The organism is Ornithinibacillus salinisoli (genome assembly GCF_042684965.1).
Lineage (GTDB): Bacteria > Bacillota > Bacilli > Bacillales > Amphibacillaceae > Ornithinibacillus > Ornithinibacillus salinisoli.
The window spans coordinates 115,343-173,013 of the sequence record NZ_JBHUMI010000003.1; the positions used below are offsets into that span (position 1 = coordinate 115,343).

Genomic DNA, 57,671 nt, shown 5'->3' on the forward strand with positions numbered 1-57,671 from the left:
AAACCTTCGATAGGTTCACCATTATTCATATCATTCACATAGTTGTTCGTTAAATCCATAAAGTCCGGATTAGTTGAAACATATACGTTTTCAACATCATTATCAACTGATTTAACGATATCTGCAATTTCTTTTTTTACGTCGTCAGTCAACTCGTCGCCACTGTTATTATTATTTTTTACATTGCCATTATTTTGGGCATTACCATTATTATTTAATCCAGCAGCAACATAGGCATTATTATCCGTAGTGAGTACGTACGCACGCTCGATTTCATCGATTTGATTCGAAATTTGGTCAGCTGCTTCTTCAGCTACGTCATAACGATCGTTTTGTTGCCTATTATTGTTGTTTTGATTGGCTTGATTTCGTGTATTCGTGAAATTATTTCCGTTGCGTTCCTCGATATCACGATCCATTGTATAGTTACGATCTCTATTCATTCCGTCACCAGTATCGTCACCAATTCCTTCGTTGTTTCCATATCTTGTTTGATCGATATTATTATTGTCATTGTCGTAACCTTGTCCTTGCTCATCAGCTTGACAAGCTGCCAAAGCAAAAAACAGCAAAGTAACGAAGCTCATTATTTTCCATTTCATTTATCCTTTAAACCTCCCTTATTCGTTTGTTTTTAGTATGTATCACGTCCTTTTGTTTATGCTTTTATTTTGTTACAAACCTTATTTTGGAAACTACACCAATTTTGTTTAAGAAAATATATATATATTACGGGGAGACTATAATTGACCCTTGAATTATAAGGAGGGGAATTAATGGATATTCCAGATTATGACAAAGCTTTGTATTATACGTTATGGGGACAGTGGGACGACTTACTAGTACTAATGGTTCGGACAAATGATGATTTGTTGTCAAAAAAAATACAACAATTTTTACATGCCTATCACTATTCCTTGGATGAGCAAAAGGTTTTATCGTCACATGATAATCTTTTGTATTATATAGACCATGCAATGAAATACACACCCGCAGCTATTATGGAAGTGTAAACAAAAGCAACAGTGACCAACACAACAACTAAAGCCTTTACTGCAAAAAGAGGAATGCACCGATTGTGCATTCCTCTTTAATTCCCACGATTTTTCCATTCATACTTATGCTTATGTTTATTTTTCTTGTTGTGCTTATTGTCATCTTTTTCTTTTTTATGTTCTTTTCCTTTGTTATTTCCTTTTTGCTCTCTTTTACCCTTCTTGCCATTTTCTTTTTCTTTATTATGCTTGAATTCTTCTTTTTTGGACTTTTGTTTACCTAGTTGATTTTGATTCGATTTTTGTTTATTGATGCCGTTTAACTTATTCTCGTTTTTCTTTCCTTTCAATTGTTTCTCACTTTTCTTCCCTTGTGATTCACTAGGATGTTTATCCTTATCGGTTGGAGAGATTGTAACTTCATCGACATCTTTCTTACTTTCATCAGAAGATGACTCATTCTTTTCATCTTCATCTTTTATATTTTCATCAATAACAAGATTCTCTTCATTTTTATCATTATAAAAAGATTGTATAATTTCTATTTCATCATTTGATACAGAATCATCAATATTAGTTGATTGTTTGTCCTCATCAATTGATTTAGCTAGGACTTGATTCATCGACTGCTTCATTTCTCTTGCTGTGTCTCTCATTTCGCTTGGAATTTGCATCGTAACAACTTGCCATTCATAATTAGGATCTTCAGAAAAATAACCGTCTATAATTTCAAGAAGAGATGTATCATCACCTTTTACATAATTAATTCCAACTAATACATTTTTATCAATATTGGAAAGACCACTTTTCTCTGCTTGTTGTATAACAAGTTCAATTGCTGTAGCAATTTTTTTCCCTTTTATATGCTCTAATTCCTTAGCAATTTTTGAAGCGTCTTCATTAAGAGGAACAAGTGACGATACACGTAGTTCATTATCAATTTCTAACTCTACACTCGGATTGATATCAATATCGACATATGCATATGTTTTATCCTGATTAACTATCATCAATAATGGAATCATCAAAAGTGCGAAAACACAGGCTAAAGAAACTATTCGCAAACTCATTTTACGCTCTTGTAAAATGGAAGAAATAGCTATTCGTTTTTTGTTTGTAAGAGGTTTAAATTCAACTTCAGCACCAATATCACTGTTATTAATAGGGTATGCTCTTTGAAATAAACCATCCTTCGTCATTACAACCGTATATTTTCGATGATGCTCCATTACAATACCTTTGCTCAACATCCCACCCCCTTCAAATAGTCTTTTAAGTACACATAATCTTCACTAAGCACAATAAACATGGCAAGAATAAACTTTCTATTTCTTTCTAACGTTTTTTTACTCACGTCAACTTTTTTTGAAAGTTCCTTGATAGGAAGCTTTTTCTTTTCTTTTACATATACATGAAGTCGTTCATCATAAATTAATATTCGAGCAATACCTACTGCCGTATCACGAGAATCCCTATGTTTTGGTGAAACCTTTGTCAACTCAGTCAGTGTTAATTTATAGTAAGATAGCTTTTCACTAAAGTCTAGAATCTCTTGCTTACGGTACCAGTCATCTTGTTCTTGATTATATTTATCTTTTACAACCGCAAGTTCTAGCGGATTCTCCATCTGCTCCTCGTCATACGTTTCATCAAGAGAAACGGAAACAGGGCCTTTTTTAATATAACGTATATAATCAATTACTTTACGCTTTATTACAAGTGTAGCAAAAGTTAAAAAAGAAGTCCCACGATCTGCAGAATAAGTCTTAATTGATTCGTTAAAAGCAGAAAGCCCTATACTGAATTCATCATCCCTTTTTGGATCAATGTAACGTTTGCAAACTTCAGAGACACATTTTGCAATAAATGGCTGATATTTATGTAAAAGATAATTTTGAACAGACTCGTCTCCTCTTTGAGCTATTGTAACCATTTCTTCTAACGGGATGTCTTTTATTGCATTGCTTATAGTTCCCATTTATTTATTGTACACCCCAGTCTTTAATAATTTTCGTTACCCCATATATATTTAAGGGCGTCATAAAAATATACTTTATATATTTCACGATGATAATCACCATCTATTTAATCATTTTTAATACATATATATTAACTATAACGCAATGCTTGTCAACACACATCTCATTTTAATTACAATTTGTTTAAAAAACAGTAACTCAAAAAAAAGAAGAGAAATCATTCTCTTCTAAATAATACTATGATGGATATCTAAGATGTAAATAATCGATTGGGATAAACAGCCCTACTTTACCGTTCGTGTCATCGTTTAATGTTGCAAACACGACGCCAATTACTTCTCCATTTTGATTAATAATCGGACTACCACTATTTCCACGATAGACTGGTGCTTTTAGCATGAGTACCGGTTCGTCCCAACTCTTTAATTGCGTATATTCAATGATCGTCCCTTCATTTGCTATACCGTTAAATGCTAATGGATTCCCTATAAAATATATCTCCTCATCCTCCACAAAAGTTGTTTCCTCTGCCAGCTCCAAAGAAGGCAAATCAGATCCATCTTCTACTTCTAAAACAGCTAAATCAACGTCTGGATAAGTTTCCGATACGGTTGCCGTATAGAGACCATCATCGGGAAAAGCTATAGTAACTGTTTCATTATCATCTACAACATGATAATTTGTAATAATCGTTCCATCACTTGAAATCGAAAACCCTGTTCCCTTACTCTCTCCCGTTTCCACTACTACTACAGCTTTCTTATACGTTTTAATGTCATCTTGAGTTGAAAGTTTTGCAGATGTAATTAAGAAATTTATTGCTGGTATAGAAAAAGTTTGAGGTAAGATAGCTATTACATTGATAAACATCGCAATAGCAATGAGCCAAAACGTCCATTTGGGAAACGGACGTTTTGGTCTATTAGTTTCTTTGTCCATTGCAGCTTTTTTTAATGCCTTTTCTTTCTCTGCTTGAACTAATTCATACAGTTCTTCCTCTTCGAACTCCTCATAAAGATCGTCGTCAATTACGTCTTTTTTCTGTTCGTCATTATCCATAACCCACCCCACATTGGTAGCTTATTGTTATACTGCTGTTCGCTTTGAACTTCCTTGTTGCATTTGATACATTTGAAAATACGAACCTTGTTCAGCAATTAATTTATCATGATTTCCTTCTTCTATTATTTTACCATGTTCTAAGACAAAAATCGTATCTGCTTGCTGAATAGTTGATAGGCGGTGTGCAATAACTAATGTAGTCCTTCCTTGCTTTAATACCTCTAAAGCCTGCTGAATGATACTTTCAGTTTCCGTATCAATATTTGCCGTAGCTTCATCAAGAATAAGGATGGCCGGATCAAAGGCCAACGCACGAGCAAAAGATATTAATTGACGTTCTCCTAATGAAAAAGTACTTCCACCCTCTGTAACTTTTTCATCATATTTCTTTGGCATCTTCTCAATAAAACGGTCTGCGCCTACAGTTTGAAGTGCTTTTATTGCTGTTTCTCGAGAAATAGCCGGATCGTTCATTGTTACATTAGAAACAATCGTACCCGAGAAAAGGAACGGATCTTGTAAAACAATCCCCATATGACTTCTTACTTGTTGCCTAGACCATTCTTCTGTATCATGACCATCAATGGTTATCTTCCCTTTTTGTGGATCATAAAAACGAAAAAGTAAATTCATAATAGAGCTTTTTCCCGAGCCCGTATGCCCAACAAATGCAACGGTTTGACCTGATTTCACCTCTAAAGAAATATCTTTTAAAACGTATTCATCATCATATGCAAATGACACATGGTCGAATATTATATTCCCTCGATATCGATTTACAGGTGCGTTCTCGACATTTTCTCCATCACGATCCATCAGTTCAAAGACTCTACCTCCTGCCACCCTTGCTTGTTCAATAAGTGGAAGTTGATTTACGATGTCGTTTACTGGTTCAAAAAGTCTTGTTAAACAGTCAACAATGGCGTAAAGCATACCAATGGAAATAATACTACCTGGTTCCAATGAAAAGGAACCAAAATGCCAAATAAGTGCTACAAAAGCTATATTTCGAAATACAGTTACCAAATTATACGAAGTTAACGCACTTAACTTAACAAGCTTACGTTGGAAGTTAAAATGACGATTATTTAACACCTCAAAGTCTTCTTTCGTTCTTTTCTCTCTCCGGAATGCCTGTATGATCGGCATTCCTTGAATTGCTTCATTAATATTTCCGTTGATTTCACTAATCGTTGAACGAATAACTTTATTGTATTTGGTACCAAAGTGTTTATAAACTCTCATCCATAGAATCACTAATGGTATAAGCAATAAGCACCATGTTGCAAGCTTTGCGTCTAAAATAAATAAAACAACAAATATTCCTGCCATGTAGATCATACTTGTAACAACAATTGATAGAACCCGTTCATATAAATCACGAATTGCCTCTGTATCGTTTGTAATACGTGCAACAATTTTACCAGCTGGTTGATCCACATAATAATTAATAGGGATCCTTTGTGTATGCGCAAAAATGTCATTTCGCATTTTCTTTACAATCTGATTTGATGCTTTCTGCAATGTAAAGGTTTGGTAAAATTGGAAGAACCCTGCTATGACAAGCAAAACCATATAAAGCCCTAGTAAGAATAGAATTGGCCTTTGTTCTGGCTTAAAGAATCCATAAACTTCGGTCAATGATATTTTTTCAGATTCAAATGTTTCATTTCCTACACTCGTTTCGATCGTAATTTGCTCACCATCTGCTGTTCGATGTCCATTTAATGGAACATCTTCCTCTATAAAATAATAGTCTCTTCCTATTTGTAAAAGCGTATGAATACCTAATGAAGTGTCCGTTTCTGATAAACGATCTGCTCGTTTATAGTAGCGATCCCCATAGGGTACAGTATCTTTATCATTATTCGTTTCTACCTCATGCCAATTTCCTTCAATGCCTAAAATATGTTCATCAATTACCGTCTTCGCAATTAACGGTCCTGCTAGTTCAAGTGATGTTGCTATTATCAAGCAGAGGATTCCAAACAAAATCCCTCTTTTAAACTGCCATGCATATTGTAAAAGTCTTCTTTCTGTTGATCTCTTTTTCATTAGGAGATCACCTCCTATTGTTTCCTAAATTGTTTTCACACTGTTCTTTATACCAATTATTGCTTCTCATTAACTGTTTATGTGTACCTTCTTCTACGATTTTACCATTTTCCATTATAATGATATGACCAGCATTGACCAAGGTCGTAAGTTCGACTCCGGTTTTTAATATTGCTTTCTCATCACGTACTTTTCGTAAAGATGCAATAATTGGTCCTGCTAGTTCAAGCGCTGTTGCAATGATCAAGCAGAGAACACCATACAGGATACCTCTTTTTACATTCCGAACATACGTTAATAGACGTTCTTCTGTTGATCTCAAATTCATTAGGAGATCACCTCCCATTATTCCCCCAGTTGTTGTTGTTCGTATTGTTCTTTATACCAACCACCACTTTTTATTAATTGTTCATGTGTTCCTTCTTCAACGATCACTCCGTTTTCCAAAACGATAATGTGATCAGCGTGTGTAACTGCTGACATTCGATGTGCAGCAATAAACGTCGTTTTGTTTTTACGCTCTTTTCGTAAATGCTCAATGATTTTTGCTTCTGTCTTTCCATCAACAGCTGACATTGAGTCATCCAATATCAATATTTCTGGATTTTTAATAAATGCACGTGCTAAAGCAACACGTTGTTTTTGTCCACCAGATAACGTTACTCCACTCTCACCAACTTGCGTGTCCAAGTCATTCGGAAGCTGTTTCATATCCTCAAGAAAATGAGCTAACTCCATGACCTGATAAATTTCTTTATCTGTCGCATCGTCTTTTCCGAACTGAATATTCTCTCGAATCGTCTTCGAAAACATCATTTGATCCTGAGGAACATATCCAATCCACGAACGAATTTGTTCAAGGCTTATATTTTCCAATGCTTCATTCGAAAATTTTATTTTTCCATTAATACCAGGATATTGTCGAAGCATTAATTTAAATAGAGTCGTTTTACCAGAGCCAGTCTTCCCTACCACACCAATTGTTTGACCTTTTTTCACATGAAGGGAAATATCACTTAATTGATTTGACTCTGTACCTGGATATGAGAATGTTAATTGATCAAAGTCAATTGTATCAACCGAAGGAATCTTTTTAGGATTCTCAGGGTTTTGAACGTCAGCTACATAATTCATCGTTTCGTTCACCCGATCAAGTGATGCATTTCCTCGCTGTAAGACATTGATTAACTCTCCTACAGCAAACATCGGCCAAATTAACATACCAAGATAAACATTAAACGTAACTAAATCACCAAGCGTTAATTGATTCTCAAAAACCAATAAAGCACCATAACCTAATCCAATCGTATAGGAAAGTCCTACAAGTATTTTCATGGTTGGCTCAAACAAGGCATCTATTTTAGCAACTGCTATATTTTTTTCATACACATCTTCTGTCATCCTCTGAAACCTTTTTCTATCTTGTTGTTCTTGAACAAACGCTCGAATAACACGAACACCTCGAATTGATTCCAAAACTTCATTGTTCATATTCCCAAACGAAGCTTGTGCTTTTGTAAATCGAGCATGTATTGCTGAACCATATTTATTCATGACAATCGCCATAATTGGCAATGGAATTAAGGCTGCTAACGTTAATTTCCAACTAATTGTAAAGCCCATAACAGCAATAAGCATGAACATAAATGTTGTCGAGTCTACTAAAGTCAATATTCCAAAACCAGCCGTTTGGGCAATTGCTTTCAAATCATTCGTACTTCGTGCCATTAAATCTCCTGTTTTGTTCTTCCCAAAAAAAGTAGGTGTCATTTTCAAGAAATGATCCATCAATCGAGTACGGATCCATCGCTCTAAAATAACAGCTCCTCCAAATAAGGTATAATCCCACAGGTACGAAATCATATAATTTATAATGATCAAACATAAATACCCAATAATCAGCGTAATCAGTAGCTGCATAGTAAATGTCTCAAATTGTATATGATCAATTGCATAGCCTACTAACTTTGGCGGAATTAATGCAATTGCACTAGCAATTATTAGTGAAACAATTGCAAACGTATATCTTTTCCAATAATGTTTAAAAAACCAATCCAATTTCTTAAATACATCAAACACAACAATCACCTTCTTAATTTCTTGATTTTTTCTCTCTAAGCTAACTTCACTTTAAGGATTTTACATTTTTATCCATCCATTTAAGGCATAAAAAAAGCACACGTCTATGACGAGTGCAAATTTGAGAATGGTAAAATACATACCCATCCCTATTCATTACAAAAAGGTCACAGAACAAATGTGACCTTTAATAACAGAAGTTATGTAGAACGTGAAAACTATACGACAGTTCCTCTGAAGGTCACAATACTTATTAAATTAGCTTTTACTCTCAATACTCTGTTTTCCATTTTTGTAACCTCCTTTTCACTTTGATTCTCAACAATTATATTATTTAGAATATTTTTAGTCAACTATTTTTTAGAAAAAATTTCTAATCAGTTACAAATTTTCATTTACAACTTAGGAAGGTATTACTTTAAAACGTTTTGAAATCTACTTAATAACTGCTATATTTTAAATATGAATTCATTGTTTAGGAGTTGTGGAAATGCATTTAGACGAAATGTTAGCATACAACAAACGGTTTGTTGAAGATAAAAAATATGAAAAATACACGACAAACAGTATTCCAAATAAACGAATGGTTGTTTTTACTTGTATGGAATCCCGCTTAGTGGAATTATTACCTAAAGCACTTAACATTCAAAATGGTGATGTTAAAATGCTTAAAAATGCTGGAGCTATCATTCGTAAGCCTTTTGACAGTATTATGAAAAGTATTCTTGTGGCAGTTTATGAATTGCAAGCACAGGAAGTCACCGTTATCGGTCATCATGATTGTGGCATGTCCCGTGTAAACCCTGACGAATTAACCAAAAAAATGACTGACAAAGGGATTAAGTCGGAAACAATTGAAAGCTTAAAGCATGCAGGTATCAATTTTCATGATGAGTTTAACGGCTTTGAGACTGTAGAAGAATCCATCAAACAAAGTGTACTTATTATACGTAATCATCCCCTTCTGCCTCCACATGTAAAAGTTCATGGACTTGTCATTGATCCAGGAACAGGAAAAGTAGATGTAGTAACGAGACAAGACTAATTATTATCAGGAACAAAAGCGCAAGCGCCTGTTTAGCGACGTACGAACTGCGCCAGCGTAACGCTGGTGGTTCAATGTTGCCACGCAAAGTGGCGGTCTTAATTGAACAGTCCCCGCAGGAGATAAAGGAAACATGCCCCTTCATAGGGGTATGCCGACGTTGGGCGCAAAACCCGATTTTAGTCGGCCTTCCTTTAATCTTACAGTTTAAGGATGTTCGACTATGTCGAACTGTTATCGTACGGAGGTGAGGGAAGTTGCGCTAGTCGCTGGGCGCTGGGCGATGAAAACGCCACGTCCTTGAAAAAGAAAATCACTTTTTCTGCGTGCGATGTTACTCTCAGAAGATTTCCTTATCCTGTGGCGTCATCGACACTAGGACGTCCTGTCCGTCGGAGCTGGACGTGGCTGTTCCTGCCAATAAGTATCCACAGGGTTTTAATTTTATAATTTCCTAGACTATGAGAAAGGATCATTTTAACCCATGATCTTTTCTCACTTTTTTATTGCCTCCGATTTCATTTCTTTCATTATCTACCTTCTTTACTGCATTGAATTGTTTCTTGTGAGCGAATATTTCGATTTATGAGCGTATTGCTGCTGGTTGTGCGCGAATATTTCATTTTATGAGCGAATCGCCACCGCTATAGGAACAGATGTCGCAATCGTGCTGGAAGTGAAAACGAAGTGTTCTGCCGAAGCGGTTATATTGCACTCGATTCCAAATAAGTGAATTAAATCAAATTCACTCAAAAGTTACTCCCCACTTATATCAAAAATCAAGAAAAAAATATGCTATAAAAGCCTATACTGCTAAATAATTTTTCGAATTCCACACATACTAAGAATTACCATTCATCCTTTCTTGGAGGTTCAAATGCGAAGACGAAATAGCACTAATAAGAAGGGGAACTCTATTTTCCCATTAAAAATCGAAGAGTTGGAAAAAATTCTAACCAATAAATTTGAAAATAATCCAGATCTAAAATTTTCTACCTATGAACAACAAGGAGTAAAACTAGCTGTATTTTTTATTGATTATCAAGTTGATGTTGGGAAATTACAAAAATCCTTACTTGAACCATTATTAAATATGGAAAAGAAATGGTCTACGGATTCAATCTTAAACGAAATCCCCTTAAACTCTGGTTCAAGAGGGACAACACTAGATGAAGTATTGAAAAAACTTGTTATTGGCGAAGCGTTTATTTATGTGGAAGGAGAAAAAGAAGTTGTTTCCTACTTATTACTACATAAAGAAAGCCGATCATTAGAAAAAGCCGAAACAGAATCATTAGTACTCGGTCCAAAAGTTTCATTTACCGAGTCATTAGCTACAAACTTAAACATTGTCCGGTGGCGCATTAAATCTACTGACCTTGTCTTGGAAGAATTTAAAATCGGGAAAACAATGCCCAGTGATGTTCGATTAGTATACATGAAATCCATTGCAAATGATGAGGATGTAAATACTCTTCGTCAACGCCTTGAGGAATTAGATGTTGATGAAGTTGAAGACAGTGTCGTACTTAAGCAGTATTTGGAGGATTCACAAACAAACCTTTTTCCCCAATTTGATCACACCGAATTACCTGATCGTTTTACGTATGCTGTGAAAAAAGGGAAAATTGGGATATTGGTTGAAAATAGTCCATCTGGTTTTATCGCACCTGCAACCATATTTAGTTTTTTAGAATCGACCGAAGATTTATATATGCGATGGCAAGCAGGAACTTTTTTGAGGTTATTACGATTTATCGCCATAGCATTTTCGATTACAGTAACACCATTATATGTAGCTGCTGTTTCCTATCAATATAGCATTATTCCTACTGAAATATTAATCACAATTGGACAGTCTAGGGCAGGTGTACCATTTCCTCCATTAATTGAGGCATTGTTTTTGGAGTTTTTACTTGAACTATTACGAGAAGCGGGGGCAAGACTCCCGACCAAAGTAGGTCAAACAATGGGTATAGTTGGTGGTATTGTTATTGGAACAGCAGCGGTAGAAGCTGGTTTAACGAGTAATATTCTTATTATTGTGGTAGCAATGAGTGCCCTTTCATCATTTACCGTACCGAGTTACCTATTAGGTACAACCGTACGTTTAGTACGATTCCCACTTATAGTTTTGGCAGGAATACTAGGGTTTTTAGGAATAGTGTTTGGCCTATGTTTTCTCATTATCCATCTCTTACGATTAAAATCCCTTGGCCGTCCTTACCTTCTTCCAGTATACCCGCTTATTATAAAAGACTTCAACAAAGTCTTTTATCGGACACCATTTAACTATACGAATAAACGTGCTAGGTCTTATAGACCAAAAGATCTGATTCGATTTAATAAAAAAGATGCTACAAAAAAACGTGATATCGATGAGTAGGTGCTTAAATGGATATAAATGTGAATGTCAAATCAGCGGTTAAAGTCCGTGCTTTTTACTTATTCTACATTATTGTCGGAGTCCAGGTAGGCGTTGGCATTATGGGAGCACCCCAATTTATATTCCTGGAATCTAAGCAAGACGCTTGGATATCCATTCTCATCTCATTTGCATTTATGTGTATTGTAGTATTGGTTATGTTCACTATATTAAAGCAATATAAAAGCGCAGATATCTTTGGTATTCATGTTGATTTGTTTGGAAAATGGATTGGAACCATACTTGGTACAGTGTATATTTTGTTTTTATTTGCAAGTTTGCTATCTATTTTACTCACATATAGCTTGGTTATTAATGTGTTTCTTCACCATACTTTCCCAAACATAGCGGTAGGAATAGTACTATTATCGTTAACTATATACTCGGTTTTAGGTGGGTTTAGAGTCATTGTTGGCGTATCATTTTTATTTTTTTTCTTATCATTTTGGATTGTATTCTTATTATATGATCCGATTACCAGGATGGAATGGACGAATTTGTTACCGATGTTTAATGCGTCTATTCCTGAACTGTTAAAAGGGGCGAGAGCTACTACGTATACGGTTTCTGGATTCGAAATTCTGTTCCTGATCTATCCCTTTATCCAAGATAAGAAAAAAGCAAAGCTACCAGCAATTTTAGCTCTAGCATTTACCACCTTTGTCCTGTTAGTTACTACGATTATTTCAATTGGTTATTTTAGTCCACTCGGATTAGAACGTGTAGATTGGTCTGTGTTGCTATTATTCAAAAGTGTCACGTTAACTTTTTTTGAGCGGTTGGATTACATCATTGTTGTTGGATGGATTATGATAATTATGCCAAATTTGGTGATCCTGACATGGGGAATATCATATGGAATCAAACGATTATACAAAATTCCACAACGAATATCACTATATACCGTTGCCATAATTTTATTAATCATTATTAGCTTTGTTAGGTCTGCCCATCATGTCTATCAGTTAACTGACTTCATTTCAAAAGTCGGGTTCTGGATAGTTTTTGTCTATCCTTTCATTATATTGCCATTAGTCATCCTCAAAAAAAAGTGGCGACAGCGTAAAGGAAGTGCGTAAAATGAATAAAAGGTTCATTGTTGTCCTAGTAACTATACTTGTTCTCCTATCTGGTTGTATCCAATCCCAACAACTTGAACAACTAGGGATTATCCATACAAGGGGAATAGATATATTAGAGGATGAACAGATAGAGTCAACGATGTCTATCTTTCAATTTGAAGCACAGTCACAAAACTTCACAAAAATAGTTTCTGGAACAGGAAAAACAGTAAAAGGTACGTTGGAAGATGCTGGTAATAAATCAAATTATCGACTTGTTCCAGGAAAACTCCAATTAGAATTATTTGGACAAGAGGTTGCAAAGGAAGGGTTAATATCATACCTCGATACATTAAGACGTGATGCTATTATACCAGATGCACTATATCTAGCTGTAAGTGCTACCACCGCAAAAGATATTATGATGGTACAAGAAGATAAAATATCTAGTAATATTGGACAATATTTATCCGAGTTGATTGAAGAGGTGGCAAGAGATCATAATTTTCCAAAAGTGTCCTTACAAGAATATATGAGAATCGTCGGAACTACTGGAAAAGATCCGATTCTCCCTCAATTTTCAATCAAAGATTCAAATGTACCTGAAATTTCATCCATCGCAATATTTAGCGATGATAAATATGTTGGTGAAATCCCTATCAACGAAATGACATTATTTAATATAATGGAGAAAAAAATTGAGGCACGGTGGATTGAATTAATGCTACCAGTCGAACCACTGCAACAATATATTCAAAATGAATTAAGTGGAGAAACAAAAGAAGAAAAAGAGGGCTTCTTCCGTACAGCTTATACCGTTGAGCAGGGGAAAAGTAAAATCAAACAGAGTAAAGAGAATAAACTTGCCTTTACAACGGAGATAGAAATGGATTTAAGTTTATTAGAAATTTCCTTAACGTATAATTTAGAAGAACCAGATGCAGTCAAAGCATTGGAAAAGGAAGTAGAAAAAAAACTAAAGGCTCGTTATGAGTCAATTATGGATCAACTTCAAGAAATGAATGCAGACCCATTTGGTTATGGTGTTGTTTACCGTATCAATCAGGATAAGGAAAAGCTGGATAGAAATGAATGGAAAAGTATTTACCCGGATATCGAAGTAGATTTTAAAGTAAATGTAAACATTATACGTCACGGTACTTTAAATAAATAAAATAACTGGCCACCTCTGGCCAGTTATTTTATTATTTATAATATTCGTCACTTTCCTGTACATCTTCTGATACCAACCCTGATAACACATGCACACGTAATATGAAACCTACTAACTTCTCTTCGTCATTCACGACAGCAAGAGGGTACTTCGATTCGAGTGCTTTTGGGATGAGGTCATTAATATACTCCTCTTTTTTCACTACTTGAAAGTCATCTCGTAATATATCAGCTAATGTCTTTTTCGTTTTTACTGCTTCAATAGCATCATCGATTGTAACAATACCTTTCACATGTCTGCTACGATCAACAACAAATACAGATGAGATCCCATTTTCTTTCATCTCTTTAATCGCCACATTAACACCGTCTTTTAATGAAACTAACGCATTCGGCTTGATCATAATATGTTCTGCTTGGAATACTTTCGAGCGATCGATGTCTTTTATAAAATCGGTAATATAATCATTCGCAGGGCTTTCGATAATTTCTTCTGGTGTGCCAACTTGAACAACGTGCCCATCTTTCATGACGGCAACACGATCACCCAATTTAAATGCTTCATTGACATCATGGGTAATGAAGATAATTGTTTTCTGTAATCTTTCTTGAATATCTAAAAGCTCTAATTGCATCTCACGTCGAATAAGTGGATCAAGCGCACTAAAAGGCTCATCCATTAACAACACATCCGGATCATTCGCTAGTGCACGTGCTAGTCCTACACGTTGCTGCATTCCACCAGATAATTCATCCGGATATTTGTCTTCATAACCCTTTAACCCTACGATTTCTATATTTTTAAGTGCAATTTCTCTGCGCTCTTCTTTTGATACATTTCGGATTTCTAATCCATATTCCACATTAGCAAGTATGGTACGGTGACTGAATAACCCAAAATGCTGAAATACCATAGCTATTTTTTCTTGTCTTATCTTTTTAAGCAATGCCTTATCTGCTGAGACAATATCTTCATCATCAATATATATCGAACCGGTAGTAGGTTTGTTGAGTAAATTGAAACAACGAATAAGTGTTGACTTACCACTACCAGATAACCCCATAATAACGAAAACTTCACCTTGTTTGATATCCAATGAAGCATCATAAACCCCAACCGTATGATTTGTTTCTGCAAGAATTTCTTCCTTGGACTTTCCTTCTTCAATCATAGGGATTACCGATTTAGGCTTCGGACCAAAAATCTTTGATACATGTTCAAGTTTTATCTTTGTTGTAGTCATTACCTTTCCCCCCTATGTTTTTGAAACTTGTCTGCTACCCCATTTGTAATACGATCAATTATAACTGCTAAAAAGACAATACTAATTCCCGCTTCAAACCCTAATGAAATATCAATACGGTTAATTGCTACTAGCACTTGTTCTCCTAAACCTTGTGCCCCAACCATTGATGCAATAACAACCATGGCTAATGCCATCATCGTCGTTTGGTTAACACCTGCCATAATAGTTGGTAATGCTTGTGGTAATTGTACTTTTTTCAGCATTTGAAACCTCGAAGAGCCAAATGACTGAGCAGATTCAATAACTTCCTTGTCGACACCACGAATAGCTAGTTCAGTTAATCGAATTACTGGAGGTAAAGCGTAGATTAACGTTGCAAATATGGCAGATACGTTTCCTAAACCGAAGAAAAATATGGCAGGTATTAAGTACACAAAACTAGGCATCGTTTGCATTGCATCAAGTAAAGGACGCATGACGTTTGAAAAACCTTTACTAAATGCCATCCAAACCCCTAATGGAATACCTAGAACTAAGCATATAATTACAGCTGTTACTATAATCGCTATCGTTGTCATCATATCTGTCCATAACCCAAACGTTCCAATTAAGAAAATAAAGAAACCATAAATTCCACCAGATAAAATAGACTTAAAGTACCATCCTAATAAAAAGACAATAAGAATAAAGCTCCACCAAGGCATCCACACTAGAACATCTTCAATTCCATTTATAGTACGTGATGAAATAAATGTGATAAAACTGAAAAAAACATCAAATGTTGAATCCAAAAAATCTACTAAACTTGCTACATAATCTCCAATTCTTGTTGTTATATCTGGAAAATTCCCCATAGGCAGACTGCTGTTGGCAGTCATCCCACCTCTCTTTACGTATATTTTATAAATTCAGAAAAGCAGCTAACCAAGCGGTCAGCTGCTCTCATTTATTCTAGAGCATCTTTCACTTTTTCAGCGACTTCTTCTGATACCCAGCTAGTCCAAATATCTTCATGCTCTTTCATCCACCATTTTGCAGCTTCATCAGGCTCCACTCCATTTTCATCCATATAAACTAAAGCCTCTTCTGTAAGTTCACTACTAGTTTCATAGTTTTGAAGAAACTCATAGACGTCTGGTGCTTGCTCTGGAAAGTCTTTGTGAACAGTTACAACTACATCGTTTGGCGGAAATTCTGTTCCTCTTGTTTCATTCCAAACTTCTTCATCGTATTCTGGTTCTTCTAATAAGGTTAGATCATATTTTGCTGTTACTAATGTAGGTGACCAATAATAGCCAACCCATGCACGCCCAGCTTCGTATGCATCTACTAGGTCAGCAACTGCTGCTGAATCAGAACCAGGCATGAAGTTGTTCATTGTTTCGTTTAAACCATATACTTCAAATTTTTCATCAATTTGTTCTGCAACTGCCCAGCCACTTGGTGCATTAAGGATACGCCCACGTCCAGGATCTTCTGGGTCTTCAAATACTTCCGGATATTTTTTTAAGTCTTCAACCGTTCTTAGTTCTGGAGCAAGTGGTTCAATACCTCGCTCTGGATCACCTTCAATGACATATGTTGGAACATATAATCCTTGCTTGTTATCATCAAAGTTCACGGAAACAGTTTCAAAGTCACCAGCTTCTGTTGCTTCCTCATATACTTCTTTAATATTATCTGTCCATATTTCCATATAAACATTGATATCGCCTTCACGATGTCCTTGTACAGTAGCAGCAGTTGAACCTGACTTCACTTCTGTATCATAACCAAACCCTTCCTCCATAATCGTTTGTGCGATACTATTATGAACACGGATGCTATCCCAACCCGCATCACCTAAAACAATTGTATCAAGTTCTTCATCGCTAGATTCCGAACCGCATGCTGCAAGTACAGTCAACACAACTATGCATAAAAGTGCAGCTAATTTTTTCATTTTGTTACCCCTTTTCTACTAAGTTTATCATGGCATTACTATGAATTATTGCTACCTTCACAACACCATAAAAGAAATATGATATAAATACTTAACGAAGAAATAAGTATATTTTTTTACAGATCGATTGATATAGACATGTAAATATGTTTTGAAGATGAAATGTGGAAGTGAAGGACAAATATCATGAATGCAACATTATTAAGGTTATCGAATATGTCGAAATATCTCAAACAGCTTATGTACGTATATAACGGAATTATTTACGAATAGTCATTATTTATGATACTTATCCAATAGGTTATAGCATTATTGCCATAAATACTCTAATTACCTCCCGTATTCTCTTGATTTACTGATTCTTACAATTAATAACCCAACAGTTTTTTAAATTTACTGTGATAATACTTGAAAAATAGGAGTATACTTTGTATGATATAATAGTTCAATAAGTGAACTATTCAACAAGTGAACTATTATGACTGGAGGTGTCACGACATCATGGATTTAAAAAATATAGTTGACCGTCACCAGGCGGCCATGAATTCCATTTATCGAAGGGTAAACGTAATCTTAAAGGAGAAAATCCACTCTGATATAACGACAGATCAATTCAGTACATTAGACTATATCCGTAAGCATGAGCAATGCACGAGTTCGGATATTGCTCATGAATTCGGCATTGGGAAAAGTGCTGTAACCGCACAAATCAATCGATTATATGACAAAGGATTAATCGAACGAATTCGTGATGAGAAAGATCGAAGAGTGGTTTACTTAAACGTTACGGAAAAAGGTATAGATTTTGTTAACTTTACAGAAAAAGCGTTGCATAAGGAATTAGGTTCCTATTTATCGGGTTTTAGTCAGGAAGAAATACAATCGTTTATAACATTATTAGAAAGATTAGCAACCGTTATGGAGGAGAAATAGAGAGGAGATCATAAATTGAAATACATCATCAAATTTCGGTGGTTCATCGCTGCTGCTTGGGTTGCAGTAGCATTAGGCTTATTTTTACTTGCCCCTAATTTACAAGAACTTGTCCGTGAAAAAGGACAAATAGCTGCACCTGAAGAGTCTCCATCTGTGGAGGCACAAAAATTAATCGAAAATATGTCAGGTGATCATAATACAAATCTAATCAGTTCTGTACTCGTTTTTCATGATGAGGAAGGATTAAATGAGGAAGCAAAAGAAGAAGTAAGTGATGCAATACATGTATTAGAAGAAAACAAAGATAGTCTAGCAATTTCAGATATTTTAGATTTTACGGATGACCCCGCCATTGAGGACCAAACCGTCTCAGAAGATGGAACAACGATTATCGTTCCATTTCAGGTCTCCTTAGCAAATCAAGAAGTGGATGAATCTCGCGATAATATATACAAAGCTATGGAAGATGTAAATGTGGATCACTATTTAACCGGTGAATCCTATATTTCACAAGATATTATTACCAATTCTGAAGAAGGTTTAAAAAAGACGGAGATCATTACTGTTGGTTTAATATTTATAATCTTGTTTGTTGTATTCAAATCATTTGTAGCTCCATTTATACCATTGTTGACGGTTGGAATTAGCTATTTAGCAGCACAAGGCATCGTATCCATTTTAGCTGATACGATTGACTTTCCGCTTTCAACCTTTACACAAATCTTTATGGTAGCTGTTATGTTTGGAATTGGAACAGATTATTGTATTTTACTTATAAGTAGATTTAAAGAAGAAGTCGCTAATCATGATTCGATAAAAGAAGCTGTTATAACAACGTATAAATCTGGTGGAAAAACAATATTCTTTGCAGGATTGGCTGTATTAATTGGTTTTTCTACAATCGGGTTATCGACATTCTCTCTATACCAATCGGCAGTAGCAGTCGCAATAGGAGTAGCAGTAGTACTGATTGCACTAACAACACTTGTCCCATTTTTCTTAGTTGTATTAGGAAGAAAATTATTCTGGCCATTTGATAAGAATGTATCTCATAAAGAAAGTAAAGTTTGGGGAGCTGCAGGGAATCTCGCATGGGGTAGACCATTGATTGCAGTATTAATCGTCGCAATTATTACAGTACCTGCTTTATTATCTTATGATGGCGTGAAATCCTATAATTCATTAGAAGAAATCGGTGATGAATACGATTCGGTAAAAGGATTCAATGTAGTTGCAGACAGTTTTGGACCTGGTCAAACGATGCCTACAACCGTAGTATTAGAAACAGATGAAGCAGTTGATACTGCCGAAGAATTCCAACAAATCGAATCTATCTCACAAGCAATCACTAAATTAGACGGCGTCAAGGAAGTTCGTAGTGCAACTAGACCTGCTGGTAGTATGATAGAGGACTTTTTAGTTGATAATTTTACAGGTCAACTTGCTGATGGAATTGGGCAAAGTACAGATGGTATACAAGAAATTGAAGAAGGTTTAAACGAAGCATCATCCGAACTTAACCGTGCACAACCACAATTACAGGATGCTCAGGACGGTGTAGATCAATTAATAGAAGGTACGGATGAAGCTAATACAGGAATTGGTGAAATCCAAAAAGGTCTACAGCAAATTCAAAATGGAATCGAATCTGGCGCACTTGGTGCTGGTGAAGTTAAAACAAATTTGCAAACAATTAAAGACAATTTAGACGAAACTATTTCTGGAAATAAGCAATTGCTGGAAGGATACCAGGCCATCGAAGACGGACTAGAAGGTTTTGGTACTGATAACACCGTAAGCGATGAAAATTTGGATAATCTCCAAGATCTTATTGATGGACTTAAAGGAGTTAGAAGTCAGCTTGATCAAATAAAAGCAACATCTGATACTTCCTCTACTTTAAAAGAATCAAAGACTACGCTAGATAAGATTATATCGAATTCTGAAAGTTCTATTAATCAATTCCAGCAGAAACTATCTCAACTAGCAGAGGCTCAAACTCAATTACAAGAACAAGTTATTGGACCACTTGCTCAACTAAATGATGGGTTAAGTCAATCTATCAAAGGGCAAGAGCAACTATCTGCTGGTATCGGTGAATTAATCGCTGGAATGGAAGAATTACAATCTGGTCTTTATCAAGCTGCAGATGGTCAAGATGAAGTAGTAGCTAATATTCCTAGCTTACAAGATGGACTATCTCAAATAAATGGTGGCCAAAAGGAACTAAAAACAGCTTTTGGTGACATGCAGAATCAGTTAGGTGAACTATCTACTGGCTTAACGGAAGGTGCAGATGGCTTACAACAAATTGGTGATGGACTATCAGAGGTACAAACATACCTTGGAGATTTTGAAACGGATCAAAACAATCCCGTTGTTGTCATACCGGATGAAGCATTAGAAAATGAAGCGTTTATGGATGGTGCTCAACTATACCTTTCTGACGATAAAAAAATTGTTACATTTGATGTCGTATTAGACTCAAATCCCTATTCCACAGAAGCGCTAATGATGGTGGATCAAATTAAAGATAAAACAGATGAAGCAAAACAAGAAACAATCTTTGAAAATAGTGATCCTAAACTTGGTGGAATTAGTAGTACAAATAACGATTTACAGAATGTTTCCGATGAAGATTATTCTAGAACCGTCATCTTTATGATCGCTGGAATCTTTATCATCTTGATTATATTATTGAAATCGTTGATCATGCCTATCTATTTAATTGGTTCCCTAATTGTTACCTACTTTACTTCGATGGCGTTTAGCGAATTAATTTTCGTAAATATGTTAGGTTATGATGGTTTAACATGGGCAGTTCCATTCTTCGCTTTTGTTATGCTAACAGCGCTTGGAATTGATTATAGTATCTTCTTGATGGATCGCTTTAACGAGTATCGTCATATAAGCATAAAAGAAGCTATGCTTGCTGCGATGAAGAACATGGGTACTGTCATTATATCTGCAGCAGTAATATTAGGTGGTACTTTTGGAGCAATGCTACCTTCAGGAGTTCTATCTATTTTACAGATTGCAACTGTAGTATTAACAGGACTGTTCTTATATGCACTTGTTATGTTACCATTATTTATTCCGGTAATGGTACGAATTTTCGGTAAGGGTAACTGGTGGCCGTTTCACCATAAATAAGTTTTAAATAACGAAAAGGGCGTTCCTTGTGATAGGGCGTCCTTTTTCTCTTACAAATTTTTTTGGAATTATTCCTCACGTATATTTAATACATCATCTGAGAATAATTCCATATCTAATGAAAAAAACACAAAAACCGCCTTGTATGGATGACTCCATGCAAGGCGGTTACTTAATTTACTTCTTTATTTCTTTAATAACCTCAATCACTCGGTCACGTGATTTTTCAGTTTGATACTTTTTCATGTGATCCATCATAACCGGTGCTTGTTTTATTAACTGTTCAAGTTCGTTTACTAATGTATCTTCATTTAATTCCTTTTCTTGTAAAACAAGTGCATACTTTTTCTCTTCAAATGACTTTGCATTAATAATTTGGTCCCCCCTACTTGCTTCCATGGATAAAGGAATTAACAGCATAGGAAGTCGTAATGCTACAAATTCAAAAATTGCATTTGCACCTGCACGAGATAATACAAAATCTGTAGCGGCAAATATATCCTTTAACTCTTCGTTTACATATTCAAATTGAGTGTACCCTTTGCGATCATACGTTGTATCGGTTTTCCCTTGACCACAAATATGAACTATTTGAAAATGTGGAAGTAGCTTATCCAAACTATGTCTTACTGTTTCATTTATCTTTTTTGCACCACCACTACCGCCCATCACGAGCAAGACAGGCTTATCAGCTGTAAACTCGCAGCGTTCTAATCCTAGTTCTTTATTTCCTTCAAAAAGTTCTTCACGTATGACTGCTCCTACATACTCTGCCTTTTTTTCCGGCAAGTATTGCATCGTTTCTGGGAATGTCGCCAATACTTTTTTTGCAAAAGGTATAGCTATCTTATTTGCCAAACCTGGCGTATAATCAGATTCATGGATAACAGCAGGAACACCACGCATTTTTGCGGCTAAGATAACGGGAACAGATACAAATCCACCTTTTGAGAATATTATTGTAGGTTTACGTTTCCCAATTATTCGGGCAGCCTGCAAGGTTCCTTTTAGTACTTTAAAAGGGTCTTTGAAGTTTTCTTTCGACATATAACGACGGAGCTTTCCGGTTGAAATCGGATAATAGGTGACTTCGTCTAATTGCTCAACCAATTGCCGCTCAATGCCATCTTTTGATCCAATATAATCAATTTTCCACCCTTCACGTTGGAGTACAGGAATTAATGCCAAATTGACGATGACGTGACCTGCAGTTCCTCCACCGGTAAAGAGAATGCGTTTCTTTTTCATATTACGATTTCCTCTCTTTCACATTGCTTCATAAACCCGTATAATATAATAACATTTACATGTTAATGAAGTAATCACTTCTCTATCCTATTAGAAAAATATAAAAAAAGGAAGAGTTTTTATGTATGAAACAAAGACAATTAAAGAAAAAATGAAGCTATTTACGATCATAAGCCTACCCATACTTATTACACAGGTAAGTTTGTATTTAATGAATTTTTTTGATACAGTTATGTCTGGCCGAGCTGGTGCAGAGGATTTAGCAGGTGTAGCTATTGGATCAAGCTTATGGGTACCAATTTTCACAGGTATAAATGGAATTCTTCTTGCGATTACCCCTATTATAGCGCAACTGACAGGGGCAAAAGCAAATAATGAAGTCCCTAGGAAGATACAACAAGGAATGTATCTTGCAACTGCATTAGCTATAATCGTTATATTACTAGGAGCCATCATCCTTAATCCGATTTTAAATGCTATGGAGTTGGAGCACAGCGTACGGCATATTGCCAAGTTCTACTTGATTACATTAAGTACTGGTATCATACCATTATTTATCTTTAATACATTACGTTGTTTTATTGACGCATTAGGACAAACACGAATATCGATGATTATCATTCTAATTTCCTTACCGCTTAATTTATTTTTTAATTACGTGTTTATTTTTGGTAAGTTCGGTTTTCCTGCCTATGGTGGAATTGGTTCCGGAATTGCAACCGCAATGACTTATTGGATCGTATGTATCATTGCCATTGGTATCGTCAAGAAAATACGACCATTCCAATCGTTCAACGTGTTTTCAAATTGGGTAAAGCCAGTATTAGCGGAATGGTGGGAACAGTTGCGAATAGGGATACCAATTGGATTTGCTATCTTTTTTGAAACGAGTATTTTTTCCGCTGTAACGTTATTAATGAGTGTTTACAGTACTTATACCATTGCAGCACATCAGGCAGCAATGAATTTCGCATCATTACTCTATATGATTCCATTAAGTGTCGGAATGGCATTAACGATTGCAATAGGCTTTGAAATTGGTGCAAAACGATATCGGGATGCACGTACGTATGGATTAATTGGGATTAGTGGTGGAATCTTTATCGCATTGTTTAACGGTGTTATATTATTAATTTTTGATGACTTTGTTGCTAGTCTTTATAATACAAATCCAGAAGTCATCGCACTTACGAAACAATTTATTTACTTTGCGATCTTTTACCAATTGGCAGATGCTTTCGGTGCCCCGATTCAAGGTGCATTACGAGGCTATAAAGATGTTAACATTACCCTCATCATTGCGTTTGTATCGTTTTGGATTATTGGTTTACCAAGTGGATGGGTGCTAGCAAACTATACGTCACTTGAACCATTCGGTTATTGGGTAGGGATTATTATAGGATTAAGTAGTGGTGCTATAGCGTTACTATTTCGATTGCTTCAACTACAACGTAAACACCAACAACAAGCAAGTTTATCTGGTTTGAGCTAGTCTTTTGTTATCAGAAAAAACCCTCATCTGCAATAAAATTGCGAGATGAGGGTTTCTTTGGTTAATTTGGTTTTGCCAATGCTACCGCAGTAGAATTAGCAATTCATTATCCGCAGGTTGAGCTGTTGTCTCGCCTTTGGACTACGGAAAGTATCAGCCGTCTTATAAGAATAAACCAACCATTGTTGCTGATAGAATCGATGCAAGTGTGGCACCGATCAACAGCTTCATTCCAAATCCGGATACTTCTCCAGCTTTTTTACTATCAATACCTTGGACAGTACCAGCGATAATCCCTATGGAAGAGAAGTTTGCAAAGCTTGTTAAGAATACAGATACAATACCAACTGTTTTTTCAGATAGACTTCCTATCATTGATTCAAACTGAAGCATGGCAACGAATTCGTTCGTAACAATTTTTGTACCCATAACAGCTCCTGCCTCAATTACCTCACCAGGGGCAATTCCCATTAAAATACCAATCGGAGCTAGGATATACCCAAGTATTTCTTGCAAGGTTACACCAGCGAAGATTAATTGAATTAACCAGTTTACTAATTCTAAAGAAGCAATAAACGCAACTAACATTGCAGCTACAATTAATGCAATCTTTCCACCTTCTAGCGCACCATTAGCCATTGCTTCAAAAATACTTTTATCTTCAGATACATCTTTAATATCTACATGGTCTTCCTCTTTAGGGACATTCACCGGAGCAATTACAGATGCAAGGATCAATGCACTGAACATGTTTAGTGGTAGAGCAACTAATACATATTGTGGCGGAAGCATCTGCAAGTAGGCACCTACAATAGATGCTGAAACAGATCCCATTGCCGATGCACTGACAATATATAATCTATTTTTATTTAAATGATGAAATTGTGATCGAATCGCAATTAATGCCTCTGATTGACCAAAAAATATACTATTAACCGCATTAAAGGACTCAACCTTTGGAAGTCCTGTGATTTTTGAAATGAAACCACCAAGATATTTAATAATTGTTGGTAATATTTTCAAATAAGTAAGTACAGACAAGATTGTGGCGAAAAAGATAATTAATAATAGTACATCAAAAAAGAACACACCACCTTCTGCACTCAATACACCTCCAAGAATAAATCCTACTCCCTCTGATCCAAATTCAATTAATTTGTTAAACCCAGCAGAGATACCATTAATAATGGATTGGCCAATTTTTGTTGTAAACATAAACCAAGTTGTCAATATCTGCGCAACCAACATAATTCCGATGCCTTTAAAGTTGATGTTCTTTTTATCATTGGACATCAAAAATGCTAGTCCGAGGACGATAATAATTGCTACTAATCCTAGAAGTTTATCCACGGATATAGCCTCCCTTTATAAAATAATAATTTGAAAATGCTTACATAAATGTAACTTCACTTTTAGAATTTTAACAGGTTGTCAGACGTCTTTCAACCATAAATTTAAAGTAAGATTTTTTTACTTATTTAGTTATTTCCTATTTCATTGCTTTTATCACACGTGATCCCAAGCATAGAAAAAGCCCAGGAAATAATTACCTGGGCAAAATGATCACTAATTTTATTAATGTGCTGGAAAAAAGATCATTTGAATAAGGAAAATAACCCCAAACAAATATAGAATCCAGTGAACATCTTTCCATCTACCTTTAGCAACTTTAAGAATAGGGTACGTGATAAATCCAATAGCAATTCCTGTTGCAATACTAGAAGTAAATGGCATTGTTAAAATAATTGCAAACGCTGGGAATGCTTCATCAAATGATTTCCAGTCTATACGTGATAGTCCCTCCATCATAAATGTCCCAACGATAATTAAAACGGGAGCTGTAATAGCAGGAATACTTGATATCGCTCCAATGATTGGTGTAAAAAATATCGATAGCAAAAATAATGCCGCGACAACAATGGATGTAAAACCAGTTCTTCCCCCTGCTGCAACTCCTGAAGTTGATTCAATATAAGCTGTGGATGGACTCGTACCAAACATAGACCCAACCGTTGTTGCCGTTGCATCTGCTAGCAATGCTTGTTTCGCACGTGGCATTTTTCCGTTCTTCATGTAACCTGCCTGTTCCGCTACTCCAATCATCGTACCAGTTGTATCAAATATAGTAACTAATAAAAAGGCGAATACAACAGTATAAAGACCGTGAGAAAATACTCCTGCAATATCAAAATCAAAGAAAACTGGTGTCGGCGGGGCAGACAGGAAACCATCTGCAAAATCTAACTGTCCTGTAACATATGCTATGACTCCAGTTGCCATCATTCCTAAGAATAATGCTCCTTTTACTTTTAATACATACAAAATAATAGTTATAAAAAGTCCGATGACAGTAAGAATGATCATTGGATCATGTAAGTCACCCATGCCAACTATGGTATCCGGGTTCGAGGTCACAATACCAGAGTTTCTTAATCCTACAAATGCAATAAATAAACCAATTCCTGAGGTAATCCCATACTTTAAAGAAGCAGGAATTGCTTCTATTAATGTCTCTCGTAAAGTAGTTAAGCTTAATAAAATAAAAAGGATACCAGCTAAAAATACAGCACCAAATACAACTTGATAAGACAATCCTTGTGATGCGACCACGCTTGCAAAATAAGCATTTAATCCCATACCAGGTGCGATCGCGATTGGATAGTTTGCAAATAATGCCATGATCAATGTACCAGTAACAGCTGCAATAACTGTCGCCATAAAGACTTGGTCAAAAGGAACCCCTGCCGAAGATAGAATTGCTGGGTTAACGACAACAATGTAGACCATAGTTAAAAAAGTTGTCACACCAGCTGTCATCTCTGTTCGGATATCTGTATTATTTTCTTTCATTTTAAAGATTTTTTCCAATTTGAACACCTTACTTTCCGAATGATAAAAACAACATCCTCTATAATATTCGTTTTTGTCGTCATTTGCAATATGTATCTGTGATTTTCTTATATTTTTTCACAGAAAAAAACCTCGCAATGATAATGAGATCAATGCGAGGTTTACATTTTATTATTATCCTTCTAATAATAAATCATAAGGATCTTCTAATAATTGCTTCACACGTACTAAAAATTGTACCGCTTCTTTCCCATCAACAATACGGTGATCATAGGAAAGTGCTAGATACATCATTGGACGAACTTCAATCGAATCATCCGGCATTACCATCGCACGTTTTTGAATGTTATGCATTCCTAGGATCCCAACTTGTGGAGCATTTAATATTGGTGTCGATAACATAGATCCAAATGTTCCACCATTTGTAATAGTAAAAGTTCCACCTTGAAGATCATTTAATCCCAATGCTTTATCACGAGCTTTTTTACCTAGATTTGAGATTTCACGCTCTACACCAGCAAAATCAAGTCGATCAGCATCACGAACAACAGGGACTACTAAGCCGTCATCTGTAGAAACAGCAATACCAATATCATAAAACTTCTTAAGTACTAATTCATTACCTTGGATTTCTGCATTTAATAATGGGAAATCTTTTAATGCACCAACTACAGCTTTCGTAAAGAAGGACATAAATCCAAGTTTAACACCATGCTTATCCATGAATCTTTCTTTACGTTCACTACGAAGTTTCATTACATTTGTTAAATCTACCTCGTTAAATGTTGTTAGCATTGCGGCAGTTTGTTGAGCTTCTACTAAACGGTTTGCAATTGTTTGACGGCGACGTGTCATTTTCACACGCTCAACCGGCTTGTCAAATTCCGTTTTCTCTGTATCTTTAGGAGCTTCTTTCTTTGCTGGCTTTTTATCTGCTTTAGGTTCATTTCCTGCTTTTGCAGCTGCATCCACATCCTCTGGGCGAACTCTGCCAAGTGGATCTCGTGGACTTACTTCACTTAAGTCAATATTCAACTCACGTGCACGTTTTCTCGCTGCCGGAGTTGCAATGACATCATGCTTTGATTTCTCTTCTGTCTTTTCTTCTTGTTGTGGAGTTTCTGTTTTTTCTTCTACTTTTGGCTCTTCCTGTTTAGGCTCTTCTTTCGGTGCTGGCTCTGCAGCAGAAGAATCTCCAGTTGCTTCTCCATCTTCACTTACTTTTCCGATGACGTCACCTACTTCTACGTCTTCACCCTCTTCACTAACAATTTCTGTTAGTACTCCGGAAACTTCTGCGTTAACTTCTACATTAACCTTGTCAGTCTCTAGCTCAACAACAGGATCTCCTTTTTCAACTTTATCCCCTATTTTCACTAACCATTCGGCAATTGTTCCTTCTGTAATGGATTCAGCAAGTTCCGGTACTTTAATTTCTTTCACTAGAATCTCCTCCTGGGCTTAAGTTAATTGCTTGTTGTATGATTTGTTGTTGCTCGTGTTTGTGAATGTTTGGCTCACCGACAGCAGGTGCTGAACGATCTGGGCGTCCAATATAGCGTAATGATTGACCATCCTTTAATAAATCACGTAAATAGTCATCCACAAAATCCCATGCACCCATGTTTTTCGGCTCTTCTTGCACCCAAACAATTTCTTCTACGTTAGGAAGTTCTTTTAATTCTTTTTCTAATTCCTTTTTCGGGAATGGATAAATTTGTTCAAGTCTCACTGCTCGTAACCAGTCAAATTTTTCATCCGAGTTTATGATAGCTTCTTCGATATCTACCATTACTTTACCACTACCAATTAGTAAACGCTTTGCATTTTTCTTACTAACTTTTAAATTCGGTTGATTACGTAAAGCTTCAAACTTCCCATCTGTAAATTCCTTCGCTTCAGAAGCGATCATTTGATTACGTAATAAACTACTCTTTGGAGTCATTAATACTAAAGGTCTCGCTTCTTCTCGTCCACCTAATGCCGCTTGTCTACGAATCAGATGGAAAAATTGAGCAGATGAAGTAACATAAGCTACAATCCAGTTGTTTTCTGCTGCCATTTGAAGGAAGCGTTCTAATCTTGCACTAGAATGTTCAGGTCCTTGCCCTTCATATCCATGTGGCAATAACATTACCATATTTGATTTTTCGCCCCATTTTGCTCGAGCAGCTGAAATAAATTGATCAAACACAACTTGTGCTGTATTTGCAAAATCACCAAACTGCGCTTCCCAAAGAACCAGTGTTTCAGGTGAATGTACACTGTATCCATATTCAAACCCTAGTACACCCGCTTCAGATAATGGGCTATTTCGAACGTCAAAGGATACATTAGTATCATCTAAACCATGCATTGTACAATATTTTTCGTTTGTCTCCGTGTCGTTTAATACAACATGCCTGTGTGCAAATGTACCACGTTCAGAATCTTGACCTGTTAATCGAATAGGAATACCATCTTGAAGAATGGATGCATATGCTAATGCTTCCCCAGCACCCCAGTCCGCCTTATTCCCATCTTTCAGTGCTTCTTTACGGCGCTTCAGAATTCGACTTAGTTTTTTATTTTCATTAAACTCTTCAGGGCGTTTTAACAATCCTTCATTAAGTGCCTCTAACTTTTCTAAAGGAACTGCTGTTTCAAATTGTGTAAGATCTGCGTTTAATGCTTCAGGTATCGGCTGACATTTTACTTCCGTTCTATCATTTTCTTTCATGCCGTTATACATTTCTCGAAGTTTATTTTCCACTTGATCCTTCATTTGATTAAATTCTTCTTCTTTAAGTACCCCTTTATCTGTTAACACCTTCGCAAAAACATTTGTTGCTGTTGGGTGAATATCGATTTCTTTATATAATCTAGGCTGTGTCATACGAGGTTCATCCATTTCGTTATGACCATAACGACGGTAACCTACTAAATCAATAAGAAAATCTTTATTAAACTTTTTGCGATACTCATATGCAACTCTTACTGCTGAAATACAAGCAATTGGATCATCCGAATTAACATGAATAATCGGGATCTCAAATCCCTTTGCCAGGTCACTTGCATAACGAGTCGAACGGCCATCCTCTTGGTCTGTTGTATATCCTACAAGATTGTTTGCGATGATATGAAGTGTTCCACCAGTTGAATAACCAGGCAAGTTAGCTAAATTCAATGTTTCCGCTACAACACCTTCACCAATAAATGCAGCATCACCATGAATTAATACTGGAATTGCTTTATTAAAATCCTGCTTTGGATACCCGCTATCTGAGCGATCATCTTGGGCTGCACGTGCAAACCCTTCAACAACAGGATTTACAAATTCTAAGTGTGATGGGTTGTGTGACATTGTAATACGTGTACTTGTTTCTTCTCCATCCACAACGTCTTTAACAGCACCAAAGTGATATTTAACATCACCAGTCCAACCATAATTAATTCCTCGTGATCCTTCTGATGGAATTAATTCTTTATTTGGAGAATGATGGAACTCGGAAAAAATCTTATCCATTGGCTTTCCAAGAATATGTGCTAACACACTTAATCTACCTCGGTGTGCCATTCCCATCATAATATTTTTAACTTTATCGCGAATTGCATATTTAACAATGCCATCAAGCATTGGGACCATCGATTCTAAACCTTCAATTGAGAAACGTTTTTGTCCAACAAATGTTTTGGATAAAAACCCTTCGAATCCCTCAACCTGTGCTAAACGGTCTAATAATTGCTTTTTCTCATCATCAGATAAATCAAGACGTGCTTCACCTGACTCAATGACATTTAGTAACCAGTTACGTTCTTCTTCATTATTTACATGATCATATTCAAATGTTATTGTTCCTGTGTAGAATTTTTTTAGTTCCCTGACAACATCTAGACCATTTTCTACATTTCTAGGTGCTTTTTCCCAAAGCCATGTTGCCGGTATAGCTTTTAAATCTTCATTACTTAAACCATATGTTTTTGGGTCTACTAATTCAGATGTCCGCTCTCTTTGAAGGCCGACAGGGTAAATATCTGCCTCCAAATGTCCGAAACGACGAATAGCCTCAACAAGTTTCCATGCTGAGGTAAGCTTCTTCACATCATTTATAGAAGTAGATTGAGAATCTTGTTGTACTGTATTGTTTGTTTGATACAACCAGTCAGGAGCTCCATGCTGATCAAATAATTCCTTAATCGATGGATCAACTGCTTGAGGGTCCTCTTTATATAACTCATATTGTTCCTCTACATACCCCATGTTTGGACCAAAAAATTCTCCCCAGAATCCTTGTGCAGATTCATCATTCTGTGCCACGTTTTATACCCCCATTTGAAGTTAACTTTCTCCGTTGTAAACGGTTTTAAACTCAATTCTTATTATAGAACTGAGGAATGACTTCATCAACTAATATACCTTATTTTATATAAGAGAACAATATTTGATAGCTGGATTACGTAAATTATTTTCATTTCTTCAAAATATGTACCATTATTTGATTTACTTTGGTTAACTTACGCAAAAATCAAACTTATATTTCACGTTCACGAAATTTCCATTTCTCTTAGTTCACATTAAGGAAATTATTCGGTATAATAAGGGCATATTATATTGTAATAATAATTTACATAGTGATTTAACTATAATTGTACTTGATGAGGAGGACATGAAATGACAATCAAATTAGCATTATTATTAGGAGTAATCGTTACATTTATTTTATCAATGTTCACATCCGGTTACGATGCAAAGCCTGGCGTACCGAAAAATAATCAGTAGAAGATAAAGGTTCGAGTGCTTAGCACTAAACCTATTCGTTTAAAAAAGCCATCATGTTTAAAATACATGACGGCTTTTTTAATCGCATATTATTGAAAGTTTAATTTATGAAGACAGTTTCCTTAAAAAAGATTATTGATTTTCCAAGCAAAGAATTTTAAGTAGAAATTGATGTAAAATGCGGAGTAACTTTCGCTTGGATTTACTTTCTTTCACACATTTCGAAGGCATTGCTATACAACCGCTCCGGCAGAATACTTCGCTTTCCGCGGGCACGGCCTCAGCCAGGGTACTTCTCGAATATGCTTCTTCGTTCCCTTGCGCCGAGGAAGCATGCTTCGGAGCGTAACTGGAAGACGCAGGTGCATCTCCGGGGTCTTCGGACACGTGCTGTTCCCGCAGGAGTCTACGTATTCTGCCTACGCTGTTGGGTAGTAATCTGGTTATGGAGGGTAGTAACCCACGCTATCAATATTCAGTGAGGCTCTTCTAACCAATAAATGTAATGAAGTTGTAATCCACTATTCTAGCGGAAGAAATACACGTAGACTCCTTGAAAAAGAAAACCACTTTTTCTGCGTGCGAAGTGTCGCTGACGTAGCGTTCCTTGTCCAGCGGGAGGAAAGGCATCGGTGAGACCCCGGAGAACGGAGTTCGAGGAGGCTCACCAGCCGCCCGCGGCAAAGTAGACACTGTAAAAGCGACCTAAAGGAGCTTGAACAGATGTCGCACTTGTGCTGGAAGTGAAAGCGAAGTGTATTTCTGGAGCGAGGTTTGTTGCAGTACATTTAATCTCAAATTTCACCACGTTTTTCATATTAAGTTACTTCGCAGTTTATATAAAAACAACAACAAACAATGCGAAATGAGCCTGTATGAAAAAGAACAAAACACACCTATTAATACATATTCGGAAATCCTTGTTGGCGTAATGCTTCATAAATAATAATGGCTGCGGTGTTGGATAAATTCAATGACCGCACTTTATCATTCATATGAATCCGTAAGCATTGATCTTCTTTTCCAACTAATAAATCCTTCGGTATTCCATCTGTTTCCCTACCAAATACAAAAAATATGTCTTCCTCTGTATGACTGAAATCAAAATCTGTATAATGCTTCGTACCAAAATTTTCAATATAATAAAAAGACCCTTGTTGATATCTATCATATAATTCCTGAATCGAATTATACTCTTGAATATCTACATTCTTCCAATAATCTAACCCAGCTCGGCGTACCATTTTATCATCTGTTGAGAATCCTAATGGATGAATCAAATGAAGTGTTACACCTGTTGCTAAGCAAGTTCGTGCAATATTTCCTGTATTCGCGGGTATTTCTGGTTGGTATAGTACTACATGTAAACTCACTATTCATTCTCCTTGCTATTTTATCACTACAATATTATATCACTACTCACCGATTCGGAAAAACTTGTATTTTATATTTGGTGTATATGCTGTTGAATCCTCATAAGACCAGTATCGATGGCGACTGTTATCAGTATGGGCATTTACTAAAGGCATACCATTATTATCCCGAGATACGACAATCGTATTATGATCCCATCTACCATCTCCTTCAAAATCGTAACAAATAATATCTCCTGGCGAGAGGTCGCTCGCAGAATCAACTGCTATTCCCTTTAACCCTTGTGTTGAACCGTCTAAATACCATCTCAGTGAATGTGCTACTGACCAACTATAACTCCAGTTATTATTTTGATACCACCAACCTTGATTCCGATTTGGTGCACCACGCATAGGCGCACCACCTGCCCTTAGGCATTGTGATACGTAATTGGTACAATCAACATCAAATTTTCGATATGCAGGATTATAACTATTCCACCAACGTTCTGCATATTGAACAGCGGCCAGCCTATCATAGCTAAATCGTTCAATCTTTCCATTCCGAATCGTTTCCGGTACTATCTTTTCCTTTTCCACTTTTTCATATGGCAGCCCAATCATGTGGTTATCGACTATCTCACCTTCAACTAATCTAAATTGATAGGCATTTACGTTTTCTTCCATATAAAAGTGATCCTTCTGTTTCATTAAAAAGGTTATGTGTAATAAATAATGGACCGTTTCCCCGGACCTTTGAATCATTCGTTCGTATATACTGCCTTCTCCATTTATACGAACTATTTCCACGCCACGTTTTTTACACAAATCCTTTTTCCGCTTCCACCAAGAAATTTCATTATGTTCCGTTTCGAAAAATTCCAGCCAATATGCTCTTAACTTCTCCATTAGAAATCCCCTCCAATATATGTATATGGAGGGGAAGCTTGTCAAAGTTGTATTAGTTAAAATATAAAAGTAAAAATCCCAATAGTAAGTTAGGAACTGCTATTGTGGCAGAAACTAATAATACATTACTTCGTTTCCTTCGATCTTCCTTATTTTCAGAATGATAGTTTGCTCGTAATTGATCTGGAGTAGCAAACACACCTCCTAACAATCCACTTATTACGACAAACACTATACCTATACCAAGTGTAATGGATCCATATAGCTCTAAGTTTTTTGTAAAAATTCCAAGAAGTGTTAAAACAGCTGCAACCGAAAATCCAATAATGAAAGCCTTTTTAAAAATAGAAATCCCTCCGTATAGTATGAGATTACTATCTTATACGAAAAGACCTCCGAAATGTTTCACTATTTCGCAAACTCATGTGCTAATAAAAACTCTTTTTTATCAAGGCCACCATTATAACCAACCATCTTGCCGTTAGCTCCAATTACTCGATGGCATGGTACGATAATCGAAAATGGGTTTTTATTTACCGCCCCACCAACTGCACGTACTGCTTTCGGATTACCAATTGTTTCAGCTATATCTTTATATGATTTTGTTATCCCGAAAGGAATATGATCATAAAGTGCTTGCCATACCTTTTTTTGAAAAGGGGTTCCATAAAAATCAAAGTTAATCGTAAACTCCTTCTTTTGACGTAAAAAATAGTCATTCAGTTGATCTATAACATGCTGAACTTTTTCAGGCTTGCAAACGAAATTAATTTCACCGATATAGCGTCTTGTCCAAACTTCAAGCTTTTCTTTCATTACTGCCATCGAACCAAAATCTATCCGAACAATATTTTCACCATTACTAATGACGAGGATTGTTCCGATAGGTGATTCCATTTCTCCATAGTACAAGTGCTTATCCATCAAATCCCCCTCTACCCATGTTTCGCCTTTTCTTGAAAAGCCAAGCCTTTTTCCATTTCGAATCGAACCTGTTCATCTATTTCCTTTTCCGTTGCTTCACGAATTGCAGCATATGCTTCATCTGTTCCTATCTTCCCAAGTGACCAAGCTGCCGTTCCTCGTATAACCGGTCGAGGATCATTGTTCATTACTTCTATTAATTCTTCAACAGCAGAAGCATCTTTATAATGTCCTAATCCGATAATAGCATTTCGTTGGAGGGGCTTTTTGCCACGCCACGAGCCTGAAATATAACCAAAGGTTTCCTTAAATTCACGATTAGAAATACGAAGCATTGGTTTAAGCTTCGGCTTGGCAATGTCATGTTCTGGCTCAAATTCGGGGTGTATATGAAAATCTACTTTTTTATTTTTAGGGCATACGACCTGACATGTATCACATCCATAAACGCGATTACCTATTTTCGTACGGAACTCATCTGGTAAGTAATCCTTTGTCTGTGTTAAAAATGCAATACATCGCTGTGCATTGAGCTGTCCTCCTTCAACAAGAGCTCCAGTTGGACATGCATCCATACACTTCCGGCAATCACCACAGCTATCTTCAACAGGAGAATCCGGTGTAAAAGGGATATTTGTGATCATTTCTCCCAAATAAACAAATGAACCAAATTCCGGTGTAATAATCGATGTGTTTTTCCCACTAAATCCAATACCAGCGCGTTCTGCTACTGCTCGATCAGACAACTCTCCTGTGTCAACCATCACCTTCGTGTTCGCATCCGAAACTTTCTCTTTAATAAAAGCCTCTAATTTTTCGAGGCAGTCACGCAAAACATGATGGTAGTCTGTTCCCCATGATGCCCGAGCAAAAATTCCTCTTCGCTCTTCTTTCGTACTTTTGGGTGCATCTTTCATTCGGGATGGATATGCAAGAGCTATAGAAATGATGGATTGTGCCTCTGGTAATAAACGTTTTGGCTCCGTTCGTTCTTCAATTGATCCCTTTTCAAAGCCAGATTGGTATTTAAGTTCTTGTTGTCGTTTAAGACGTTCTTTTAGTTCCCCAAACACATCTGCAGTTGTAAAACCAATTTTATCTATACCTATTTTCTGACTATATGCGATTATATCTTGCTTCAATTGCTCTGTATTCAAGGGAGATTCCTCCTCTATATTTGCTTCACTTTAGCTGTCCGCATTCGATTCAATACTGCAGCAATTTCAAAACGACGTGGACGAGCAAGATCACCAGGATGTTTTTCACCAAACATAGTAAATGATGCCAGCCCTTGTTTTTCCATTTGTTCCTCTATCTGAATCATCAGCTCACGCAGTGGCTTATTGCCAATTCCATTTGTACGGTCTAAATACTGAATAATTTCCGCAATCATACGTGTTTGTGAAGAATCAATCAATTGTTCTGTATGATGAAAGGATATTTCTGAATATCCCATTAAAATCTTGGTTAAGCCTTTTGCTTGTGTCTTTGATCGCTTCCCTTTTTTCGTCTGTAGTGACTGTTGTAGAAATTGACGATTAGCAATAACGCCAAAATCTGTACTTGAGTTCTCTTCTCGATTTATAGGGTAACTATTCGTAACTGATTTTGCTTGAGTCGTTACATTATATGGTACGTATTCATCCATCATAATAACATGATCCGCGACATCGAAATAATCTCCAGAGCCACCCATAACGAGAATGGTTGATACATCTAACTGATCATTTAATTGTTTTATTTTATCTATAAACGGTGTAATCGGTTCTTTCTCTTTACGAACCAATTTTTGCATCCGTTGATCACGAATCATAAAATTTGTGGCGCTAGTATCTTCATCTATTAATAACGTTGTTGCACCAACCTCAAGAGCCTCCATTACATTCGCTGCTTGAGAAGTACTCCCACTTGCATTTGTAGTAGAAAATTCGGTCGTTTGCTGACCATGTGGAAGATTATTAATAAACGCAGATATATTTACTCCTGTAATTTGACGACCATCTTCTGCCCGTATTTTCACAGCATTCGGATCTGTCAATACAAATTCACGGCCATCTCTAAGTGTATGGGAATATACCCCTCTTTCAATCGCTTCTAAAAATGTACTTTTACCATGATATCCCCCACCAACGATCAATGTAATTCCTTTTGATATTGCCATACCTTTTATAGGTTTTGATTGGTGAGGAAGCTGGATTGCCACTTCATTTTCAGGTGGGCTTTGAAAGGTAACGGCATTTCTTAATGGTCGGTTACTGATCCCACTTTCTCTTGGTAATGTCGATCCATTTGCAATAAAAGCAACCCAATTATTTAAGCGCATTTCTTCCCGGATCGTAGCTTGTTGGTCTGCAAGCATTATGGCATCATCTATCGTTTTCTCTGAAATGGTAAAGACCGAATGATTGATGATTTCTGGAATGACATGTATAAACAACTTATCTGCTTCACGACCATTAATCCGTCTTCCATTTGCTGGAAGTCCTACAGATAAACAAATGGTAATAGCTGTTTTATTAATCTGAACAGCAGTCCGTTCGATCATTTCTTGACCAGGTTTATCAAAAAGTACTGCACCACTTTTTCCAGAACCTTTTATTAACGTACGATTACTGTCCACTGCATTACCAATTACTCTAGCAAATGCATCTTCCACAGCAACTTTACGGTAAGATTCATGAAACCACTTGGAATCAATAGCTCTTTTCGAATCAGAGATAACGATACGTATTTTGGATGGTGATGCAAAAGGATCGCCTTGTACATAATCGATGAATAAATCAAAATCAGGATAGGTGTAATGACCTTGTAAGTCTTTATATGCTTTATATCCTTTACCATCTAGTTGTTTTAATTGTTGAATTAATCTTTTCATTATAATCCCTCAAATTTTATTAGTAGTTATGTTTAGAATACGTTTGGAAAGTTAAATATTCAAGTGATGGGTGATATGTTTATGTATTAGAGGTTTAAAAACTCGAAGATCAATACATGTCAAAAGAAAAAACGCAACACCTCGTAAGTTATGTTACGAAACACTGCGTTATGACATATGTATGGAGCGGGTGAAGGGAATTGAACCCTCGACATCAGCTTGGAAGGCTGAGGTTTTACCACTAAACTACACCCGCATAAAAGTATAATTAAATTCAAGAATAGCTTACGCTCATTGTTTAGACAAGCTATGCCCCTACATCTGCAAGATTATTCATGGATGATAAGTGCTTCGGGGCAACTCGCAGATTACTCGGTGGAAGTATTGCTCGTAACTACACCCGCATAAAAGTATAACTAAATTCAAGAATAGCTTACGCTCATTGTTTGGGCAAGCTATGTCCCCTACATCTACAATTCTCTAAGTAAGCTATTTTTCGAATGCAAGATTAATTATAGCAAGTTATTTTTTACTTTGCAAGAGGAAATATGACATTTTTCTACAAAAAAATTATAACTTAGATTAGCTTTAAATTTTCATCCCCAACACAAGTTATACCATTCTCACCTTACCAACAATTTAACGAAGCACCAAATAACATTAAAAATTATACCGAATATCTTGTATAGAGATGTGAAATTAGAATTTAATTAATACATTTACAAATGTGTTCTTTACGTAATAAAATATTGATAACCACAAAGGGGGCGAAAGTCTTGTCTACTTATCCAATTATATTATCGCAAACGAAGTTTACCCATCGTGACAGTGTAAGATACCCAATCGAAGAACGCGCACTTCAGTTCGGTGATGGTGTTTACGAAGTTATCCGTGTCTACAATGGAGAATATTATCTTCTTACAGAACACGTGGATCGCTTATTTCGTTCTGCAGAAGCAATTAAAATTAAACTCTCCTTCACAAAGGAAGAGATTTCAAATCAATTAGTAGAATTATTAAATCGAAACAATATAAAGGAAGATGCAAAGGTTTATTTACAAATTTCACGAGGAACTGCACCACGTGATCATGTCTTCCCGAAAGAAGTACCACCGAACATTTACGCTTACGCACAAAAACAACCTCGTAATCTAACAAATTTAGAAAATGGGGTTTGTGTTACGACACACAAAGATATTCGTTGGGAAAATTGCTATATTAAGAGTCTCAATTTATTACCAAACGTATTGGCCAAACAAGAAGCAAGTGAAAAAGGATGCTATGAAGCTATTCTCCATAAAAATGGACTTGTAACAGAATGCAGTGCAGCTAATGTTTATTTAGTTAAAGATGGTAAAATTTATACTCATCCAGCGACAAACAACATTTTATATGGCTGTGTGAGATTACGAATTGAACAGTTTGCTCGTGATCTAAACATCCCATTTATAGAGGAACCATTCACCATAGATGATATTTCGACAGCTGATGAATTGTTTTTATCTAGCAGTACGTCCGAAATTATGCCGATTATTCATGTTGATGGAGAGCAAATTCGTGACGGAAAACCACAAATAATTACGAGACAATTGCAAAAAGCGTATGAGCAAGATGCTAGAATTACAAAAAACAGAATAAAACAAACGATGTAGCGGTTCTTAGTGAAATCGGTGTTCTAGTGCAAAATAATCAAATTACAATAGAATATGGAAACCTACTAGATTCATAAGGAAAGGAGCTTGGCACCAAGCTCCTTTATCAATAATCGTACTATTCTTTTATTATTTCTATATCACCTTCATGGTTAGGAACTTTATCAGAAAATGCAATCCAGTAACTTACCTCTAAAGAAACCCCTTCAATAGCTTCATCAAAATATGTTACTTGCTTTGCTGGTTCATCGAATACTTTTATTTCTTTCATGCTTTTTTCAGGTCTAATAATGGTCACAACAGGTGACCCTTTATCAGCAAGTATTGTCGTTTGTGATTGTATATTTTCCCCCAACACCCATTCTAAACCACTTTGAGTATGTTTCAAAATTGCTGCACTAAGCATTCTAACATTCAAACTCTGAAACACAACAAAAATATAATCCCCTTTAATATCATAATCTATAATAGTTACATAGTGGTTGTCATTCTGTACCATAAGTTCTTGAATCTTTTCTTCAAGAGATAACTCTTCGTGCTTCACTTCCTTATCAACTTCCATTTCGGAACAACTTATTAGGAAAAAAAGTATTATAAATGACAGAACTAACTTTTTCATAACATGATCCCACTCCATATTTAATATGTTCCTACTAACTTAATTCGCGAGTTCAAACTGCACTGTTTTTAAATGGAATCTATTACGATGCAGATAAACTGACCATAGTGAAAAGAACGGCTCCATAAAAAACAACGCCTACATTTATTTTCATTTGTTTATCATCTTTAATAGTTTCCTAATGTTCTTTATTTGTTTCAAAAGTTAATCCTGTGGTCAATGATCCTCCACGAATGTAAGCAAACACCCCTCTACTACTATTAAAGAAAAATAATACAACCGATAGTCCCAGACCAATAAAGAAAATCCATTCAACATATGAGAAAGAAACAATTATACTTGCTATCCATATAATTAATGCGATTATGAAGGATGTTAATATGGTATAGCTAACAATCTGTTTCAATTGTCTTCCTCCTTTACTTTTTACCTACGAAAACACTAACAAGAAAGTTTCATTTTAACTTATATATTCTGAAAATTATGTTATAATATACTTCTTATTTTTATGGAGGAGGTTTACAATGCAAAAAATCGCAATTATTGGTAGTGGAGGTGCAGGCAAATCTACATTATCCAGAACATTGGGAGCAATTTTGGACATACCCGTATATCATTTAGATGCCATCTTTTGGCAACCGGGATGGAAGCCACTTGGCCGAGAAGCATTAATTAACAAACATCAAGAGATATTTACCCAAGACACCTGGATTATCGATGGGAACTTTGGTAGTACTATGGATTTGCGATTACAAGAGGCTGATACTGTTATTTTTTTACATTACAAAACGATAAGATGCCTATACAGAATAATAAAGCGAAGGATTCAATTCCATAGTAAAACAAGACCGGATATGGGAGAGGGTTGTCCTGAAAAACTAGATTGGGAATTTTTTCGCTGGGTCCAACAATATAATAAAAATAATGCACCTTCTATCCTGAAACGACTTGCAACTTTATCACATAAAAACATTTATGTATTCAACCGTCCATCGGAACTTAATAAATTTCTTAATAATTTACGAGAACATTCCGAAAAAAACTAGCAATCTAATTGATTCGTTACTCGAAATAGTTTAGAATGAAACATAGTTTAGAAAATTATTGATATATATTGGAGGTAATTCTTGATGACCAATTCAAAAAGAGCAGTGACAGCTGAAGACTTTACTAAATTAGCAGTTTATAGCGAACCCCAGTTTTCACCCGATGGAAGTAAATATGCATTTGTTTCAACTACTGTAAATGATAAAGAAGAGTATGAATCACAGTTATTTTTACAAGATCTAACAACTAATATGCCGAAACAATGGACATTTGGATGCGAGAAAAACAGTCATCCACGCTTTTCCCCAGATGGCCAAAAGGTAGTCTTTCAGTCTAATCGCAGCGGGGTATCTCAGCTATGGCTATTACATACCGACGGTGGAGAGGCAAAACAAATAACTACGTTTAAAAATGGAGCCGTTAATCCAAATTGGTCAAAGGATGGAAAATATATTGTCTTTACTGCCTCCTTGGATAGTGATGATGATGTTAAATCACAAAAAGAGCAATCAAAAGAAGAACGTCAAAAAGAACGAGAAGAGAAAAAAAAGCAACCACTAGTTGTAACTAGCTTACGATACAAGTCGGATGCACAAGGGTTCCATGATGACAAAAAGAGTCAAATTGTCTTATATGATGTAGAACATGAGACCTTCACGCAACTAACTACTGCTGATGCTCACCACGGATATCAGGATGTTTCACCAGATGGCGCAACCATATTATTTGCTGGTAATTTAAATGAGGATGCGGATTACGAACTTATCAGTGACCTTTACACAGTAAATATTGCTACAAAAGAGATTACAAAACTAACAAATAGCAGTGGTACCTTCCATAGTGCAAGCTACTCACCAAGTGGTGATAAAATAGCTTATTTGGGACATGAACAAACACATGCTGGTGCAACGTTAAACGAATTATATGTATTTGACGTCAAGACTGGTGAAAGAACGTGCTTAAGTACGGATTGGGATTTTCAACTTGGTGATTTAATGATCGGAGATACTCGTCTAGGTACATCCACAACTGGTCCAGTTTGGTCAAAGGATGAGGATAAATTATTTTTCGTAGGTACGGATTTCGGTGCTACTGGTTTATTCCAGGTTAACTTACAAGGTGAATTAGAAGTACTTTATAAAAACGATAATCATGTTTTCGGGTTTTCATATGATGGAAGTTCGGAATCATTTGTTATCGGTGTAAGTACACCAACGAACCCATGTAATTTTTATTTACTAGATAATAGTTTAAAATTAACTAGATTGACGAATGCCAATACGGAATTCTTAGAAGAGGTAGAGCTAAGTGAACCAGAAACTTTAACCTATACTGCCCAGGATGGTTGGGAAATCCAAGGTTGGCTTTTACGCCCTTATGGTTTTGAAGAAGGTAAAAAATATCCATTTGTGCTTGAAATCCATGGCGGACCGCACGCAATGTACGGACAAACTTTCTTCCACGAAATGCAATTGCTAGCAGCAAAAGGATATGTGGTTTTATATACGAACCCTCGTGGAAGTCATGGATACGGCCAAGACTTTGTAGATGCAGTCCGTTCCGATTATGGTGGAAGTGACTATACGGATTTGATGAGTGCTGTAGACTACGTGTTAGAGAACTATAGCTTTATTGACGAAGATCGACTTGGTGTAACTGGTGGTAGCTATGGTGGATTTATGACAAACTGGATTGTTGGTCATACAAACCGTTTCAAAGCAGCAGTAACGCAACGCTCCATCAGTAACTGGCTGAGCTTTTATGGTGTGAGTGACATTGGTTTCTTCTTTACAAAGTGGGAACTAGGACACAATCTATTAGAAGACACTACAAAACTATGGGAATTCTCACCATTAAAATATGTAGAAAACGTAGAAACACCTCTATTAATCTTACACGGAGAACAAGATTATCGTTGTCCAATTGAACAAGGGGAACAATTATTTGTTGCACTGAAGCATTTGCGTAAAGAAGTTGAATTTGTTCGCTTCCCAGGTGCAAGTCATGAATTAAGTAGAAGCGGTAAACCTGAAATGCGTATTGAACGCTTAAATCATATTTGCAGATGGTTTGAACAATATCTATAAAATTTTATTTTGTAGGCTGACGTACTGATAAGTGCGTCAGCTTTTTTTATGTGGGTGATTTTCTCTTGCTTGTGTCCGATGTTCCAGCGCATTCGTCCGATGTTTCGGCGCGTGTGTCCGATGTTTCGGAGCATCCGTCCGATGTTCCCGCTCTTGTGTCCGATGTTCCAGCACATGCGTCCGATGTTTGAGCGCTTCCGTCCGATGTTTCGGCGCGTGTGTCCGATGTTTCGGAGCATCCGTCCGATGTTCCCGCTCTTGTGTCCGATGTTCCAGCACATGCGTCCGATGTTTGAGCGCTTCCGTCCGATGTTTCGGCGCATGCGTCCGATGTTTGAGCGCATCCGTCCGATGTTCCTTCTCATACGGCCGATGCTCCCATTCCCATTCCCGCATCCGATGTTCTCTCCGCCCAAAGATAACCAAAAAAAAGAGCTCTCTACCACATGTGATAGAAAGCCCTCCCTATTTAATCGAAATATTCACTCAAAAAGCCGTTTAATGTCTTGATATATTTTTCTTCATGAATAACAAACGCTTCTCCATGGTTAGCTCCGTCAAAGGTTACCATTTCCGCTTCACTTTTCGTATTTTCATATAATTCTTCTGTCATTTCAGTTGGTACAAATGTGTCTGCATTACCATGAATATATAATATCGGTACATCTGCTTTTTTTACTTGGTCTAGTGCGGATGCCTCTGTAAATGAATAGCCTGCCTTTGCTTTAGATACTAGACTTGTAGTATTTAACACCGGAAAAGGAGGCAATTTGAACATTCTTGAAATTTGGTATGAAAATAAATCCTGTACACTCGTAAAAGGACTATCTGCGATAACAACTTTCACGTTATCAGGTAATTCCTCGCCACTGGTCATCAGGACGGTTGCTGCCCCCATGGAAAGTCCGTGTAATACGATTTCCGTATCTGGACCAAGCCTTTCAATCAACATATTTATCCAACTAACATAGTCTAAGCGATCATGCCAACCGAACCCATAATAATCTCCCTCACTATCACCATGCCCTCGTGCATCAGCTGTGAAAAAACTATAACCTAGTTCTTCGTAATAATATTGTCCATATAGCCCCATTTGTGAAGCATTTCCTAAATATCCGTGTGCCATAATAACCAATTTATTAGTTGGTTCTTTAGCTTCTAGAAGATAGCCTTTTAGCGTCAAATCATCGAAGGATTGCATTTCCATCTGTTCAAAATCTTGATTTTTCATCCATTCTCGCCAGCCTCCTTCAGTAAACACATCCATAGCCTCAGCAGAAACTTCTAGATCCTTGTTTTCTTGTAGAAATTCCTTTTGTCCGCGACTAATTGCTAGATTATAAAAATAGAAACCAGCAATAATATCTATGATTAACAAAACTGTAATAATTGAAATAGTTATCCTTACTATTCTCTTCCGAGTCATCATGGTGCCCCTCTCTGATCGAAGATTCATTTTATCCTGCGACTAAATGTCCGATTCGTTTAACTAACATTCAGTGGGTATGAATATCCCCCCACTGTATGAAGTTTCACTTTTTCTCTATAATTCTATTATACAAAAAATTCACACCAAATAGGGGACTTTAAGGGACTTTTCTCCTGGTATATATTTCAAGAGTATTACAGAGTATTTCAATAATTACTTTTTAACAAGCCTAAACCTTCCTTTGCCTCTTTAATCTGTTCAATATGACGCATCTCATGATAGCCTACAAAAGCTATAGTCTGTCTCAAATTCAAATAGCCGAAAGCAGGATGTGGTATCCCTTTTCCCTCTAATTCTTCTGGGTCAGCATTTTTGGCTATCTTAATCATTTTCTCATGGGATGAATTTAACAATTCCCTTAATTCCACCAAGGTTTTATACGTATCACCCGGAACCATAATTTCAGGTGACTGAACCTTGTAGCTTCGATCAACTGTTCGTTCGACAGGCTGGTCCTTCGCATGAACAATTTCACCACCAGCCAATTGCTTTTCAATCATTCTAGTAAAAGCCGTTTCACATAAATACAAATGCTCTAAAATTTGCTTGATCGACCACTTATCTGTAGTAGTTTTTTTATTTAATATTTCATCGGTTATCCCTTCGACTTCTTTCCATAATAATGTCCGTGCTTTCGCATTTATTTTCACATGTATCTCCTCCTACATATATGTATTATATTATAACAATTTTTAGAATATATAAAAAGATCAACTGCACGTAGCAGTTGACCTTTTTTACACATGTCTTCGTTCCATCAAATGAATACCAACACCCATGAATAGTACTCCCATTAAGATTAAAATACTAATTGGATACAGTAATTCTTCTAGCGGATAACCATATATGGCAATACCATTCATTAGTTCCATACCATATGTTAATGGATTTATTTTTGATAATGCTATCATTATTTTAGATTCTACGATTTCTAATGGCCAGTATGCTCCACCTATCATTGCCATGCTTACCGATACAATCGGGATAATAGCATTGAACTGTTGTACATTTTTTACCACCGCTGTTAGAAAAATGGATAGGGCAACGATTGCAAATACATACGGAATTAATAGTACTAGTGTCATCCAAAATCTATCATTAAAATCAACACCAACTATATATCGGAATACGGTAAATATAACAGCTATTTGTAGGTACCCAGTCAAAAAGCTATATATTAAATTGGCAACATACATTTCCCATTTTCGTACTGGGGACAAAATAACACGATCCCATACCCCGTCTCTTTTCTCTGTTAAAATCGGTAAGACATTATAAGCTATGGTATAGATGACAAAAAATAATGTAAAACCGAATAACGATTGAAATGTATTATCATAGACAACCGCATCATCACTGCGAAAATTACCGGTCTGTACCGAAAATATTGGCGATTCATATGCTGCTTCTAATTCAGTTATAATTGTATCTTCGTCTGTATTGTCTGAATCTAATGCTGCTAATATCTGATCCCGCTGCTGTTTTTCCACATAGATTCCACGGATCGACTGTTCAATCATTTCAATGTTAGGAGACTCCACGCCTACAACAACTTGAAATGTATCTGTAGATAACTTTACACCGACTTCTGCTTTGCCATTTGCAACACGTTCTTCCAGCTCCTCTTCTTCCATCCATTGAAATGTATAAGCATCCATTTCCTTCATTTCATTTCCGATGAAGCTATTTTGAATTGCATCATCATCGGTATAAACAGGCACTTGAATGGAAGCCATATTACCAGTTCCACCTATAAGGAAGGCAAAGCCAATTGACATCGCAGTAAAAATCGCAAATGTCCATGGATTTCGTATGAACACTTTACATTTTGCCAGTAAAATTCCAATCATTTTATTGCCCCCCTTTTCGGAAAACTACATGCTGCTATTACGATCGTAGCTATGGCAAAGATAATTAACAATAACAGATGCTGCAAATTGTCTGTTAATCCATCTCCTCTTAAAATCGACAAGTAGGCAGCCATACCTGCACCATTAGGAGTTAATTCACCCAGCATACGTATAGAGGGAGAAAAGTCACCTATCGGAAAGAAGCTTCCACCTAGAAATGCCATGATCGTGACAATAATACTCGAGAAAAAATTAGTAATAATTTCCGAGTTAAAGCGATAACTAATTGCCGTCAGCAATACGGTTATTCCTCCAACAGCACTAGCAAAACCTAAGGTCACTACGAAAAATGCAAACATATCTGGCCAAACTACACCAAAAGCTATCCAGGAAAATGCATAGATAATCATTAACTGCATAAACCCAAAAATGGTACCGGATAAAAATATTCCAATAAAATATACCCAACGCGAGACATTCGCTAAAATAACTCGGTCAAAAACATGAGTGGTTTTTTCGAGAAAAGCCATAGAACCGATGGTAGAAGCAATAAATAAAACATTCATTACGGCCATTCCGACACTATAGTAGTCCTTTGATGAAATCGGATTTTTTTGACTAATTGAAGTTACTTCACTCACAATTTTTTCCTCATCAATTTGTACAACCGCTTGGTCCACATCATTTTCCTCTAGAAACATACCAAGAGTAGCTTGCTCCTGAAATTGTTTTACGATTGAATCTACAATACTAGTTCCAATTTGATGCGTATCATTATAGCTAGTGTGAATTATGGGATCTACCTCTTTATCTAAGATCATTTTCTCTAACAATTCATACGTAAAATTTTCAGGGACTTCAATAACTGCAGAATACGAATTGTCGTTTTTAATTTCTGCTAGTTGGGAAGGATCAGCTTCTTCCAATTGAATAATTTCTTGTAGTTCTTCACTTCCAAAAACCTCATTTTTCAATGCACTTACGAACATGAGATTTCCCATTTCTTTCTCAATAGCTGCAACAGCTTCAGGTGGCAATTCCTTCTCTAACATGGTCAAAAACCGCTCTACCTGTTCTGTTTCATGGTCATGTTCTATAAAAGCAACCTTTGCTTGAATGTCCGGATTATCTCCATTTACCCAATTACTTAATGCCGTTCCAAGAATACTAATTAAGATTATTGGTAACCCAACTAGCAATAGTAATTGCTGCCGATTTCGTAATAACACTAGCCCTTGTTTTTTAACAATTTGCCAAATCATGACATCACCTCAATCCCTTAATGCTCTTCCTGTAAGATGAAGGAATACATCTTCAAGAGTAGGTGTTTTAATATCCACCGAATTCAAATTAAGTCCAGATTCTTCGGCCAATTTTATGATGGAAGAGAATATATTTTCTTCTTTAGGAACCATAATCGTAACTTCCTTCTCTCCAGTAATCACCCGATTTACAGCTGGATAATTCTTTATTGCATGTAAAAAATCATTATTAAGCCGATCCGCTTTCACTAAAATGGTCTTCTCTGCCGAAAGAATACTTTTAATTTCCTCCTGTGTACCCGAAGCAATCAGATTACCTTTATCCATAATATAAATACGGTCACATAGATACTCTACTTCTTCCATATAGTGACTCGTATACAGAACAGTCATCTGTTTCTCCACGTTCAATCGCTTAACCGTTTCTAAAATATAGTTTCGTGATTGTGGGTCAATTCCAACAGTTGGTTCATCCATTATGAGTAAATCTGGTTCATGTAACATCGCAACACCAATATTTAAACGCCTTTTCATTCCACCTGAAAACTTACTAACTACATCTTTACGGCGATCAGATAATCCAATTAGCTCTAACACTTCATCTACCTTGCGTTGAAGTTCAGCTCCCTTTAATCGATAAATCCTACCAAAAAATTGCATGTTTTCCTCAGCTGTTAACTCCGTATAAAGTGCTATATCTTGGGGAACCATCCCGATTATTTTTCGGAGGGGACCTGGGCTTTTAAGCATACTCTTATTCAAATAACGCACATCTCCACTTGTTGGTTCCGCTAATGAAGATAGCATAGATATTGCTGTTGACTTTCCAGCACCATTTGGTCCAAGTAGCCCGACAATTTCACCTTTTTCAATAAACATATTTACATTTTTTACAGCAAAAACTTGTTTGAATTTCTTTGATATGTCAACTAACTCAATCACACGAATCTCCCCCTTCTCCATTTAATGTACACGAATATACTCTTTGACAATACTATCTGTAGTCACTTATATTTTGATATCCTTATGACTTAAGTCACTTTTTAAGTCTGCTTGTAAATGATTGTTGCCATTCTAAGCTCCTTGCCCACGGAAAGCAACTGCCAATTTCCAAAATCACGTTGCAGTTACGTCGCATCAATATAGAAATAATCTATGCGAAATAAAAAATAACCTCCATACATTTCTAGAGGTTATTTTTTCCTTTTCGTATAATTTGATAGGTCATAGCACTAATAAAAATAAGGAAGTGCAATCCGAATAATATTCCCCCACCTTGCTTTTGTTCCATTATAGGATCAAAAGGTAAGAGTAATTGGATATAATCCGGGGTTAAAGTCTCCCCTGGTGGAAGGCATAACTCCATTGATGAAATAATAGAAGTCATATCGGTATAAACCAAATATAAGCTATCATTTATCAACCATAATGAAAAACAATACGGAATAATGAAAAGAATATTTAAGACAATATAAACTATTTTTTGCTTGCTCCTCATACGATTAGGCGAAATTATTGGAACCCATAGGAAAAGTGAAGCAATAAATAAACCGAATAAATAAAAATAGTTCCAAAAAAGGTCTACTCTAGCTTGGTCAAATATGGCTGGAATATGATAGATATATAACAACATATAAAATAAACCAATAATAAGAAACGGTTTTGTAACTACACGCAGTAATACCTTTACAATGTTAATTGCTAAAAATTGATCCACTGCCTTTTGTTTCAATCCTACTAATAGCAATGGCGGAACAACAAATAATAGTAACACCACTTGCATAATATGCGTGCTAAACGCTATTCGTCCGATAATATTCATCGGGCTACCTATTGCCAAAAATAGTAATCCGAGTCCACATAAAAAAGAGATAGATTTCCAAATGGAATGCCTATGATCATGTGGTAATAAAAATAAGTAAATAATTGCCACAAAGCTTAAAAATAAAAAAATCCCACCATTCCATAATGAAGTAAAATGAAATTCCTCGAGAATAATATCTAGCACAGGCTGTCACCTTCTTTATACAACAATATATTATAAGTATAAAGTACCTTCGAAAGAATCATTGCTAGATTTGTAACAATATCATGAACTCTAATTGGTCAAATCATGTTTTACTGCATAAATTGCTAGCTGTGTGCGATCACGTAATCCTGTTTTTTGGAGTATTTGTGTCACATGGTTTTTAACCGTACCTATAGATAGATAAAGCTCTTCAGCTATTTCTTTATTCGTTTTTCCTTCTCCTACAAGCTTGGTGATAGCCAGTTCACGAGTAGATAAATCAATTTCTGGTGTAGGATTTTTAGATTGCTGTAACAACCTCGGCATCACTTTTGCAGCAACTTCATCATGGATCGTCATCCCACCTTGCATGCAACTATATACTGCTTCTATTAGCTTTTGCGACTCTGCTGTTTTAAGTAGGAATCCACTGGCTCCTTCTTTTAAAGCCTGTAAAGCATATTCATCATCATTAAACGTTGTCAATATCAATATCTTTATGTGTGGCCAATTCTTTTTTATGACCCTAGTTGTTTCAATCCCATTCATTATAGGCATTCGGACATCCATCATGATAAAATCTATCATATGCTTGTCCAAAATATTTATCGCCTCTTGACCATTTCCTGCCTCATGTGTCACATGAATATTTGAATCTTGTTCCAATATAACTTTTAATCCCTGTCTAACGATCGCTTGGTCTTCAACTATCATTACCCGCCACATTTCCAGCAGCCCTCCTATTGTACAGGAATTGTTCCTTTTACAATGAATTGATCTTCTGTTTGATAAACGTCTACATTCCCATTTATCTCTTCAACACGTTTTTTCAAATTTGTAAGTCCAAACCCGAATTCAAATCCGCGTGTATGATAAATTGTGTTTATAATCTCAAACGTTAAATCTCCGACAGCGGATTTTCCTAATATAATTCGTATTTCTCTTGACTGCGCATGACGCATAGCATTTGTAAGCGCCTCTTGAATTACTCGATACAAAACAACACTTTTGTTATTGGAAAGCTTTACAGAAAGAACGCCTTGCTTTGTTGTAAATTGAACGGTAATATGACTCTCCGCTTCTAATCGTCGAATTAGATGAACAACAGAAGCGATTCCTTCATTTTCATCTGATTGCAGTGCTTTTACCGCATGCCGTGTCTCTTCTAAGCTTTCTTCTGCCATTTGCTTTAATTCACGAAAGGATTCATTATTTTCTTGAATAGCTAACACTTCTAACTGCATGATTAGTGCAGTTAACCGGTGCCCCACAGAATCATGGATATCCCTTGCGATTCTATTTCTTTCTTGAAGTCGTGCATCATCTTCTGCCACTAGATTCATACGCTTCAACTTCCTATACTCTCCTAATAACTGATGGTATATTTCTTCTTGTTCTATTCTAGTATTTGTAAAATGATTCATGGCAACGATGAAAAAATATACAATGAAACTGATGAACAGCAACTCAAAAAAGTAATTGTCACTCGTAAGTGATATTCCAAAAATAAGCAGTCCATGAACAACCAAATATATGGTTTGGTGCTTTTCCTTCAATTGAAATGCTGATACGGTCGCAACATAGAGCATGATGATTACGGTGATGGGTGCTTCCTCAATGAGAAGGAATCCATGAAGGAAGATAACAAAACATATGCCACCATATAAAAACACTAAATACTTCTCAAGAGATAGAAAGAAAAACAATCCTAATGCAATTGAAAAAAACAATATACTTATCGGAGGATTTGGGCTATACGTTATAATCATATATACCCACAATAATACAAATATACCAATACGAATCCAGAAAGATTTCACGCTATAGCCACCACCTTTATGCTTGCAAACTCTCCACAAAATGTTTCAAGACATGGACCGTTTCCATGCAGTCATTTAACTCTGACCATTCGGAAGGACTATGGCTTACTCCATCTTTACTTTGAACAAAAAGCATTGCTATTGGTAGCTTTTCACCGACAACCATAGCATCATGTCCTGCTCCACTAGGTAATTTATAGGCATTAATTCCTTTAGCGTGGCATGATTTTTCCAGCAGTTCTTGTTTCGCTTCTTCAATTGGTACTGGATCTACTCTCATTTTTTCAATAGATTCCACCGTAACACCATGTTTTTCAGCAACGCTAGTACCCGTATGGAGAACACTTTTGATTAGGTCATCCCTAGTTTGTTTATAGATATCACGTATGTCCACATACAAGGTAACTGAGCCAGGGATTACATTAACGCCATTTGGCTCAACTTGAATTTTCCCTATTGTTGCAACAGCTGAATCACTAATCTGTTTTGGAAGCTTACTAACTGCTTGGATAAATTCACTAGCTGCTACTAATGCATCCTTACGGTCGTACATTGGTGTATTACCCGCATGTCCTGCCTCACCAGTAAATGTGAATTCTAACCAACAAGGTCCAGCAATTCCAGTAACAATACCACATGGCAACTTCTCTTTTTCCAATCGTTTTCCTTGTTCAATATGTACCTCGATAAACATTTCGATTTCATCTAAATTTCTTTTGGATGCCACATACTCCCCAACCGTTAAACCAACATCCTGTAACACTTCTTCAAAAGATAATCCAGCACTATCTTGAAGCGTTAATTTTTTCTCCATATCAGCAATACCTATCATGGCTTCACTTCCACCGAAGCCACCATTAAATCTAGCTCCCTCTTCATCGGTAAAGATTACTACCTCAAAAGGCTTTTCCGGTCTATATCCCGTTTCATTCCATGCCTCTACAACTTCTAAGGCAGTTAATACACCAAGCGGTCCATCGAAATGCCCACCATTAGGAACACTGTCCACATGTGATCCACTAATGATTGCTGGAAGATCTTTCTTTCCTTCTAAGCGACCAAATACATTTCCTGCACCGTCCATCCTGACATCTAGCCCTGCTTCATTCATCCAGCCGATTACGAGTTCTTTTGCTTGTTTTTCCTCGTGCGAAAATCCCGGCCGATTGGATCCCCCTTCTTTTGTAAGACCAATATTTGAAATTTCACCTAAGCGATACGCTAGGCGTTTACCAGATATTCCATCATAGTCATGTTTGCTATCATAATTATTCATTAATTGTTTTTCTAAGTTTAATTGTTTCAATGTACTCACCTCTTTACTAACAATACCAAAATAATTGCAAAAATTACATACATTAGCAACATTACTTGCTACATGAGCCACTAAGGTGTTCGCTCAATGTGAATATACTAGTTTATTATGAATCCAAGTGAAGACAATTCATTACTCTTTTGATGGTGAGCAAATCCTCATGACGCGAGCATTTTCGAAGGGTAATATAGGAAATTTGTCATAACTTACAGATTACCGTGAATATTGTACCATTTCCCAATAATTGCATATTAATTTTCAAAAAATATAGTATAATGATGGGGACAGGAACTGTAGGATGAGTTAGACTTACAGCAAGTGGAGCAGTATCGGCGACTTTAAATCCCTTATGAAAGGGGTTGAAGTCTGTGATACCGATTGACAAAGCGATTGAGTTGATGCTCATGTTTTCAACGTTGATCTTGTTAGTTGTTAACAGCAAAGAAAAAAAGTAATCACCCTGTCGGTAAGGAAAACCCAGGATAATTACCTTTTTTTCGCTCCCAAAATAAAGTCGCCGAATCTTACATGAACTGTCCGAGTCGTAAGTTGCCCGCTTACGACTCGATTTTTATTGTATTCAATGATCCGTAAAAATAATACTAAAAATTTATTTTAGAGCGAGTCATTAAACACTCCCAAAAACTATTATACAAAATAAACCAAGCTAACTACAACATCTTTTTGTCAAAATTATTAAACTTTTTTACAAGTACGTAGTTATTTGTTGCCAATCCGCTATTTTTCCATCCAAGGTTTTGTTATACCTTCCAGGAACCGGACTTGACGATGGTAGTTTAATGACGTCAACGTTTAGAAAATTTTCTTTCTCAAAGTACTTATTAAATGTCTGAAAAGACTTTGTTCCATTACAAGCAATTAAACGAATACTGGGGAAATCTTTTATAAGTTGATCTAGGTCATTCGGCTCTTCTGCTATTATATCCGCATCAAGGCTTCCTTCCCTGTAACAAGCATTGATGGTATCCCACAATGCTATATGATGATGTTTTATTAGGGCTAGCTTGTCTTCGTAGTTCAGAATCGGCGTGTCATGCTCAAGAATATTCATCATAATCTTCCAGAAATGATTGCGTGGATTGCCATAATATTCTTGTTTTTCTAATGACTGTTTACTTGGCATGGATCCGAGAATGAGCACCCGTGGTTGATCTGAGATAACAGGCGCTAAACCAATTAATTTTTCTGACATATTATTTAATACCCCTTTTTACAAAATTCTACACTACTTGTCAATCTTTATTATTTACTAAATCTTAATAAGTGTCATAGAAAAAGTATCAAATTATGATTTAGGCTGAATTTCTTATCCACTCATCAAAAAAGGAGGAGCTCATTTAAGCCACCTCCTTCACAAATGTTTATTGATTTAGATCGTCTGATGTTATGACCCAAGTTGCCTTTCCAGAATCAAACGGGTCACTAAATTGAAGCTCATATTTGCCAGACTTTGGAACATCAAATGGAATTTCACCACGTAATTTTTTCTCAGGTGCAATTGTACCATCGAATTGTCCTTGAATACCTTCTGTTAATATCGTTGTCGTATAAGTATAGCCTTCCTCATCATATAATTCCACATTCACAATCGAACTTACAACAACTTCTTCCTCTGTATTATTTTCAGCAGTTAAATTAACAACTATGAATTGATCATTTTCCGGCTCATCAATTTCTCCACCTGGTTCCACACGCACTTCATTAAGAGTAACATTAAGTCCTTCCAAGTCGGCGGATTCACCAACACTCAGTTCTTCTTTATTCTCTCCACCCTTATTATCTTCCTTGTCATCAGCAGCATCTTCAGCTTTATCACCGTCTTTTTGCTCTTCGGTGTCCTTACCTTCTTCTTTATCCGCATCCTCACCATCTCCGCCACAGCCTGATAAGACGAGGACGAATGATAATAATAAATATGAAATAATACTATTTAATTTTTTCAACTTGTTCCCTCCAAATAAGTTTATCATCCCTATTTATTCACAAAAAAAGTTAAATTATACGAAAATGGACTACTTGGAGGTAGTAAAGCAATATAATATGATAAGATAAGTATAGAAGTAATTACGAAGCATTTGTACATATAGAAATTAACAAGGGAGGCATATTTTTGAAGAAATCATTAAAAATCACACTCACTGTTGTAAGTGGAATAATAATAGGAATTGCCACTCTTGTATTCACATTTATAAATGGAATGAAACCTAATGAGCAAGAGGAAGAAAAGTAATTGCGCAGGCAGAAGAATATATAGAAGAAAATTTTGATAGTGATAATTATGAAATATACGATGTTGTGTATGATAACATGGGGAATTTTACGGATTTTGATTATGCAGCCAAAGTACGTAATTTAAATACTGATGAAGAACTTTATGTGTATTATCATGAGCAATATAATCAAATAGTACATAGAACTAAAGAAGAATGACAATAACACATGAAATCCCAGTAAATATTGATAATCATTCATATATTCATGTGTCCGTCAGTTCGGAATTATTTTAGCAATAAAGAAAATAAAATTTTGATGGTAAGTTTTCCACCCTAATCTTGTCTATCTTGGACATTCGCAAGTGATGAAAAGAATAAACCGATTCCTAAAAAAATAAACATGACCGAATGTGATCGTACCAACTTAAAATCACCTTCGTTTATCTCCTGAACTAGAAAGATAAGACCCATAATCAAAAAAATCATAGCTAATGCAAATGTGAGTTTTGTAAATAATGATAATTTCTTCATCCTTCTACCTCATTTCAAAATGGTTATTAAAAAAATTCCTTGTATTTGAATGTGTGAGAAGAAGTAACAATGTATCCCTATCCACAATTTCTATTGCACTTATCTCCGTATCACTCGGCTGAAGATATTCCATATCTCCTACATATTCAACATGAAACATCGTTGTTTCTTGCTTCCTATAACCGATCGTGCTCTGTACCTGTCTAGGAAAGTCAAAGCATAACTTTTCGTCAAATTGTTTTACTACTTCAAAATCACTACAACCGGTTTCTTCTTTTAATTCGCGCAAGATAGCATCTTTAAGGGAACTGTCACTTGATTGAACACCACCTTTTACAAAATCCCATTCACCATTAATGTTCTTTTTCCCATGAGTTGTATTTATTTTTGTCTTATGCACAATTAAAAATCGTTTTCTATATGTAATAATTGCGCCAACTGCGATTCGAATCATATTTTCACCTACAATCCATTCTTTGGAATCACAACAGCATGACAGGCTTTTTCATAAAATTCCATTGGTCCAGCACCGCCGATAATAGCGTATTCATATCCAATATCTTTCATATCTCTCAAACAATGATGGAGCAAGGAGTAGCCAATCCCACGTACACGCTTATCCATGACGACCCCCATTGGTCCGAAATATCCTTTCTTTTGTTGATAAACATCAAAAGCTGCAAAACCAATGACTTTTCCATCATCATTACATGCAATATATATAGGGGGATGATCCGTGTGTATCCCACTTTCCACAGTTTGCTTCCATTCCGTTGAAAAGCACTGTTCCACAAAGGAGAGCAAATTTTCACGATCAGCTCTCGTTACCTTCTTGATATTTAGGGTATTAACTTTTTGTGGAAATGTATAACCATGTAAATGAGTTATCATATCTCTTGCGGTTGTACCAAGGTTTAACATGGTTTGCTTTTGTTCTTCTGTTATAAACCTGTTCATTGTAGCATTGGTCAGTAAAGCTTTCAAAACATGACCTTCATTTACTAATATTTGATTATAATGTTGCATATATATAGAAGCTTTTTCCAATACCTCTTTAACATCTGCAGTAACATATAATTGAAGTTGCTCATCGAAGAACGATTCATCATTAGAGGAACCTTCTGAACAATTCCGTAAAGCAACTTCATCCAAACTTGCTTTTAGCTTAATTTCTCCAAGAACCCCTGTTTTTTCTTGAAGGAATCCAAGTAGGAGATGCACTGGTGTTAAACTGCTATGATTGGTATTTTCCATTTCTTGAACGGCCAAGGAAAAAACTCGCTTCATTCTGTTTGTATAGTTCACGGTAAGACTGTTCAAAAAGCTCCCTCCTCATCTTTTATCGACACAAGCATCACGATAAATCAAATAATATATCCTTTAATTCTTGTGTAGATTTTTTGGATAGTGTATACACAACATGTGTATTTTCTACTCTCATTATAGAACCTCGTTCCATATCTTCCCTTAGCCAAAGATGAAATCCTTCTTCCTTACCATCAGAAGAGATCACGTTCAAGTCGAAATCACCAAAATCCATGTCAACTACCCCTTCTTCTTTCTTAGCCGAATGAATAGCTTCCATGAATGTTTCTACCGTTTCTTCATCCGTAAACACAACCGGATCTTCGTGATTCACACTACCGAATGTATCAAATTCAGTGACTTGGATTTCAACTACATTTGTTATATTTATATCGTTAGAAGAACACGCCACGATATTCATAACAACAATTAATAGGAATAGATTTTTAAACCATTTCATATCGAATCACCTTCTCCAATAAGTAGAACCTTGCAAGACGATTTACTTAGTATGTTTACGAATGAAAGAAATACACTTTTTCGCTATCATATCTTTGTCATTATCAAGGGTTGCCACATGATAACTGTTTTCTAGTATCACGATAGATTTATCATCTGATGAAATATTTTGGTAGATTTCTAAGGAGTTGTCTGGTGGAACAACATGATCTATAGTGGAAGAAAAAATAAGAGTTGGAACCGTTATTTTCTCTAAATCTTTCCGAACCATGTTCATTAATGCAAGCAAATCTCCCATTGATTTAACAGGAGTTTTCGGATAAGCTAACTCTTCTACTCCATCTTTTTTAATGTCGGAACCTATTCCGTCAACAAATCGTTCCTCACCGTCTTTGATCTCATGATAATACGACTCCATTTCAGGTAAGTTAG

Annotated in this window: 50 protein-coding genes and 1 tRNA gene (2 of these 51 running past the window's edge); 11 read left to right on the forward strand and 40 right to left on the reverse strand. The window is 36.1% G+C overall.

The features are described 5' to 3' along the window. On the reverse strand, nucleotides 1–602 hold the 5' portion of the coding sequence (locus ACFSTA_RS00685) for a YhcN/YlaJ family sporulation lipoprotein (RefSeq protein WP_377554463.1). Its footprint begins 52 nt before the window's first position; only the first 602 of its 654 coding nucleotides appear in the window; the start codon lies at nucleotides 600–602; its stop codon lies off the left edge, out of view. A 174-nt stretch (nucleotides 603–776) separates the two neighbouring features. Between ACFSTA_RS00685 and ACFSTA_RS00690 the strand changes: the two genes are divergently transcribed. Further along, entirely contained in the window at nucleotides 777–1,013 is a 237-nt protein-coding gene (locus ACFSTA_RS00690) for a YhdB family protein (RefSeq protein ID WP_377554465.1), read from the forward strand. Between the two features lie 77 nt (nucleotides 1,014–1,090). Here the strand turns inward: ACFSTA_RS00690 and ACFSTA_RS00695 are convergent, their stop codons facing one another. From ACFSTA_RS00695 to ACFSTA_RS00720, 6 genes are all read right to left on the reverse strand, one after another. Then, entirely contained in the window at nucleotides 1,091–2,242 is a 1,152-nt protein-coding gene (locus ACFSTA_RS00695; RefSeq protein WP_377554467.1) for an anti-sigma-I factor RsgI family protein, read from the reverse strand. Then, nucleotides 2,239–2,973 carry an RNA polymerase sigma-I factor gene (sigI, locus tag ACFSTA_RS00700; protein WP_377554469.1) on the reverse strand — a complete coding sequence of 245 codons (735 nt, stop codon included), beginning with the start codon at nucleotides 2,971–2,973 and terminating at the stop codon, nucleotides 2,239–2,241. The genes ACFSTA_RS00695 and sigI overlap by 4 nt, the downstream gene beginning before the upstream one ends. 238 nt (nucleotides 2,974–3,211) lie before the next feature. Beyond that, entirely contained in the window at nucleotides 3,212–4,033 is an 822-nt protein-coding gene (locus ACFSTA_RS00705) for a S1 family peptidase (protein WP_377554471.1), read from the reverse strand. 27 nt (nucleotides 4,034–4,060) lie between these two features. Next, a complete protein-coding gene (locus ACFSTA_RS00710) occupies nucleotides 4,061–6,091 on the reverse strand; it encodes an ABC transporter ATP-binding protein (RefSeq protein ID WP_377554473.1) in 2,031 nt (676 codons plus the stop codon). Nucleotides 6,092–6,098: 7 nt separating this feature from the next. Further along, complete coding sequence (locus ACFSTA_RS00715; protein ID WP_377554475.1) at nucleotides 6,099–6,419, reverse strand: hypothetical protein; 321 nt, start codon at nucleotides 6,417–6,419, stop codon at nucleotides 6,099–6,101. Between the two features lie 17 nt (nucleotides 6,420–6,436). Then, on the reverse strand, nucleotides 6,437–8,170 hold the full coding sequence (locus tag ACFSTA_RS00720; protein ID WP_377554477.1) for an ABC transporter ATP-binding protein: 1,734 nt from the start codon (nucleotides 8,168–8,170) through the stop codon (nucleotides 6,437–6,439). Between the two features lie 490 nt (nucleotides 8,171–8,660). Between ACFSTA_RS00720 and ACFSTA_RS00725 the strand changes: the two genes are divergently transcribed. The 4 genes from ACFSTA_RS00725 to ACFSTA_RS00740 all read left to right on the forward strand — a co-directional run bounded on the left by ACFSTA_RS00725 (nucleotide 8,661) and on the right by ACFSTA_RS00740 (nucleotide 13,875). After that, nucleotides 8,661–9,215, forward strand: coding sequence for a beta-class carbonic anhydrase (locus ACFSTA_RS00725; RefSeq protein WP_377554479.1), 555 nt, complete (start codon nucleotides 8,661–8,663; stop codon nucleotides 9,213–9,215). Nucleotides 9,216–10,092: 877 nt separating this feature from the next. Further along, complete coding sequence (locus ACFSTA_RS00730) at nucleotides 10,093–11,601, forward strand: spore germination protein (RefSeq protein WP_377554481.1); 1,509 nt, start codon at nucleotides 10,093–10,095, stop codon at nucleotides 11,599–11,601. Between the two features lie 8 nt (nucleotides 11,602–11,609). Then, the gene (locus ACFSTA_RS00735) at nucleotides 11,610–12,719 is read left to right on the forward strand and encodes a GerAB/ArcD/ProY family transporter (RefSeq protein WP_377554483.1); all 1,110 of its coding nucleotides are present in this window, start codon (nucleotides 11,610–11,612) and stop codon (nucleotides 12,717–12,719) included. 1 nt (nucleotide 12,720) lies between these two features. Beyond that, a complete protein-coding gene (locus ACFSTA_RS00740; protein ID WP_377554484.1) occupies nucleotides 12,721–13,875 on the forward strand; it encodes a Ger(x)C family spore germination protein in 1,155 nt (384 codons plus the stop codon). Nucleotides 13,876–13,906: 31 nt separating this feature from the next. Here ACFSTA_RS00740 and ACFSTA_RS00745 read toward each other — a convergent pair whose 3' ends face one another. From ACFSTA_RS00745 to ACFSTA_RS00755, 3 genes are all read right to left on the reverse strand, one after another. Then, nucleotides 13,907–15,118: a quaternary amine ABC transporter ATP-binding protein gene (locus tag ACFSTA_RS00745; protein WP_377554486.1), complete on the reverse strand. Its 1,212-nt coding sequence runs from the start codon at nucleotides 15,116–15,118 to the stop codon at nucleotides 13,907–13,909. Continuing rightward, nucleotides 15,118–15,975 (reverse strand): ABC transporter permease, encoded by an 858-nt coding sequence (locus ACFSTA_RS00750; protein WP_377554941.1) that lies wholly within the window; start codon nucleotides 15,973–15,975, stop codon nucleotides 15,118–15,120. Before ACFSTA_RS00750 ends, ACFSTA_RS00745 begins: the two co-directional genes overlap by 1 nt. Before the next feature lie 92 nt (nucleotides 15,976–16,067). Further along, nucleotides 16,068–17,063 carry an ABC transporter substrate-binding protein gene (locus tag ACFSTA_RS00755; RefSeq protein ID WP_377554487.1) on the reverse strand — a complete coding sequence of 332 codons (996 nt, stop codon included), beginning with the start codon at nucleotides 17,061–17,063 and terminating at the stop codon, nucleotides 16,068–16,070. Between the two features lie 501 nt (nucleotides 17,064–17,564). Between ACFSTA_RS00755 and ACFSTA_RS00760 the strand changes: the two genes are divergently transcribed. Beyond that, nucleotides 17,565–17,996, forward strand: coding sequence for a MarR family winged helix-turn-helix transcriptional regulator (locus ACFSTA_RS00760; protein WP_377554489.1), 432 nt, complete (start codon nucleotides 17,565–17,567; stop codon nucleotides 17,994–17,996). 15 nt (nucleotides 17,997–18,011) lie between these two features. After that, entirely contained in the window at nucleotides 18,012–21,152 is a 3,141-nt protein-coding gene (locus tag ACFSTA_RS00765; protein WP_377554491.1) for an MMPL family transporter, read from the forward strand. A gap of 177 nt (nucleotides 21,153–21,329) precedes the next feature. Here ACFSTA_RS00765 and ACFSTA_RS00770 read toward each other — a convergent pair whose 3' ends face one another. Beyond that, the gene (locus ACFSTA_RS00770; protein WP_377554493.1) at nucleotides 21,330–22,400 is read right to left on the reverse strand and encodes an undecaprenyldiphospho-muramoylpentapeptide beta-N-acetylglucosaminyltransferase; all 1,071 of its coding nucleotides are present in this window, start codon (nucleotides 22,398–22,400) and stop codon (nucleotides 21,330–21,332) included. A 121-nt stretch (nucleotides 22,401–22,521) separates the two neighbouring features. On the opposite strand from ACFSTA_RS00770, the gene ACFSTA_RS00775 reads away from it, so the two are divergent. Then, the gene (locus ACFSTA_RS00775) at nucleotides 22,522–23,892 is read left to right on the forward strand and encodes an MATE family efflux transporter (RefSeq protein ID WP_377554495.1); all 1,371 of its coding nucleotides are present in this window, start codon (nucleotides 22,522–22,524) and stop codon (nucleotides 23,890–23,892) included. 162 nt (nucleotides 23,893–24,054) lie between these two features. Here ACFSTA_RS00775 and ACFSTA_RS00780 read toward each other — a convergent pair whose 3' ends face one another. The 11 genes from ACFSTA_RS00780 to ACFSTA_RS00830 form a co-directional block, all read right to left on the reverse strand. Continuing rightward, entirely contained in the window at nucleotides 24,055–25,242 is a 1,188-nt protein-coding gene (locus tag ACFSTA_RS00780) for a NupC/NupG family nucleoside CNT transporter (RefSeq protein WP_377554497.1), read from the reverse strand. Nucleotides 25,243–25,467: 225 nt separating this feature from the next. Next, a complete protein-coding gene (locus ACFSTA_RS00785) occupies nucleotides 25,468–26,751 on the reverse strand; it encodes an NCS2 family permease (protein WP_449290217.1) in 1,284 nt (427 codons plus the stop codon). Nucleotides 26,752–26,916: 165 nt separating this feature from the next. Further along, complete coding sequence (gene odhB, locus ACFSTA_RS00790) at nucleotides 26,917–28,185, reverse strand: 2-oxoglutarate dehydrogenase complex dihydrolipoyllysine-residue succinyltransferase (RefSeq protein WP_377554500.1); 1,269 nt, start codon at nucleotides 28,183–28,185, stop codon at nucleotides 26,917–26,919. After that, nucleotides 28,172–31,039, reverse strand: coding sequence for a 2-oxoglutarate dehydrogenase E1 component (locus tag ACFSTA_RS00795; RefSeq protein WP_377554502.1), 2,868 nt, complete (start codon nucleotides 31,037–31,039; stop codon nucleotides 28,172–28,174). The genes odhB and ACFSTA_RS00795 overlap by 14 nt, the downstream gene beginning before the upstream one ends. A gap of 1,361 nt (nucleotides 31,040–32,400) precedes the next feature. After that, complete coding sequence (gene trmL, locus ACFSTA_RS00800) at nucleotides 32,401–32,874, reverse strand: tRNA (uridine(34)/cytosine(34)/5-carboxymethylaminomethyluridine(34)-2'-O)-methyltransferase TrmL (protein ID WP_377554504.1); 474 nt, start codon at nucleotides 32,872–32,874, stop codon at nucleotides 32,401–32,403. A gap of 42 nt (nucleotides 32,875–32,916) precedes the next feature. Further along, complete coding sequence (locus tag ACFSTA_RS00805) at nucleotides 32,917–33,762, reverse strand: amidase domain-containing protein (RefSeq protein WP_377554505.1); 846 nt, start codon at nucleotides 33,760–33,762, stop codon at nucleotides 32,917–32,919. 52 nt (nucleotides 33,763–33,814) lie between these two features. Continuing rightward, complete coding sequence (locus ACFSTA_RS00810) at nucleotides 33,815–34,129, reverse strand: DUF5316 family protein (RefSeq protein ID WP_377554942.1); 315 nt, start codon at nucleotides 34,127–34,129, stop codon at nucleotides 33,815–33,817. Nucleotides 34,130–34,170: 41 nt separating this feature from the next. Then, a complete protein-coding gene (locus ACFSTA_RS00815; protein ID WP_377554506.1) occupies nucleotides 34,171–34,686 on the reverse strand; it encodes a methylated-DNA--[protein]-cysteine S-methyltransferase in 516 nt (171 codons plus the stop codon). 11 nt (nucleotides 34,687–34,697) lie between these two features. Continuing rightward, nucleotides 34,698–35,843, reverse strand: a complete 1,146-nt coding sequence (gene queG / locus ACFSTA_RS00820) for a tRNA epoxyqueuosine(34) reductase QueG (protein ID WP_377554508.1) — start codon at nucleotides 35,841–35,843, stop codon at nucleotides 34,698–34,700. 14 nt (nucleotides 35,844–35,857) lie between these two features. Next, nucleotides 35,858–37,561, reverse strand: coding sequence for an ABC-ATPase domain-containing protein (locus ACFSTA_RS00825; RefSeq protein ID WP_377554510.1), 1,704 nt, complete (start codon nucleotides 37,559–37,561; stop codon nucleotides 35,858–35,860). A 182-nt stretch (nucleotides 37,562–37,743) separates the two neighbouring features. Continuing rightward, a tRNA-Gly gene (locus ACFSTA_RS00830) sits at nucleotides 37,744–37,817 on the reverse strand. Between the two features lie 520 nt (nucleotides 37,818–38,337). Here ACFSTA_RS00830 and dat point away from each other — a divergent pair. Next, on the forward strand, nucleotides 38,338–39,213 hold the full coding sequence (gene dat / locus ACFSTA_RS00835) for a D-amino-acid transaminase (protein WP_377554511.1): 876 nt from the start codon (nucleotides 38,338–38,340) through the stop codon (nucleotides 39,211–39,213). 118 nt (nucleotides 39,214–39,331) lie between these two features. Here dat and ACFSTA_RS00840 read toward each other — a convergent pair whose 3' ends face one another. Then, nucleotides 39,332–39,832, reverse strand: coding sequence for a hypothetical protein (locus ACFSTA_RS00840; protein ID WP_377554513.1), 501 nt, complete (start codon nucleotides 39,830–39,832; stop codon nucleotides 39,332–39,334). A gap of 178 nt (nucleotides 39,833–40,010) precedes the next feature. Continuing rightward, nucleotides 40,011–40,238: a hypothetical protein gene (locus ACFSTA_RS00845; RefSeq protein WP_377554515.1), complete on the reverse strand. Its 228-nt coding sequence runs from the start codon at nucleotides 40,236–40,238 to the stop codon at nucleotides 40,011–40,013. Nucleotides 40,239–40,356: 118 nt separating this feature from the next. Here ACFSTA_RS00845 and ACFSTA_RS00850 point away from each other — a divergent pair, with 118 nt between their 5' ends. Together ACFSTA_RS00850 and ACFSTA_RS00855 are read left to right on the forward strand one after the other, a co-directional pair. Then, nucleotides 40,357–40,878 carry a DNA topology modulation protein gene (locus ACFSTA_RS00850; protein ID WP_377554517.1) on the forward strand — a complete coding sequence of 174 codons (522 nt, stop codon included), beginning with the start codon at nucleotides 40,357–40,359 and terminating at the stop codon, nucleotides 40,876–40,878. Between the two features lie 84 nt (nucleotides 40,879–40,962). Further along, nucleotides 40,963–42,966 (forward strand): S9 family peptidase, encoded by a 2,004-nt coding sequence (locus ACFSTA_RS00855; protein ID WP_377554519.1) that lies wholly within the window; start codon nucleotides 40,963–40,965, stop codon nucleotides 42,964–42,966. Nucleotides 42,967–43,435: 469 nt separating this feature from the next. Here ACFSTA_RS00855 and ACFSTA_RS00860 read toward each other — a convergent pair whose 3' ends face one another. The 16 genes from ACFSTA_RS00860 to ACFSTA_RS00935 all read right to left on the reverse strand — a co-directional run. Continuing rightward, nucleotides 43,436–44,392 (reverse strand): alpha/beta hydrolase, encoded by a 957-nt coding sequence (locus tag ACFSTA_RS00860; RefSeq protein WP_377554521.1) that lies wholly within the window; start codon nucleotides 44,390–44,392, stop codon nucleotides 43,436–43,438. A 209-nt stretch (nucleotides 44,393–44,601) separates the two neighbouring features. Continuing rightward, complete coding sequence (locus ACFSTA_RS00865; protein WP_377554523.1) at nucleotides 44,602–45,105, reverse strand: DinB family protein; 504 nt, start codon at nucleotides 45,103–45,105, stop codon at nucleotides 44,602–44,604. An 87-nt stretch (nucleotides 45,106–45,192) separates the two neighbouring features. Beyond that, nucleotides 45,193–46,305, reverse strand: a complete 1,113-nt coding sequence (locus ACFSTA_RS00870; protein ID WP_377554524.1) for an ABC transporter permease — start codon at nucleotides 46,303–46,305, stop codon at nucleotides 45,193–45,195. After that, a complete protein-coding gene (locus ACFSTA_RS00875) occupies nucleotides 46,302–47,567 on the reverse strand; it encodes an ABC transporter permease (RefSeq protein WP_377554525.1) in 1,266 nt (421 codons plus the stop codon). Before ACFSTA_RS00875 ends, ACFSTA_RS00870 begins: the two co-directional genes overlap by 4 nt. A 9-nt stretch (nucleotides 47,568–47,576) precedes the next feature. Further along, a complete protein-coding gene (locus ACFSTA_RS00880) occupies nucleotides 47,577–48,509 on the reverse strand; it encodes an ABC transporter ATP-binding protein (RefSeq protein ID WP_377554527.1) in 933 nt (310 codons plus the stop codon). 244 nt (nucleotides 48,510–48,753) lie between these two features. Further along, nucleotides 48,754–49,575, reverse strand: coding sequence for a cytochrome c oxidase assembly protein (locus ACFSTA_RS00885; protein ID WP_377554529.1), 822 nt, complete (start codon nucleotides 49,573–49,575; stop codon nucleotides 48,754–48,756). A 90-nt stretch (nucleotides 49,576–49,665) separates the two neighbouring features. After that, nucleotides 49,666–50,301, reverse strand: coding sequence for a response regulator transcription factor (locus ACFSTA_RS00890; RefSeq protein WP_377554531.1), 636 nt, complete (start codon nucleotides 50,299–50,301; stop codon nucleotides 49,666–49,668). A gap of 14 nt (nucleotides 50,302–50,315) precedes the next feature. Next, nucleotides 50,316–51,395, reverse strand: a complete 1,080-nt coding sequence (locus ACFSTA_RS00895) for a sensor histidine kinase (protein ID WP_377554533.1) — start codon at nucleotides 51,393–51,395, stop codon at nucleotides 50,316–50,318. Nucleotides 51,396–51,411: 16 nt separating this feature from the next. Continuing rightward, nucleotides 51,412–52,701, reverse strand: a complete 1,290-nt coding sequence (locus ACFSTA_RS00900; protein WP_377554535.1) for a M20 family metallo-hydrolase — start codon at nucleotides 52,699–52,701, stop codon at nucleotides 51,412–51,414. A gap of 715 nt (nucleotides 52,702–53,416) precedes the next feature. Then, a complete protein-coding gene (locus tag ACFSTA_RS00905) occupies nucleotides 53,417–53,923 on the reverse strand; it encodes a DNA-deoxyinosine glycosylase (protein WP_377554537.1) in 507 nt (168 codons plus the stop codon). 169 nt (nucleotides 53,924–54,092) lie between these two features. Then, nucleotides 54,093–54,674 carry a DUF4352 domain-containing protein gene (locus ACFSTA_RS00910; protein ID WP_377554539.1) on the reverse strand — a complete coding sequence of 194 codons (582 nt, stop codon included), beginning with the start codon at nucleotides 54,672–54,674 and terminating at the stop codon, nucleotides 54,093–54,095. 603 nt (nucleotides 54,675–55,277) lie between these two features. Next, nucleotides 55,278–55,475 (reverse strand): hypothetical protein, encoded by a 198-nt coding sequence (locus ACFSTA_RS00915; RefSeq protein WP_377554540.1) that lies wholly within the window; start codon nucleotides 55,473–55,475, stop codon nucleotides 55,278–55,280. A gap of 4 nt (nucleotides 55,476–55,479) precedes the next feature. Continuing rightward, nucleotides 55,480–55,929 (reverse strand): NUDIX hydrolase, encoded by a 450-nt coding sequence (locus ACFSTA_RS00920; RefSeq protein WP_377554542.1) that lies wholly within the window; start codon nucleotides 55,927–55,929, stop codon nucleotides 55,480–55,482. Nucleotides 55,930–55,937: 8 nt separating this feature from the next. Then, nucleotides 55,938–56,795, reverse strand: coding sequence for a GNAT family N-acetyltransferase (locus tag ACFSTA_RS00925; RefSeq protein ID WP_377554544.1), 858 nt, complete (start codon nucleotides 56,793–56,795; stop codon nucleotides 55,938–55,940). Between the two features lie 34 nt (nucleotides 56,796–56,829). Next, nucleotides 56,830–57,240, reverse strand: coding sequence for a hypothetical protein (locus ACFSTA_RS00930; protein ID WP_377554546.1), 411 nt, complete (start codon nucleotides 57,238–57,240; stop codon nucleotides 56,830–56,832). Between the two features lie 42 nt (nucleotides 57,241–57,282). Beyond that, nucleotides 57,283–57,671, reverse strand: partial view of an alpha/beta hydrolase gene (locus ACFSTA_RS00935; protein WP_377554548.1) — the 3' portion only. Its footprint extends 367 nt past the window's final position; only the last 389 of its 756 coding nucleotides appear in the window; its start codon lies beyond the right edge, outside the window; its stop codon occupies nucleotides 57,283–57,285.

Excerpts from the sequence above, each read along its gene's own strand:
- ACFSTA_RS00930 (WP_377554546.1), bottom strand. The coding sequence starts at position 57,240 with ATGAAATGGTTTAAAAATCTATTCCTATTAATTGTTGTTATGAATATC.
- ACFSTA_RS00815 (WP_377554506.1), bottom strand. The coding sequence starts at position 34,686 with ATGGATAAGCACTTGTACTATGGAGAAATGGAATCACCTATCGGAACA.
- ACFSTA_RS00705 (WP_377554471.1), bottom strand. The coding sequence starts at position 4,033 with ATGGATAATGACGAACAGAAAAAAGACGTAATTGACGACGATCTTTAT.
- ACFSTA_RS00755 (WP_377554487.1), bottom strand. The coding sequence starts at position 17,063 with ATGAAAAAATTAGCTGCACTTTTATGCATAGTTGTGTTGACTGTACTT.
- ACFSTA_RS00750 (WP_377554941.1), bottom strand. The coding sequence starts at position 15,975 with ATGGGGAATTTTCCAGATATAACAACAAGAATTGGAGATTATGTAGCA.
- ACFSTA_RS00715 (WP_377554475.1), bottom strand. The coding sequence starts at position 6,419 with ATGAATTTGAGATCAACAGAAGAACGTCTATTAACGTATGTTCGGAAT.
- ACFSTA_RS00890 (WP_377554531.1), bottom strand. The coding sequence starts at position 50,301 with ATGTGGCGGGTAATGATAGTTGAAGACCAAGCGATCGTTAGACAGGGA.
- ACFSTA_RS00740 (WP_377554484.1), top strand. The coding sequence starts at position 12,721 with ATGAATAAAAGGTTCATTGTTGTCCTAGTAACTATACTTGTTCTCCTA.
- ACFSTA_RS00730 (WP_377554481.1), top strand. The coding sequence starts at position 10,093 with ATGCGAAGACGAAATAGCACTAATAAGAAGGGGAACTCTATTTTCCCA.
- ACFSTA_RS00690 (WP_377554465.1), top strand. The coding sequence starts at position 777 with ATGGATATTCCAGATTATGACAAAGCTTTGTATTATACGTTATGGGGA.
- ACFSTA_RS00870 (WP_377554524.1), bottom strand. The coding sequence starts at position 46,305 with ATGATTGGAATTTTACTGGCAAAATGTAAAGTGTTCATACGAAATCCA.
- ACFSTA_RS00855 (WP_377554519.1), top strand. The coding sequence starts at position 40,963 with ATGACCAATTCAAAAAGAGCAGTGACAGCTGAAGACTTTACTAAATTA.
- sigI (WP_377554469.1), bottom strand. The coding sequence starts at position 2,973 with ATGGGAACTATAAGCAATGCAATAAAAGACATCCCGTTAGAAGAAATG.
- ACFSTA_RS00775 (WP_377554495.1), top strand. The coding sequence starts at position 22,522 with ATGTATGAAACAAAGACAATTAAAGAAAAAATGAAGCTATTTACGATC.
- ACFSTA_RS00770 (WP_377554493.1), bottom strand. The coding sequence starts at position 22,400 with ATGAAAAAGAAACGCATTCTCTTTACCGGTGGAGGAACTGCAGGTCAC.
- ACFSTA_RS00825 (WP_377554510.1), bottom strand. The coding sequence starts at position 37,561 with ATGAAAAGATTAATTCAACAATTAAAACAACTAGATGGTAAAGGATAT.
- ACFSTA_RS00850 (WP_377554517.1), top strand. The coding sequence starts at position 40,357 with ATGCAAAAAATCGCAATTATTGGTAGTGGAGGTGCAGGCAAATCTACA.
- ACFSTA_RS00735 (WP_377554483.1), top strand. The coding sequence starts at position 11,610 with ATGGATATAAATGTGAATGTCAAATCAGCGGTTAAAGTCCGTGCTTTT.
- ACFSTA_RS00920 (WP_377554542.1), bottom strand. The coding sequence starts at position 55,929 with ATGATTCGAATCGCAGTTGGCGCAATTATTACATATAGAAAACGATTT.
- ACFSTA_RS00860 (WP_377554521.1), bottom strand. The coding sequence starts at position 44,392 with ATGACTCGGAAGAGAATAGTAAGGATAACTATTTCAATTATTACAGTT.
- ACFSTA_RS00905 (WP_377554537.1), bottom strand. The coding sequence starts at position 53,923 with ATGTCAGAAAAATTAATTGGTTTAGCGCCTGTTATCTCAGATCAACCA.
- ACFSTA_RS00875 (WP_377554525.1), bottom strand. The coding sequence starts at position 47,567 with ATGATTTGGCAAATTGTTAAAAAACAAGGGCTAGTGTTATTACGAAAT.
- ACFSTA_RS00745 (WP_377554486.1), bottom strand. The coding sequence starts at position 15,118 with ATGACTACAACAAAGATAAAACTTGAACATGTATCAAAGATTTTTGGT.
- ACFSTA_RS00760 (WP_377554489.1), top strand. The coding sequence starts at position 17,565 with ATGGATTTAAAAAATATAGTTGACCGTCACCAGGCGGCCATGAATTCC.
- ACFSTA_RS00840 (WP_377554513.1), bottom strand. The coding sequence starts at position 39,832 with ATGAAAAAGTTAGTTCTGTCATTTATAATACTTTTTTTCCTAATAAGT.
- ACFSTA_RS00710 (WP_377554473.1), bottom strand. The coding sequence starts at position 6,091 with ATGAAAAAGAGATCAACAGAAAGAAGACTTTTACAATATGCATGGCAG.
- ACFSTA_RS00915 (WP_377554540.1), bottom strand. The coding sequence starts at position 55,475 with ATGAAGAAATTATCATTATTTACAAAACTCACATTTGCATTAGCTATG.
- ACFSTA_RS00725 (WP_377554479.1), top strand. The coding sequence starts at position 8,661 with ATGCATTTAGACGAAATGTTAGCATACAACAAACGGTTTGTTGAAGAT.
- ACFSTA_RS00805 (WP_377554505.1), bottom strand. The coding sequence starts at position 33,762 with ATGGAGAAGTTAAGAGCATATTGGCTGGAATTTTTCGAAACGGAACAT.